The sequence below is a fragment of the Streptomyces sp. NPDC042371 genome, from assembly GCF_056437465.1.
Map to the genome: position 1 here is coordinate 55,490 of NZ_JBWKAP010000018.1, position 55,113 is coordinate 110,602.

Genomic DNA, 55,113 nt, shown 5'->3' on the forward strand with positions numbered 1-55,113 from the left:
TACGTGAATGAGTACGCCATGTCGCCATGAGCACGCCTCGCCCTCAGGAGACCCGCATGCCCGCTCCCCGCACCGTCCTGCTCACCGGCGCAGCCGGCGGCCTCGGCACCCTGATGCGCGGGCTCCTGCCCTCGTACGGATACGACCTGCGCCTGCTCGACGTGCACCCCCTGGCGGACGAGCCGGGCGCCGTCAAGGCCGACCTCGCCGACCGGGACGCCCTGCGCGCGGCCGTGCGCGGCACCGATGCGGTCCTCCATCTCGCGGGCATCTCCCTGGAGTCCACCTTCGACAAGATCCTCAAGGCCAACGTCGAGGGCACGTACAACCTCTACGAGGCGGCCCGCGAAGAGGGCGTCCGGCGGATCGTCTTCGCCTCCTCCAACCACGCCGTGGGCTTCACCCCGCGCCCGCAGGGCGACGACCCGCTGATCCCGGTCGACACCCCGCGCCGCCCCGACACCCTCTACGGCCTGTCGAAGTCCTTCGGCGAGGACCTGGCCCAGTTCTACTGGGACAAGCACGGCATCGAGACCGTGTCGGTCCGCATCGGCTCGTGCTTCCCCGAGCCGTCGAGCGTGCGGATGCTCTCGGTCTGGATGAGCCCCGGCGACGGGGCCCGGCTCTTCCACGCGGCCCTCACCGCCGAGGACGTGCGGCACACCGTCGTGTACGGCTCGTCGGCCAACACCCGCCTGTGGTGGGACCTGTCCTCCGCGCGTGCGCTCGGTTACGACCCGCGGGACGACTCCGAGGACTACGCCGAGAAGCTGGTCGCGGAGCAGGGCGAACTGGACCCGGCCAACCCGGACCACGCGCACCTGGGGGGCCACTTCTGCACGAACCCGCCGGTGTGGCCGTACTGAGTCAGCCGCGCCCGCTCGCCCCCATTCGGGCACCGAACGGGCGCCTCCGCCCCCGCAAACGGGCACGCCCGAGGCCGGTCCCACTGGCCTTCGCCCCGCCAAGCGGGCAGATACGGGCATCATCGTGCCCGCTCGGAGCCTGGTAACCCCCCTTGTCCGCGCTGTAGAACTTCCCCACAGGGCCCGAACGGGCACCGCGCAGACCGCAGACCCAGGGGAAGAAGGTGGCGCCGATGACCGCGGAGGAACGTCAGCGGCGGATCGTCAACGCGGCCCGGCACGCGGGGTCCGTCGACGTGACGGCCCTCGCCGGTGAGCTCGGCGTCGCCAAGGAGACCGTCCGCCGCGACCTCAGGGCCCTGGAGGACCACGGCCTGGTCCGCCGCACCCACGGCGGCGCCTACCCCGTGGAGAGCGCGGGTTTCGAGACCACCCTCGCCTTCCGCACGACCATGCACGTGCCGGAGAAGCGGCGCATCGCGGCCGCCGCCGCCGAACTCGTCGGCGACGCCGAGACCGTCTTCATCGACGAGGGCTTCACCCCGCAGCTGGTCGCCGAGTCGCTGCCCGGCGCCTCCGCGGGCCGCCCGCTCACCGTCGTCACCGCCTCGCTGGCCACCGCGGGGGCCCTCGCCGAGGCCGAGAACATCACCGTTCTGCTGCTCGGCGGCCGGGTGCGGCCCGGCACGCTCGCCACCGTCGACCACTGGACGACCCGCATGCTGGCCGGGTTCGTCATCGACCTGGCGTACATCGGTGCCAACGGCATCTCCCGCGAACACGGCCTGACGACGCCCGATCCCGCGGTCAGCGAGGTGAAGGCGCAGGCCATCAGGGCGTCGCGGCGCACGGTGTTCCTGGGTGTGCACACCAAGTTCGGGGCGACGAGCTTCTGCCGGTTCGCGGGGATCGGCGACCTCGACACGATCGTCACGAGCAGCCGTCTGCCCGCGTCCGAGGCGCACCGCTACTCACTCCTGGGCCCGCAGGTCCTGCGCGTCTGACGCCGCCCCCCCTCCCCCCCCAACATCCCCCTCCCCCATCCCCTGTACGGCCGACACGGGGTCCCGCACGCCCCGAAACACACCGATTTTCCCCAAACGACCCTCTACGTCCAGGAGCTTTCATGCGAACCCCGAGCCGACGGAGACCGCGCACGCTCGCCGCGGCCGCCGCAGGGGCGCTGCTCGCCCCGCTGCTCGCCGGCTGCTGGGCCGGCGCCGGCGGGGCAGGTTCAGGCGACTCCATCAACGTCCTCATGGTGAACAACCCGCAGATGGTCGAGTTGCGCAAGCTCACCGCTGCCCACTTCACCAAGGAGACGGGCATCAAGGTGAACTTCACCGTCCTGCCCGAGAACGACGTCCGCGACAAGATCAGCCAGGACTTCGCCAACCAGGCGGGCCAGTACGACGTCGCGACGCTCAGCAACTACGAGATACCGATCTACGCGAGGAACGGCTGGCTGCACGAGGTCGGTTCGTATGCGCGCAAGGACAGGACGTACGACGAGAAGGACATCCTGCCGCCCATGCGCCAGTCCCTCACCGGCAACGACGGCAAGCTCTACGGACAGCCCTTCTACGGAGAGTCGTCCTTCCTGATGTACCGCAAGGACGTCTTCAAGAAGGCCGGTCTGACCATGCCGGAGCACCCCACCTGGCAGCAGGTGGCGGACCTGGCCGCCCGCGTGGACGGCAAGGAGCAGGGGATGAAGGGCATCTGTCTGCGCGGGCTGCCCGGCTGGGGCGAGGTGATGGCGCCACTGACGACCGTGGTGAACACCTTCGGAGGCACCTGGTTCGAGAAGGACTGGAAGGCCCGCCTGGACGCCCCCGAGTTCGAAAAGGCAACCCGCTTCTACGTAGACCTCGTTCGCAAGCACGGCGAGTCCGGAGCCGCACAGTCCGGCTATGCCGAGTGCCTCAACAACCTCACCCAGGGCAAGACGGCCATGTGGTACGACGCGACGGCCGCCGCGGGGTCGCTGGAATCCGCCAAGTCCCCGGTGAAGGGCAAGATCGGATACGTACCCGCCCCGGTGGCGAAGACCGAGAACTCCGGGTGGCTCTACACCTGGGCCTGGGGCATGCAAAAGGCCTCGCGCAACCCGGACAAGGCCTGGAAGTTCATCTCCTGGGCGTCGGGCAAGGAGTACGAAAAGCTCGTCGGCGAGCAGATCGGCTGGTCGAACGTCCCCGCGGGCAAACGCGCCTCGACCTACGCCAACCCCGCCTACCGCAAGGAAGCCGCCGCCTTCCAGGACGTCACCCGCGCCGCCATCGAAGGGGCCAGGCCCCGCGACCCCGGCGTACAGCCCCGCCCGGCGCCCGGCATCCAGTTCGTCGGCATCCCCGAGTTCACCGACCTCGGCACCAAGGTCTCCCAGGAGATCAGCGCGGCCATCGCCGGACGCCAGTCCGTCGAATCGGCCCTGGAGAAATCGCAGGAGCTCGCCGAGAAGATCTCCGAGGAGTACGAGGGACGATGACCGCCACCGCGAGCACCACCGCAGCAGGGCAGACGCGCGTGCCCGGCGCCCGCAAGGCGGGCACGCCAGGAGCACCGGGCACACCGGGACGGCTGCGCGCCTGGGCGACCAGGGCGCCCCTGCTGCCCGCCCTCATCTTCATGATCGCCGTGACCCAACTGCCCTTCGTGGCAACCCTGGTGATCTCCTTCTTCGACTGGAACGCCCTCTATCCCGACGCCCGCAGCTTCACCGGGTTCGCCAACTACAGCGAGGTCCTCACCGACCCCGACCTGCGCAAGTCCGTGCTGACCACGATCCTCCTTACCGCCTCCGTGGTGCTCGCGAGCCTGGTCGCGGGGCTCGCCCTCGCGCTGCTCCTGAACCGGAAGTTCAAGGGGCGCGGGCTGGTCCGCACCCTCCTCATCGCGCCGTTCCTGCTGGTCCCCGTAGCCGCCGCGCTGCTGTGGAAGCACGTGCTCTACAACCCCGAGTACGGGCTCTTCAACGGCCTGCTGCACTGGATCGGCGGGGACTCCGCGACACAGCCCGACTGGGTCTCCAACACCCCGCTCCTCGCCATCGAGGCCTCCCTGGTGTGGCAGTGGACGCCCTTCATGATGCTGATCCTGCTCGCGGGGCTGCAGAGCCGCGACCCCGAGCTGATCGAGGCGGCCCGCATGGACGGCGCGAGCAACTGGCAGGTCTTCCGCCATCTGACGCTGCCGCACCTGCGGCGCTACCTCGAACTGGGCGCACTGCTCGGCTCGATCTACATCGTGCAGAACTTCGACGCCGTCTTCACCATCACCTCGGGCGGCCTCGGCACGGCGAACCTGCCCTACACCGTCTACCAGAGCTTCTACCAGGCCCACGAGAACGGCCTGGCCTCCGCGGCGGGCGTGCTCGTCGTCATCGGCTCCATCATCATCGCGACCTTCGCCCTGCGGGTCGTCTCGTCGCTGTTCCGTGAGGAGGGGTCCCGCTGATGTCCGCTCTCGTGAAGAACCCGCCGGGAAAGACCCGCCCCCGCGCGCGCGGGTCCGCCCTCGGCCTGGTCGCCTGGCTCGCCGGAATCCTGTTCTTCCTGCCCATCGCCTGGATGGCGCTGACCTCCTTCCACTCGGAGGAGGACGCCGCGACCAACCCGCCCTCGCTCGCCGCCCCGCTCACCCTCGACGGCTACCGGGACTTCTTCGGGACGGGCGGCGGCGCGAGCCCCTGGCCGTCCCTGATCAACTCGACGGTGGCGTCGCTCGCCTCGACGCTGCTCGTCCTCGTCCTCGCGCTCCCGGCCGCGTACGCCCTGTCCATCAGGCCCGTGAAGAAGTGGACGGACGTGCTCTTCTTCTTCCTGTCCACGAAGATGCTGCCGGTCGTGGCGGGCCTCCTGCCGATCTACCTCTTCGCCAAGAACACCGGCATGCTGGACAACATCTGGCTGCTCGTCCTCCTCTACACCTCGATGAACCTGCCGATCGCGGTGTGGATGATGCAGTCGTTCCTCGCCGAGGTGCCGAAGCCCGTCATCGAGGCCGCGCAGATCGACGGGGCGCGGCTGCCCACGATCCTCACGCGCGTGGTGGCGCCCATCGCGCTCCCCGGGATCGCCGCGACCTCCCTGATCTGCTTCATCTTCAGCTGGAACGAACTCCTCTTCGCGCGGGTCCTGACGGGCGTCGTCGCCCAGACCGCGCCCGTCTTCCTGACCGGCTTCATCACCAGCCAGGGCCTGTTCCTGGCGAAGGTGTGCGCCGCGTCGCTCGTGATCTCCCTGCCGGTGCTCGCCGCGGGGTTCGCCGCCCAGGACAAGCTGGTCCAGGGCCTTTCGTTGGGAGCCGTCAAGTGAAGGCCGCCATCATCGAGTCCGTCGGCAAGGCCGTCGTCGGGGAGCTGCCCGACCCGACCCCGGGCCCCCGTGACGTCGTCGTCGAGGTCGCCGCGTGCGGCCTGTGCGGAACCGATCTGCACATCCTCCAGGGCGAGTTCGCACCGACCCTGCCGGTCGTGCCGGGCCACGAGTTCGCCGGGGAGGTCGTCGCGCTCGGCAGTGACGTCACGACGCTCGCCGTCGGCGACCGGGTGGCCGTGGACCCCTCGCTGCACTGCCACGAGTGCCGCTACTGCCGGGACGGCCGGGGCAACCTCTGCGAGCGGTGGGCCGCGATCGGCGTGACCACCGCGGGCGGCGCCGCCGAGTACGCGGTGGCGCCCGCCGCCAACTGCGTGCGCCTGCCCGACCACGTCCGCACCCAGGACGCCGCCCTGATCGAGCCGCTGTCCTGCGCGGTGCGCGGCTATGACGTGCTGCGCGCCCGGCTCGGCGCGCACGTGCTGATCTACGGCTCGGGGACGATGGGCCTGATGATGCTGGAGCTCGCCAAGCGCACCGGTGCGGCGAGCGTGGACGTCGTGGACCTGAACGCGGACCGGCTCGCCACCGCGCAGCGCCTCGGCGTCTCGGGATCGGCGGCAGGACCTGACGAACTGGACCGCCCCCAGGGCTGGGACGTGGTCATCGACGCGACCGGCAACGCGGCCGCGATCCAGGACGGTCTCGACCGGGTCGCCAAGGCGGGCACGTTCCTGCAGTTCGGCGTCGCCGACTACGCCACGCGCGTGAGCATCGACCCGTACCGGATCTACAACCAGGAGATCACCATCACCGGTTCGATGGCGGTCCTGCACAGCTATGAGCGGGCGGCCGAACTCTTCGCGGCCGGGGTGCTCGACCCCGACGTCTTCATCAGCGACCGGCTTTCGCTCACGGAGTACCCGCAGGCGCTCGACCGGTTCGCCGCCGGGGTGGGGCGGAAGATCGTGGTGGTGCCGTAGTCCGGTACCGGCTCGTCATTCGGTACCGGTCAGTAATTCGGTACCGGCGGGCATGGCCGGGACGTACGCTCCCGGCCATGCCGAGACCTCATGGATTCACGTACGAAGAGCGCGCCGACGGGACCGTGGTGATCACCCACGGGAACCGCGCCGCGGGAACGCTGCGCGGGGCCCGCGCGGAGCAGTTCCTCGGTGAGATGGCGGGCGGCGACCCGCAGCTGGTGATGGCCCGCTGGACCGGCAACTACAAGCACGGGAACGAGCGGACGGCCCGCGCCCACCCGCGCAACCGCGGCTGATCCGGGCCGCCGGTCGGCCCCGGAAAAATCCTTCCGTGGGTAAGGGAACGGCAAAGCGGGATCGTTCGTTACCCCTGGCATGACAGCTATGACCCCTGGCTCGAACATCCCGCTGACCGCCGCCCGCGTGGCGGTGGACGTCGCCGCTCCGGTGCGGCTCGACGTATCGGGCCTGCTGCTCACCGCCGACGGCAAGGTGCGCTCCGACGACGACTTCATCTTCTTCAACCAGCCCTCCGGGCCCGGTGTGACCTACCAGTCGGGCGGCGGCACGACCCCCGACAAGATCACCGTCGACACGGCCGCCGTGCCGTCCGGCATCGAGAAGATCGTCGTGACCGCGAGCCCGGACGCGGCGGGCCAGACCTTCCAGGGCGTCGAGCCCACCGCCACGATCCGCAACGCCGACGACGGCTCGGTGCTCGCCACCTTCACGCCGCCCCAGCTCGGCGCCGAGACCGCCCTCGTGATCGTCGAGATCTATCTGCGCAACGGCGCATGGAAGGCCCGCGCGGTCGGCCAGGGGTACTCCAACGGCCTCGCGGGCATCGCGACGGACTTCGGCGTCTCGGTGGAGGAGCCCGCCCCGGCCCCGGCCGCCGCCCCCGCGGCCCCCATGGCGCCCCCGGTGGGCCAGCCGGTGCAGGGCCCGCCCCCGCCGGTCGCCGACCCTCGCCTGGCCGCGCCCGCCGCTCCTGCCGCGCCCCCGGCCCCCGCCGCGCCCGCGCCCGGCGCCGGGAAGATCAACCTGGACAAGGGCCGGGTCAGCCTCCAGAAGAACCAGACGGTGTCCCTGGTCAAGGGCGGCCGTCCGCTGCTCTCGCAGGTCAAGATGGGCCTCGGCTGGGAGCCCGCGTTCCGTGGCAAGGACATCGACCTCGACGCCTCCGTCATTGCGTACGGCCCGCAGCGCAACCACGTCGACAGTTGCTACTTCGGCAAGCTGTCGATCGTGAACGGCGCGATCAAGCACTCCGGCGACAACCTCACGGGCGAGGGCGGCGGTGACGACGAGGTGATCGTCGTCGACCTCGGCCGTCTCCCGCAGGACGTCACGGGCCTGGTCTTCACGGTGAACTCGTTCTCCGGCCAGAAGTTCACGGAGGTCGCGAAGGCGTACTGCCGCCTGATCGACGCGGCGTCGGGCGAGGAGCTGGTCCGCTTCGACCTGACCAACGCCGAGGCGCAGACGGGCGTCATGATGGCGAAGCTGATCAAGCAGTTCACCGGCGAGTGGGAAATGACCGCTATGGGACAGTTCGTCAAGTCCCGTACGGTGCGCGGCATGGTGAAGCCTGCGGCGCAGGCGCTCTGAGGGACGTGCGAACGCGCTGAGGGGCGGCAGTCCGCACCTGCGGTCCGCCGCCCCTCACGCGTGTCACGTGGTGTCACGTCATGTCGTGTATGTCACAAGGTTGAAATCAGAGCTTGGCCAGCTTCGGGTAAGGGCTCAGGAACCGTCCCTGACGGCCTGCGAAGTCGATGACAACCGCGTCCTCTCCCTCGACGCCCACGATCCTCCCCAGGCCGTACTGGTCGTGGGAGACCCTGTCACCCACCTCGAAGTGCTCCACGGGTGGGGCGGGCGGGGCAGGCACGTTGAAGGGACTGTTCGGCAGGTGTCGGCGCGAGCCGGGGGGCCTCGTCATATTCGCAGTATGAGGCTTCGGGCGCCCGCGGCACCATGCTCTGTGCTGACACTGCCCTCACATCGGTATGGAACAGACACACAAGCCACGGGCTGAGGAGTCGCATCCGCGGGTGCGGATGCGACCCGAACGGGGGATACGGGTGACGGTCTGCTCCCCCTCAGCCACGCACCGTGTCCGAAGTCGCCGCCCAGGGCCAGTCGGCGCTCTCCCCCGCCTCCAGGAGCTGCACCATCCGGAACGCCGCGTCCGAGAGTCCGCCGAAGACGTGGCGGTTGCCCTCGCCCGAGGCGCCGTGCCCGGCGCGGTACCCCGCCAGGTTCCAGGTGTAGACGGGGACGGCCGCCGGGACCTGCTCGGTCGGATCACCGTGGTAGTGGTACGTCGCCTGTTCGTCGGTGACGATCAGCACCCGGTCGTGCTTCTTGTAGGAGCGGCGCACCGCCTCGGTGGTGTTCGTGCCGCCGAGGTTGCCGAAGCGGTCGAGGATCTTCAGGACGGACTCGCCCGTGCCGAACTTCACCGGCTGGCTGCTGGTGCCGAACTGCACGAGGTCCGCGTCGGCCGCCCGCAGCGCGAGCGCCGTACCGAAGATCGCGGCCGCGTCGGCCCGGCTGAGCTGCGAGCGGCCCGAGAGCGGCGACCACATCGAACCGGAGCGGTCGACCAGGATCAGCGTCCTGCCCGGCAGCGAAGGCACGTTCGCGAGCGAGTGGCCGAGCGCCTGCTCCAGCGGGTACGACCAGCGCAGCGAAGGCGCGTGCTGGTACGCGGCGAGGTAGCGGAAGGGGAACTGCCGCGACTTCGCGACGGCCTCCGGGTCGGCGAGCCGGGCCGCGACGGACGCCGCGACCTCGTCCGAGACGCCCGCCCCGTCGAAGTTCCGCAGGTTGCGAACCAGCGCCATGGCGCCCATCGACGGGATCACGGCCTCCCAGGCCGCCTTGTCCATGGGCCCCTGCAGCCATCCTGCGAGCGCCTCCCAGGTGATGCCCGCGGCGGCGAGCCGCTCGGCGCCACCCTCGCCGGTGACGACCGCGCGACGCTCCCCGACGGGCAGCGCCATCAGCTCGCGGTGCGCGGCGAGGACGCGCGCGCCCTCGGGCGGCACGGCGGTCTCCGGGTGGTGACGCCGGTCGAGCGCGTACCGGAACAGGTCGCCCTGCCACGGCTTGGCCGGGTCCGGCGCCGCGTGCACGAGGTTGAGGATGTCGCCGAAGCGGTAGCCCTTGGCCGCCGTGTCGTACTTGAGCAGGGACTTCTCGGTGTAGAGGCGGCGCACGGCGTCGGCGATGCCGCGCTTGACGGGCTTGGGGATCGCCCGGCCGTACGTCGACGTCCAGTAGCCGAGGAGTTCCCCGGGCTCGTCGGGGCGGCGCAGCACGGACGCGACGACCTGGCGGCTCGTGGGGCCGCCGGTGGCACCGGCGTCGAGGCGCGCCTTGACGTACTCGGCGGCGCCGACGATCGAGGCCGTACGCATGTTGCCGTCGCCGCGCAGCCAGCCGAGCAGGCCCGCGGTCCACTCCGGGTCCTCGACGGCGAGGCCGCGCACGAGACCGGCGAACCGGTCGTCCCGGCGGTCGCCCGTCTCGTAGAAGGTCTGCTGGGAGACGAAGTTCGCGACCGCGAGCAGAAAGAGCTCGGAGCGGGGGTCGCGGAGGTGTCCGCGGCCGCCCTGATGGGTGCGGGTGGTGCGGCCGGTCGACTTCACCGCGGAAGTGACCCGCGCCGTGACGGACTTGGTGTTGAAACGCGCCATGAGAATTCCCCCGAATTCGTTGCGTGCTGGACGTACAGAACTGAGGGGAGACAGGCGGCAGGAGTGTGCCCGAGTTCAGAAGCGGCGACGGACTATTGTCGGATGCTCTACCCAATTGAGCTACACCGACCCGAAGTCGATGACGGGACTCGAACCCGCAACCCTCTGATCCAGGAAGTAACCGTTGCCTGCGCACCGGGCACACACCAGCTGCTGCCTCCCGAGATCTAGGTGGCGGCGGCGTGATTTCTGAAAAGGAAGTAGCCGCTGCCTGTGCACCGGGAGGTGCAGGGAAATACATGAAGTTGTGGTGTCCAGAGTTCATTTCGGCGGAACCGACGATGGTGCTCTGCCCACCTGGACGTGCATCACTTTAGGAGAGCGAACTGGCGGGGCGCCAAAGGTTTTTCCGCGTTCTCTTCGTACTCTGCCGCCGCCCGCCGATCTCACGGCGGCCGCAACCGTACGATGCCTCACAGGCGTCGCACAGTCCGTCGGGGGCAACGGAGGGAGCAGCCGTGGAGGTCGGCGGGTACCGGATCGTCGCGCTGCTCGGCGAGGGCGGCATGGGCCGGGTGCATCTCGCGCGGTCCGCGTCCGGGCGGCCGGTCGCCGTCAAGACGGTCCACGGACACCTCGCCGCCGACCCGGAGTTCCGCGAGCGGTTCCGTCGTGAGACGGCCGCGGTGCGTGCCGTCACCGGTCCTTACACCGCCGCCGTGCTCGACGCGGGCCCGGACGCCGAACAGCCGTGGCTGGCCATCGAGTTCTGCGCGGGCCCCGGCCTGCCGGAGGCGGTGGCCGCGCACGGCCCGCTCGGGCCCGCCGAGCTCGCCACGCTGGGCGCCGCGCTCGCCGAGGCGCTTGCCGCGGTGCACGCGGCGGGGCTGGTGCACCGTGACGTGAAGCCGTCCAACATCGTCATCACGCGCGACGGCCCGAAGGTCATCGACTTCGGCATCGCCAAGAGCGCGGCCGACGAGAGCCTCACGGCCGAGAGCGAGGCCATCGGCTCGCCCGGCTTCATCGCCCCCGAGCAGCTGGCGCGGGGCGGGCGCCCCGAGCCCGCCACCGACGTGTTCGCACTCGGCGCGGTGCTCGCGGTGGCGGCGACCGGGCGCGGTCCCTTCGGTTCGGGCGGCGCCCCCGAGGTCCTCCACCGCACGCTGCACGACGAGCCGGACCTGGTGGGCGTGCCGGGCCCGGAGTGGCAGGACTTCCTCGGCCGCTGCCTGGCCAGGGACCCGGCGGCCCGCCCCGCGGTCGCGGAGGCGCTCGCCTGGTGCGCCGAACGGGCGGCGGACGAGCCGTGGTGGGAACAGCAGGCGGTCGCCGGGCTGATCCGCCGCCAGGAGGACAAGGTCGCGGAGCTGCTGGGGGGCGCGGCGGAGGGCGACCCGACTGCCCCCGCGGATGCCCGCCCCCAGGACATCCCGCCACCCTCGCACCGCACGTCCCGGCGACGTCTCCTCGGCTGGGGCGGTGCGGTCCTCGCTGCCGTGGGCGGCACGACGGCGGCCGTCGTCCTCAACGACGGGGACGGTGACGGGGGCGCGGCCCGCGACGGGCGGCGCGGGGCGTCCCGGCCACCGGCCGGTGAGGTGGTCTGGAGCCGCGACATCGGTGAAGTCGAGTACGGCGGCGCCCTGTTGCGCGACGGCAAGGACCTCTACGTACTCGACGACAAGGGCCTCACCCGCCTCGACGCGGAGACGAACACGCTCCGCTGGACCTACCCGGAGGAGAACCTGCGGAGCGTCGACACGCGCGGCGACCTCGTCTACGTACTCCGGAACAGCATGCTCGAACCCGAGTTGATCGCCCTGCGCGCGGCAGGCGGCCGGGAGGCGTGGACGTCGGGCCTCCTGTCCCGCAACCGGCACCGCCCGCCCCGCCCCCTGGACGCGCCGCCGAGCCAACTGGAGGGCGGTGAAGGACTGTTCACCGTGTCGGACGACGTGGCCTGTCTGTTCACCTCCGCCTCGTACGGCACCCAGTGGGAGCGGCGCGGCACCTGGGACCGGCCCTGGCGCGCGTACGGCTTCGACGCGCGTACGGGGCGGGAGCTCTGGTTCCACGAGGGGCGCGCGGCGGGTGTGATCGGCGTGGACGGAGCGGGCGGCCGCATCGCCGTGGCCGCCGCGGCCGAGGGCTCGGGCGCCCCGGGCACGGACCGGTACGCGCGACACGATCCGCTGGTCGTCCTCAAGGCGTCCGACGGCACGGTGGAGCGGGAGGTCGCGAACGGCGCCCGCCGCCCTCAGGCCCATCCCGGCGCCGAGGGCGTCGGCTTCTTCGCGTCGGATGAGCGGATCGAGGCGGTCGACCTGGCGACCCGCCGCACGGTGTGGGACCGGCCCGCGGGCACGGTCACGGCGGTCGCGGCACGGGCCGCGGAGGGCGGCGGCCCGGTGCTGGCCTCCGGGGCGGAGGGCGTCGAGGCGCTGGACGCCCGTACGGGCAGGAGACGGTGGTCGCGGCCGGAGTTCCGGTGGATCGAGGAGGGCGCGCCACAGGTCTCGGGCGGCCTGGTCCTCGTCTCAGGACCGGAGCCGGGCGGCGCGGGCGAGGGGACGTGGGGCGTGTACGCGCTGGACGCGGGGACGGGTGACGCGGTGTGGGCGGCGCCCGTCCCCGCCGCGTCCGACATGAGCCTGACGGCGGCATACGACGGCCTGTTCCACGTCTGCGCGGGCCGCACGCTGCACACGCTGCGCGGCCCGGGGGCGCGGACGTGACGCCGCTGGGCGGGCAGGGGGACCCGGCTGTGCCCGACCCCCGCCGGGCCTGCGATGCCGGTGCCGCTGGTGCTGGCGCCGATGTCGGTGCCGCCGCTGCCGATACCAGTGCCGCTCAGGCTGGTGCCGCCGATGCCGGTGCCGACAGCGCCAGGACCGCCAGTGCCGGTACCAGCGCCGCCTGGGCCGGTGCCGCCGATGCCGCCGATGCCGCCGATGCCGCCGATGCCGATGCTGCCAGTGCCGGTGCCATCGCCGCTCAGGCCGGTACCGCCGATACCGATGCCGACAGCGCCAGTGCCGATACCGGTGCCGATGCCAGCGCCGCCCATGCTGGTGCCGCCGATGCCAGTGCCAACAGCGCCGATGCCGGTGCCAGTGCCGCCGGTACCAGCGCCGCTCTGACCGGTACCGCCGATACCGATGCCGCCGGTGCCGGTATCAGTGCCGCCCATGCCGGTGACGACAGCGCCGATACCGGTGCCAGTGCCGCCGATACCGGTGCCGCCAGCGCCAGCGCCAGCGCCGCCCAGGCCGCCGATGCCGGTGCCGACAGCGCCAGTGCCCGCGCCGCCCAGGCCGCCGATGCCGGTGCCGACAGCGCCGGTACCGATACCGGTTCCGCCCATGCCAAGCGCCGCGACCACGCCCCACGCCGCCCCCGTCCCTCCCCCACCCCCCGTGGCGTCGCCCCGTGACCGAAACCCCGACCCCCCGGTCCCCCCTCACCCCCGGCACCCCCCTGCTCCCCGGCGACCCCCGTCTCCTCGGTGGTCACCGCATCGTGCGGCGTCTCGGGGCGGGTGGCATGGGGCAGGTCTATCTGGGGCGCAGCCCGGGTGGGCGGCTCGTTGCCGTCAAGACCGTGCACGCCCACCTCGCCGCCGACCCGCACTACCGGGAGCGGTTCCGGCGCGAGGCGACCGCCGCGCGTGCCGTCACGGGAGCGCACACCGCCGCCGTGCTCGACGCCGACCCCGACTCCCCCGTGCCCTGGCTCGCGACGACCTTCCTGCCCGGAGTCACCCTGCGCCGTGCGGTCGCCGCGGGTGTGCCGTTGGGCGCCGCGGCCGTGCGGTCGCTCGGAGCGTGTCTCGCCGAGGCCCTGGTGAGCATCCACGCCGCGGACATCGTGCACCGCGACCTCAAGCCGTCCAACGTGCTGCTGACCGCCGACGGCCCGCGCGTCATCGACTTCGGCATCGCCCGTGCCGCCGGGGACCCGGGGCTCACCCAGGCCGGGTCGATGATCGGCACGCCGGGGTTCATGGCCCCGGAGCAGATCACCGGCGGGGGCGATGTCGGGCCCGCCGCCGACGTGTTCGCGCTGGGCGCGGTCCTCGCCTTCGCCGCGACCGGCGAGCAGCCCTTCGGTTCGGGGCCCGTCGCCGTGCTGCTCTACCGCGCCACGCACGAGGAGCCGCACCTCGCCGACGTCCCGGAGACGGCAGGCCTGCGCGCGCTCGTCGCCGACTGTCTGCACAAGGACCCGCGGCAACGCCCTTCCGTGGCGGGGATCCTGGCCCTGGCCTCGGCTCCGGACGCGCCTCTGTGGTGGCGGGATGAGCCGCTCAGGTCGCTGATCGCGGGCGAGGAGCGGGAGGGCGGGGCGAGGAACGGAGACGGCACCCCCACCGAGCGGCTGCGACCCCCTGCCCCCGCGCCTGCTCCCGACTCCACGCCCTCCCCCCGAACCGCACGCCACCACACCCTCACCCGCCGCGCCCTCCTCACCACCGGCGCCGCCGGGCTCGCCGGACTCGCCGTGTGGGCCGTCGCCCGCGCCCCGAGGTCCCCGGCCGTGGACGCGGAGCAGGACGGCCCCGTGCTGCGGAAGGGGTCGAAGCGGCCGGGCAGGCAGCGCTGGGAGCTGACCGGCGAGGAGGGCGGCGCGGGCGGTGTGCTGTCCGCCCTGCTCGCCGGGGACACGGTGCTCGTACACGGGGCGAGTACGGAGTTCAGCGCCTCACAGGGCGTGGTCCGGGCCGTCGGCGCCGCGGACGGCACGAGCCGCTGGCAGTACGGGAAGGCTCCCGCGGCGGCCGCGCGTGAACCCCTCTGGGGCGTCAGCGACGGCCTGCTGATCGCCCCCGAACTGCTGGACAGGGCCTATGAGGTGGAGTCCGGCGACCCGTGGCGTCCGGAGCGGCCGTGGCCCGGCACCGTGAAGTGGTTCGCCGTCGCGGGCGGGCGGCTGCTCACGCTGGACAACGGCGGCGGGTCGTCGAGCGACCGGGTGCTGCACACGCGGGCGCTGCCCTCGGGAGGCTCGCCCCGCACCCGCGGCAAGGAGGACACCCGGGACTGGCGGGCGCCCGCGGTGTCGGGCGGCAGGCTCCTCCTCGTCCCGGACACCGGCGCGCTGGACCCGCGCGTGTTCTGCCTCGACGCGGTCACCGGCCGCGAGCCGTGGACGTACAAGGGGCTCGGCGGGGACGGACAGGCGCGGACCGCACCGGTCACGCTGCCCGCGCCGGACGGCCGCGGCGGCGACCGCTTCGCCCTGCTGAGCGACGCCGACGAGCTGCACCTCGTCGACGTGCGCACGGGTGACCCGCTGCGCAAGGAGCCGCTGCGGCTGACCGCGGGGAGCGGCGCCACGGCCCTCGGGCACGCGGCGGGCACCGGTCTGCTGCTCGCCGCCGGGGAGGACCTGATCGGCTTCGACCCCGGGAGCGGCAAGCGGCTGTGGAGCCATCCCACCGCCGGGCTCGACACCGGCTGGCCGCCGCTGCCGGGCGGCGGCAGGCGAGGGCCCGTCGTCCGGGACGGAACTCTGCTGAACTGGGTGGACGCCAGGGTGTTGCAGGCGATCGATCTCGCCGACGGCGGGCGGCAGTTGTGGCGGACGTCGTTCGACGCCGTCGCGCGCTGCCCGCCCGCCATCGGCGGCGGCACGGCCTATGTCACGGCGGGGCGGGTGTGCCGGGCGCTGGAGCTGCGCACGGGGAAGACGGTGCGGGAGTGGCCGGTGGACGAGGCCGTCACCTGGCTCGCCGCCGACGGGGACGGCTGGTACGCCCGGGTCGGCACGTCGTCCCTGCGGGCGGTCAACGCGCCGTGACGCCCGCTCCCGCGCCCGCCGCCCCGGTCAGTGCCGCTGCCGCCGCCACGGGCCGGTGATCGCGAGCATGATGCCGGGCGTCTGGATGTTGGCGTACAGGGTCCTGCCGTCGGGCGAGAACGTGACGCCGGTGAACTCGCTGTACTCGGGCTTCTCTTCGGTGCCCGCGTTGAGTTCGTTGCGTGCGATCGGGTACGTGCGGCCGCTCTCCGTGGCGCCGAAGAGGTGCTGGATGCCGTCGCCGTCCTCGGCGATGACCAGGCCGCCGTAGGGCGAGACGGTGATGTTGTCGGGGCCGTCGAAGGCGCCGTCCTTGCCCGGGTCCTGGTTCACGCCGAGCAGCACCTTCAGGGTGAGGGTGCGGCGGCCCGGGTGGTAGAACCACACCTGCCCGTCGTGCGGGACGGGGCTCTCGTCGCGGGCGAAGGAGGCGACGATGTAGACGCCGCCGTCGCCCCACCACATGCCTTCGAGCTTGCGGGCGCGGGTGATGTCGCCGTCGTCGAACTGCTGGCGCACGGGCACGGTCCGCGCGTCGCGGTCGGGGACCTCGACCCAGTCCACGCCGTAGACCGTGCCGGTCTTCGTGGCGCGGGACAGGTCGTCGACGAAGCGGCCGCCGGAGTCGTAGCACTTGGGGGCCTTCAGGACGCCCGCGTCGTCGGCGAGGGTGCGCAGTCTGCCGCGGCCGTGCACGAAGCCGTGCGGCGGGGTCCAGCGGTAGAGGAGCCCGTTCGGGCCCGAGGCGTCCTCGGTGAGGTAGAGATGGCCGCGCTTGGGGTCGACGACGACGGCCTCGTGGGCGTAGCGGCCCAGCGCCTTGATGGGCTTGGGGGCGCGGTTGGCGCGCCGGTCGAGGGGGTCGACCTCGAAGACGTAGCCGTGGTCCTTGGTCATGCCGTTGCGGCCCGCCCGGTCCTCGGTCTCCTCGCAGGTGAGCCAGGTGCCCCAAGGGGTGCTGCCGCCCGCGCAGTTGGTGGCGGTGCCCGCTATGCCGACCCATTCGGCGACGCGTCCGTCGGGGCGGACCTCGACGACGGTGCAGCCGCCTGCCGCGGCGGGGTCGTAGACGAGGCCTTCGGTGAGCGGCACGGGGTGCGGCCACTTGCTGCGGGGGCCGCCAAGCTCGTGGTTGTTGACGAGGAGCGTGGTGCCGCGCGGGCCGCGGAAGGTGGCGGTGCCGTCGTGGTTGGAGGGCGTGAACTCGCCGCTCTCCAGCTTCGTCTTGCCGCTGTGCGTGAGGACGCGGTACGAGAATCCGGCGGGCAGCGCGAGGAGGCCGTCGGGGTCGGGCAGGAGGGGGCCGTAGCCGGGACCGTGATGACCGGGGCGGGCGTGGCCGTCGTGGCCCTGGATGTCCTCCGCCTCCGGGACATCCGTCGCGGCCAGGGCGCCGGGCGCGGTGGCGAGCGCGCCGACGCTGCCGGTCAGGGCGACCCCCGCACCGGTGAGGGCGGAGCGTCTGGCGAAATCCCTGCGGGTGAGCGACATCGTTTCTCCTGAGGACGCGAGAGCGGTACGTGGGACCGGGCTGCTGTCGGCGTCACCGTCCCGCTCGCGTATAAACGGCGGTTGAACACCGTCCGACGTCGAGGGGCCTCCTTCCATGAACCTGCCCATCAACCAGTCAGGCACCGGCCGCCGCGTGCTGGTCAGCGGCGCCTCCCGCGGCCTCGGCCGCGCCGTCGCCCAAGCCTTCGCCGGGAACGGCGACCGGGTCGCGGTGCACTACGGCTCGCGGGAGGAGGACGCGCGGGCGACCCTCGACTCCCTGGCGGGCGCGGGACACGTGCTGGTGGGCGGCGATCTGTCGGACCCGGCGGGCGCGGCGGACATCGCCGGGCGGGCCGCCGAGGCGCTCGGCGGCGTCGACGTCCTGGTGAACAACGCCGCCGTGAACCTTCCGCACCCCCTCGCCGACACGTCGTACGAGGACTGGGCTGCCCTGTGGCAGCGGCACGTCTCCGTGAACCTGCTCGCCACGGCGAACCTCAGCCATCTCGCGGCCCGCCGCATGATCGACCAGGGCACGGGCGGGCGGATCGTGAACATCGGCTCGCGCGGCGCGTTCCGCGGCGAGCCCGACCACCCGGCCTACGGCGCGACGAAGGCCGCCGTCCACGCGCTCGGCCAGTCGCTCGCCGTCTCCCTCGCGCCGCACGGGATCGCGGTGGCGTCGGTGGCGCCCGGGTTCTTCGGGACGGAGCGGGTGGCGCACCGGCTGAGCGGCGCCGAGGGGGAGGCGATCCGCGCGCAGAGCCCCTTCGGACGGGCGGGCACGGCGGAGGAGATCGCGGCCGCCGTGCTGTGGCTGGCGTCGCCGGTGGCCGAGTGGGCGTCGGGGACAGTGCTCGACCTCAACGGCGCGTCGCATCTCCGTACGTGACGAGGCTTGATAAACAAGGTCAACAGGCGCGGATCATCCGTAAAGCGAAGAATCACCGCAGAACACCTTGACCCGCGATGCACACCGCAATAGACATCACCTACGTGCAGTGCTGCATGCACCACCCGCACGGAGAGGCGAGCCGAGTGGACGCACATCAGGCACGCAGCCTCCATGAAGGCCGGCTGATGAAGCTGGCCAATGTCACCGGAGTCGGCACCGGCAGGGACGAACACTCGGGTCAGGACGTGATCGTCGTCTTTGTGACCCACCGGGTGCCCCGTGACCGACTCCGTGACGAAGACGTGGTTCCGGACACGCTCGAAGGTGTTCCCGTACGCGTACTCGCCATCGGCGCAGTCGACGCGCAGGACGGCGGGACGTAGCGGGAGCGATGCCCTGGCGCGGCCCGGAGCCCCCACCCTTCAAAGGGGAAGAGGTGGTCTGGCGTGGTGAGCCAGCCCGAACTGATGCGAGGACCCACCGGCGGGCAACTGAGTGACAGCTCCCGCCAGCAGGCGATGTCCGACTTCCTACGGCCCCAGCAGCCGCTCTCCAACGTCGTCGGCTTCGGCCACGGCGTGAAGTGGAGCGACGGGGAGCCCACGGGCGAGCCCGCCGTCGTCGTGTTCGTCACCCAGAAGGTCCCGGAGTCCATGCTCCCGGAGCGGGACGTCGTCCCCCGTCAGATGGACGACGGCACCCCGACCGACGTCGTCGCGGTGGGCCACATCGCGGCGCAGCGCCAGCAGAGCAGGGCGGGCGGCCGCCGCGCCGACGACCGCGGCTCGGTGACGTACGGACCGGACGGCAGCGTCAGCGAGCAGCTCTCGGGCCTCGGACAGCCGCAGCTCGAAGAGCTCGTCGGACGCGGCGCGTTCGAGCCCCAGCTCCTCAAGCGCCGGATGCGTCCGTGCCCCTCCGGCTTCTCGGTCGGCAACGTCCGGGTGACCGCGGGCACGCTCGGCAGCGTGGTCTACGACTTCCTGCCCGGCGCCTCCGTCGACCCGCCCGGCGCGGGCCTCGGCGTACCGGCGAAGTTCTACATCCTCTCCAACAACCACGTGCTCGCCGACTCCAACCGGGCGCAGCTGGGCAGCGCGATCGTGCAGCCCGGCGTCTTCGACGGCGGGCAGGACCCGGGGGACCGCATCGCGACCCTGGAGCGCTTCATCACGATCCAGTTCGCCCCGCAGATCCCGGTGGAGCGGCACAACAACGTCGTGGACGCGGCGCTCGGCGCGGTCGACTTCCAGGACGCGACGCGCGAGCAGTACTTCAGCGGCGCCCCGCGCGCCTGGCGGCGCAAGGCCAACGTGGCCGTCGGCGACCTGGTCAAGAAGACCGGCAGGACGACGAACATCAGCTTCGGCCGGATCATCGCGATCGACGCGACGGTCGACGTGAACTACGGCACGGCGGGCACGGCCCGCTTCAAGGACCAGATCGTCACGACGAACATCTCCGCGGGCGGCGACTCCGGTTCGCTGGTCACCTCGCAGGACGACGTCGCGGTGGGTCTGCTCTTCGCCGGTTCGTCGGTCGCGACCATCGTCAACCACATCGAGAACGTCCGCGCGCTGCTGCGCGTGGAGATCGCCGAGCTGCTGGCCTGACGGTCAGGACGGAAGGAGGGTTTTCCATGACCACTCAGGCACGCAAGCAGAAGAGCGGCCAGTCGCGGACGTCGGAGCACCGCTTCCACAATCCGCAGGGCGCCGAGGTCAAGACGCGCGACGAGGCGTTCGGCACGCCGATGGCCGAGGTGTCGACCGAGGCCCTGTCGACGGAGTGCAAGCTGACGCTCCACAGCGGCGCCGTCACGTTCGTCCTCGAGGTGAAGTACAACCCCAACACCTATCCGCACGTGGTGACGGGCGGGCAGATCACGTCCGGCATCTGCGGCGCGCCGTGGGACATCACGGGCGGCACGCTCGGCGAGACGATGCGGCTCGACGCGAAGCGCGCCGGGCAGGGGTCGTGCGCGAACACGATCACGATCGTGGGCGAGTACCAGAATCCTCCGGCGTACCGGGGGACGTACGGGTTCGACGGCGCGACGTCGTCGTTCAAGCACACGACTCGGTACGAATGTTGATGTGAGCGGGACCCCGGTGGGCCTGGACCGTCTGGCCCGGCCCACCCGGGGTGCTGTCGATCGCCCTTCGGGCTCGTCCTCAATCGCTCACAAGTTCCGGGCCTTGAACGCCGCCTTACGGGCCTCCTTGGCCACCTTCTTGTCGGGGTGCAGGCGGCCCATGGCCTCCAAGACCTCGGCCGTGGCGGGGTGCTCGACACGCCACGCCGTGGCGAAGAAGCCGCTGTGCTGCTGTGCGAGGCCCTCGACCAGGCCCTGCAGCTCGTCCGAGTTGCCTTCGACGGCGAGCTGCGCGGCGAGCGTGTCGATGGTCAGCCAGAAGATGAGCTCCTCCGACGGCGCGGGCACGTCCGCGGCGCCGTGCTCGGTGAGCCACACCCGGGCCAGACCCCCGAGCTCCGGGTCGTCGAGGACGTCGCGCAGCGCGGGCTCCGCCTCGTCGCCGACCAGGGAGAGCGCCTGCTGGCAGCGGAGCCTGCGCAGCGGCGCACCCTCGTCGCCGCCGCGCGCCGCGACCAGCAACTCCCGTGCGGCGTCCAGCGGTTCGTGCCGGGCGAGCCACCGCTCGATCTCCGCCTGCGCGGCGTGCTGCGGGAAGCCGGAGGTGCCGTCGAGCAGCACGTCGGCGCCCTTGTCCGCGAGGTCGCCGACGGCGGGCGCGTCGACACCGGCCTCCAGCATCCGAGCACGGACGCCGTACAGGCCGAGCGGGGTGAGCCGGACCATGCCGTAGCGGCTGACGTCCTCGTCGTCGACGGGGGCGGGCTCGGGGCCCTCCTCGTCGATGTCGGCCATGAGCGCCTCGTCGACCGGCTGGTACTCGACGAGACCGAGCGGCTCGAAGATCCGGAACTGGTCGTCGAGCTTCATCATCGCGTCCGACACCTGCTCCAGGATGTCGTCCGTGGGCTCGCCCATGTCGTCGGGGACGATCATCGAGGCGGCGAGAGCGGGCAGCGGCACCGGCTCCTCGCCGCCCGCGGCGTCGCCCACGGTAAGCAGGTAGAGGTTGCCGAGGACGCCGTCCAGGAAGTCGGCCTCGGCCTGCGGGTCCCAGCCGAGCTCTTCGAAGTCGACCTCGCCGTTCTCCTCCAGGACGTCGAGGAGGTTCTCCATGTCGGGCACGGTGGCGTCCGAGTACACCGTGTCGAGGGCGCCGAGCCAGATGCCGAGGACGTCCTGCGGGCTGCCCGCGGAGAGCAGCGCGAGGTCCTCGCCCTGGGCGACGGTGCCTTCCGCGCCCTCTTCCTCGGCGTCCGTGACGTCGATGAGGCCGGTGTCCACCGCGACCCGCCAGGCCTCGCTCGCGTACGCGGCCGCGTCTGCGCCGTCGATGGCATCCGCCGCGAGGCCGAGCTCGGCAGCGGCCGCCGGGAGCTGTGCGTCGACGAGCTCACCGCCCGCGCCGACGCGGGTGTCGGGTCCCGCCCAGCGGGCGAGCCGCACGGCGCGGGACAGCAGCGGCGTGGCGAGCGCGGCCCGCGCGAGTTCCGCTTCGGAGTGCAGCAGCACCGGCGGCAGGGTGGCGGGGCTTACGGACATCGGCTGGTTCTCCTCCGAGGGGGTGGGGCGCCGAGGGTACGGGTCGGCAAGGCGCAAGCCTAGACGGATTTGGCACCATGCCGCCCGGTTCATGTCCCTGTCAGAAAACGTACAGCGCCGGAACACCCGAACAACCTTGACAACTCCCCTGGTCACACAAGAGATTGACGCGCGTAGAGCCCCGCACGGGCCCGCACCGCCGCACCGTCCCTTTCCCTGCTCCCACCCTCATCCGGAGTCACTGATGCCGCACATACCGACGCCCCGCGTACCGAGAACCGCCGCCGTAAGCGCCGTCGTCGCCACCGCCCTGGCCGCGGGACTGCTCGTGGTCTCGTCCTCCGCCGCCTCCGGCGCCTCCGCCGATGCGGTCGGCATCCACGACATCCAGGGCGCCACCCGTGTCTCGCCCCTGGCGGGACAGCAGGTCAAGGACGTCGCAGGCATCGTGACCGGTGTCCGCGGATACGGCTCGAAGGGCTTCTGGATCCAGTCCGCCGACGGGGCGGCCGACGCCGACCCCGCGACCAGTGAGGCCGTCTTCGTCTTCACCGGCTCGGCGGCGCTCACCGTGAAGGCGGGCGACGCGGTCCTGGTCTCCGGGACCGTCGGTGAGTACGTGCCCGGGGGCGCCGGTTCCGGCAACCAGTCCCTCACCCAGCTCACCAAGCCGACGGTGACCGTGGAGTCGTCAGGCAACCCGCTGCCCGCGCCCGTCACGGTCGACGCGAAGTCCGTGCCCGCCGCGTACGCACCCGCCGGTGACCCCGCGCAGGGCGGCAGCATCAACGCGCTGCCGCTGAAGCCGCGCTCGTACGCCCTCGACCTGTACGAGTCCCTTGAGGGCATGAACGTACGGGTCGGCAGCTCGCGCGTGGTCGGCGCGACCGACGCGTACAACGAGCTGTGGGTGACCGTGAAGAAGCACGAGCACCGGAACAGGCGCGGCGGCACCGTCTACGGCTCGTACGACGCGCAGAACGGCGGACGGCTGCAGATCCAGCAGCTCGCCCCGGTCTCCGAGCAGCCGTTCCCCAAGGCGGACGTCGGTGACGTGCTGCGCGGCGGCGCCGAGGGCCCCCTGGACTTCAACCAGTTCGGCGGCTACACCGTCGTGGCGCGCGAGCTCGGCAAGATCGAAGGCAAGGGCCTCACACGCGAGAAGACGCGACGGCAGGCCAAGGGTGAGCTGGCCGTGGCCACGTACAACGTCGAGAACCTCGACCCGACCGATCCGCAGAAGAAGTTCGACGCGCTCGCGGGGGCCGTCGTCTCGAACCTCTCCTCGCCCGACATCGTGGCCCTGGAGGAGATCCAGGACGACAACGGGGCGAAGAACGACGGCACGGTCTCCGCGGAGGCGACCCTGAAGAAGTTCACGGACGCGATCGCCGCCGCGGGCGGGCCGCGCTACGCGTGGCGGTCCGTGGACCCGGAGAACAACAAGGACGGCGGCGAGCCGGGCGGCAACATCCGACAGGTCTTCCTCTACAACCCCGAGCGGGTCTCGTTCACCGAGCGCGCGCCCGGCGACGCGACGACCCCCACCGAGGTCGTACGCAAGGGCGGCCGGGCCGCGCTGAGCCACTCCCCCGGGCGCGTCGACCCGGGGAACGCGGCCTGGGCGGACAGCCGCAAGCCGCTGGCCGGTGAGTTCACCTTCCGCGGCCGGACCGTCTTCGTGATCGCCAACCACTTCGGGTCGAAGGGCGGCGACGAGGGGCTGACCTCGCACCACCAGCCGCCGGTGCGTTCCTCCGAGGCCAAGCGGCTGCTGCAGGCGCAGGCCGTGAACGGCTTCGTGAAGGACATCCGCAAGGTCCAGCGGAACGCCGACGTCGTCGTGCTCGGCGACATCAACGACTTCGAGTTCTCCGCGGCCACCAAGGCCCTGGAGGACGGCGGCGCGCTGCGCTCCGCCGCCAGGTCGCTGCCGAAGAGCGAGCGCTATACGTACGTCTACCAGGGCAACTCGCAGGTCCTCGACCAGATCCTGACCAGTCCGGGGGTGGGCGACGCGGACGGCTTCAGCTACGACAGCGTGCACATCAACGCGGAGTTCGCGGAGCAGAACAGCGACCACGACCCGCAGGTGCTGCGCTTCAGGCCGTAGCCGTAGCCGTGGGAGCCCGGCCGGGCCGCCTCAGCCGTAGAGGTGGTCCAGCCAGTCCTGCCACGCCAGTTCGGTGCCCTTGGGGTCCGCGTGCGCGCCGAAGTCGTGGATGCTGACGCCGACCGGGGCGCCGAAGTGGTTGCGCCCGTAGAAGCGGTGCAGCGTCTCGTCGGAGCGCAGGCCGATGAAGTACCGGCTGCGGAAGTCGATCACCGCGTCCAGCTCCCCGCCCGCCGCCTGTACCCGCACGCGCGCGCCGTCCGAGGCGTCGTCGGGCAGGCCGAGGGCCCGGCCGAGCCTGACGAAGGCGTCCGGGGCGCTGGAGGCGGCCGGCCCGTGCAGGGCGGAGTAGACGACGGGGCGGCCCTCGAAGTACGCCATGTACTGGCCCAGGGTGTGCAGGTGGAAGTCGGTGTGCTTCACGGCGCCGTCGTACTGCGTGTCCCAGTCGCCGGTGAAGATGCCGCTGTGCACATGGCGCAGCCAGGAGCGGCGGCCGCCGTCGCGCGGCTCGATGAGGTGGTCGAGCTGGTTGAGGCGCTGGCCGGGCAGGCCGTCCGGGTCCTCGACGCGGGCCGCGAGGCGGTGGGGCGGGTCCCAGCAGGTGACGGTGGAGCCGGCGGGGCCCGCGCCGCCCTCGCGGGGCTCGTACTCCATGGGCCACAGCCAGCCGCCGGTGCCGGTGGTGAGGGCGGCCCAGAGCTGGGCCGGGGAGCCCTCGACCTCCAGTTCCCGGACGATCTCGAAGGGCTTGCCCGTGCCGCCGGGGCCGCCCGTGCTGTCGGCGGCGCTCTGGGCGGGGCTTCTGCTCTCGGTCTTCGCCCTGCCGGGCCTGCGTCTGCCCGGCCTGCCCCGGCCCGTCCTGCCGTCACCGCTCATGCCGGTCCCCGGGGTGGTGGCGAGGGACCGCGGTGACGTCCGGCATGGCTCCACCGTCCCGCCGCCGTCTGCCGCTGTCCAGGAGAGCGGAGCGGTCGGCGGTGCGGGGCCGGGAAAAACTACGCCTTGCTCGGTACGAAGCCGTACGCGAACCGGTACCCGGCGCCCGCCCCGCCGCCCGCCGCGGCGAGCGCGTCGGCGTGGGCCTGCTCGCTCTCCCACTCCGCGTAGGTGACGACCCGCCTGCCGTCCGTGCTGACGTGGAAGTGCGCGGCGTACAGGCCGGGGTCGCCGCCGGGGTCGCTGTCCAGGGCCTCGGCCGCCCGGTCCGACCAGGCGCGCTGCCCGTCGGGGTCGGGCGCATCGAAGTCGACCCGGGCGATGGCGATGGCGACGGCGCCGGGTGCGCGGCCCTCGCGCCCGCTCCCGTCGGTCCAACTGCGGTACAGCCGCGTCTTGTTCAGGCCGAGCCGCTCGATGCCGGGCACGGCCGCGTCGATCTCGGTGTTCCTGGCGTCCCTGCCGTTGCCGGTGCTCGCGAAGAAGTCCTGGTAGGCCTCCTCGTCCCGCCACTGCGAGTGGTGCAGGACGGTCGTGCCGTCGGAGCCCGCGTACACCGTGTACGAGAGGAGGCCCTGGTGCGGCCAGGTGCGGGTCTCCCAGGCCTTCGCGATGGCGTCCAGGGTGGCCCGCTGCCGCTCGGGCGAGCCGGTGCTCCAGGTGCTGATGAAGGTGAGGCCTCCGTCGGCGCGGGCCGGGTCGGGGAGGGTGCCGGTGCTGAGGGTGGTGAGGGTGCTGGTCGCGGGCATGGCGGGTCCGTCCGTCTCGGTCGAAGTCGGGTGCCGGAGCGGGCGTCCGCTCCGTGCACGCACCACACTCCGACCTCGACCAAGGTTGAGGTCAAGGGCTGAGGCCAAGGGGTGAGGCCAGGGGGTGAGGCCAGGGGGGAGGTCAAGCCCTTTCGTGATCCGCCGCGGTGACCGCCTCCAGCACCGGACGCTTCGCGTCCCGCCCGTCGCCCGACGACCGCCCGCGCACCCGCCGCCACGCCCAGGGCCCCATGAACCCCGCGAACCAGCGCGCCTCCGCCGTCACCGCCCCGAGCACGGACACCGGGGCCAGCGGCGGCAGCGGGCTCATCCAGCTCTCGTGCCCTGCGAGGCCGAGCGCGTCCGCCATGCCCGCGGCGATCCGGGCGTGGCCGAGCGGGCTGGCGTGCATGCGGTCCTTGCTCCACAGCCGTGGATCGGTGGTGATGCGGTGCGGGAACGTGTCGAGCACGACCACGCCGTGCCGGTCGGCGGCCGCGCGGATCCGGGCGTTGAGGTCGAGGACGCGGGGCAGCGCACGCCGGGCGAGCGGCGATACGCGCCCGATGTCCGGGAAGGTGACGGTGGCCACACGCGCGCCCGCCGCGGTGAGTTCGGTGAACATCTCCTCGACGTCGGCGGCGACGCGCGCGGCCTCGAAGCCGGGCCGCACCAGGTCGTTCATGCCCGCCATGACGGTCACCAGATCCGGCTTCAGGGCGAGGGCGGGACCCATCTGCTCCGCCTTGATCCCCGCCGTCCGACGGCCGCGCACGGCGAGGTTGGCGTAGGTGAAGTCCGGGTGCCCGGCGGCGAGGATCTCGGCGAGCCGGTCGGCCCAGCCGCGGTAGCCGTGCTCCTCGTCGCCGTCCCCGAGGCCCTCCGTCTGACTGTCGCCGATCGCGACGTAACGGGCGTACGGATGCTGCTGCGTCGTGGCCATGGCCCGAGCTTCCTCCGGGCGTCCGGACCCGTCAACGCGGGCCCGGCGCCGCCCGATGGGCTGCAGAGGGGCTACAGGAGGTGGCCGCCGCCGTCGACGAGCAGTACCTCTCCCGTGATGTACGAGGAGTTGGCCAGGTCGGCGACCGCCCCGGCGATGTCCTCCGGGCGGCCCACGCGGCCCAGCGGCAGCCGTTCCGCCACCGCCGCCATGGACGCCTCGATCCCCTCGACCCCGTCGAACCACGGCGTGTCGATCATGCCGGGCGCCACCGCGTTGACCCGCACGGCGGGGCCGAGCGTCTTGGCGAGCAGCTTGGTCATGTGGTTCACGGCGGCCTTGCTGACCGCGTACGGGATCGAGCTGCCGTTCGGGCGCACGCCCGCCTGCGAGGTGATGTTGACGATGCTGCCCGCGCCGCTCGCGCGCAGGTGCGGGACGGCCGCGGTGATGGTCTGCCACACGCCGATGACGTTGACGTCGTACAGCTCCCGCCACACGTCGGGGTTGGCCGCAGTCAGGTCGTCGTGGTCGATGAAGCGCGTGGTGCCCGCGCAGTTGACGAGGATGTCCAGGCGGCCGTACGTGTCGACGGCGCTCTGCACGAGCCGCGCGGCGTCGGCCTCGTCGGCGACGTTCGCCCGTACGTAGACGGCGTCCGGGAGTTCGGCCGCCAGCTTCTCGCCCGCCTCGACCGAGCGGGCGGAGTTGACGACGACGCGGACTCCGGTGGCGGCGAGGCGGCGGGCGATGGCGGCGCCGATGCCGGACGAGGAGCCCGTCACCAGCGCGACGCGCCGCTCGCCCTGCCCGCCCGGCTCTGCGGCGCGGTGGCCGCTGTCGTCGGAGCCGATGCCGCTGTTGGTGCTGCTTTCGCTGTTGTTCTTCATCGTGCCTTCAGCCTCTGTGTCCGTCCGGCCTGTCGGCGCCCGCGCCGATCATGTCAGACGGCCGCGGGCGTCAGCCCGGCCAGCGGCCCGTCAGGCGCCGTACGCCGACCGCGCCCCCGCGGTCCACCGCGGCCTTGACCACCGCGAAGATCGCGCCCTGCAGCGCCGCGGCGGCGAGGATCTCGTTCCAGGAGCGTTCCTCGTCGTGGGCGTCCGGTGCGTCGTCCTCGCCCGCCACCGCCTTCCAGGTGCGCCGGAACAGCGCGCCCGCGACCGCGCCGCCCAGCATGCCGAAGGCCATGCCGAGCGGCTTGTAGAGGATCTTGGTCCCGCTCATCGGCGACCGGACCGCTTGCGGCGGCGCAGCATCACCCAGGCCACCAGGACGCCCGCCCCGGCCGCGGCGACCGTCCGCGGGTGGCGGCCGCCGGTCCGCACGACGCCGCTCGCGGCGGCCCGCACGGGCTCGGGCGTGCCGTCCTGCACGCGGCGCGCGGCTTCGGCCACCTTCTCCTCGGCCTGGACCACGGCGCGGTGCTGCTCGGCACGTGCCTTGCCCTCCAGCACGGCGCCCTTGGCACGCCCGGCGCCCTCGGCCGCGATCCCCTTGGCGCGCCCGGCCCCTTCGACGGCCTTGCCCTTGGCGCGCGCCGCACTCTCGACGGCCTTGCCCTTGGCGTGGGCCGCACCCCCGGCCGCCTTGCCCTTGGCGTGGGCCGCGCCTTCCGCCGTCGCGCTCCGCGCGTGCCCGGCCTCGCCCGCGGCCTTGTCCTTGGCGCGCGCCGCCTGCTCCGTCACCTTGTCCTTCACCTGTGCCGCCGTCCCTTGTACCTGATCCTTCACCGCCGCGGCCCGGTCCCGGGCGCGGGCCTTCACGTCCGCCTTCGCCGCCAGCTCCCCGACGGTCTCGCCGAGGCTGCTGCGGGTCTCCTCGATCTGCCGACGCAGTTCGTCGGGCCCCTTCGCGCCCGCGTTCTTCTTCGCGTTCTTCGGGGTGTCCGTCATCGGTGCGCCCTTTCCTTGATCTCGTCGACATCCGCCCTGACGCTGTCCATCGCCTCCCGCGGCATGGGGGGCGCCGCGCGGGCCAGCTGTCCTCGGCCCACCACGGCGAGCACCGCGGCCACGGCGAAGAGCACGCCCGTGACGATGAGGGCGGCGCCCCAGACGGGCAAGGTCAGTGCGAGTGCCGCGACCGCCGTGGCCGCCAGCGCCATGAGTCCGACGTAGGAGACCGCGCCGGCCGCTCCGAGGAGTCCCCCGCCGCGGCCCGCGCGCCTGCCCTTCGCGGCCATCTCCTGTCCGGCGAGCCGCATTTCCTGGCGTACGAGTTCCGAAAGCTGTGCGGTGGCCCGCTCGACGAGCTCTCCCACCGAGTGCTGCGCATGCTCGCGCGTCGGCTGCTCGCCCATGGTCCCGGTCACGGGGTCCGCCTCCCTTCTGGCTGGGACGACCGAGTACCCGCGCCCGGCGACGCTATCCACGCCGATCTCCGGCGAGCCGCGTCGACACGGCACGTCCGCGGCAATCCTCGTAGCCCTTCTGTCCATTACCTCGTAGAAGAATTAAGTGGAGCTTCACCACGGGCGGGCCGAGACTTCCCCCATGACCTCCCGAACCCCGGCACCCTTCGGCCGCGCCCTCTGCGCGATGATCACGCCCTTCACGGCCGGGGGCGACCTCGACCTCGACGGCGCCCGGCAGCTCGCCGACCACCTGGTGTCCGCGGGCTGCGACGGGCTCGTCCTGTCCGGCACGACCGGTGAGTCGCCGACCACCTCCGACGCCGAGAAGGCGGCGCTCGTCCGGGCCGTGGCCGACGCGGTCGGCGACCGCGCCTCCATCGTCGCGGGCGTCGGCAGCAACGACACGCGGCACGCCGTCGAGCAGGCCCGGCAGGCCGAGAAGGCGGGCGCCCACGGCCTGTTGGTGCTCACGCCGTCCTACAGCCTGCCGCCGCAGGACGCCGTCGAGGCACACTTCCGCACGGTCGCCGACGCCTGCGGGCTGCCGGTGCTGCTGTACGACATCCCGGGCCGCACCGGCACCCGCATCGCGACGGAGACGGTGCTGCGGCTCGCGGACCACCCGCGGATCGTCGGGGTGAAGGACTGCGCGTACGACCTTCTCGGCAGCCAGAAGGCCATCTCCCGGACGGAGTTGGCGTACTACGCGGGCTGCGACGAGTTCAATCTGGCGCTGTACGCGGTGGGTGGCGCGGGCTGTGTCAGCACGGTGGCCAACGTGCTCCCCGGCCGTCCGCGGGAGGTCTTCGACGCGTTCGACGCCGGTGACACGGAGGGCGCGCGCCGGGCGCAGCTTGCCGCCGTCCCGCTGGTCGAGGCGATGATGGCGTCGGGCCTGCCCGGCACCGTCACGGCGAAGGCTCTGCTCGGCGCGCTCGGCCTGCCCGCGGGGCCGGTACGGGCACCGCTGCTGCCCGCCGGTCGCGAGGCGACCGACGGGCTGCTCGCCGCGTACGAGAGGGCGCGGGGCGCGGAGGTCCGGGCGGCGGGGTGATCAGGCGTCGGAGCATCAACTCCGGGGGGCTCAACGCCGGGGTGCTCAGCGCCGGGCGAAGAGCGGTGTCCAGCTCCCGCCGGAACTGTCCTTCGGCGAGCGGTAGCCGCTGAGCGGAACCGTCTTCTCGCTCCCGATGGTGATGAGCACGAGCCGCTGCCGGTACTCGCTGGTGCCCGGTTCGATGTCCCAGGCGATGAGCCGTCGGTCGTCGGCCCAGGCGAGCAGCTGCTGACCGGGCAGCTTGGCGACCCGCTTGCCGGTGAGGGGGTCGAGGACCTCGGTGGCGGTGGTCTTGACGCCGCCCGCGAAGTCACCTGCGGCGAGCTTCCCGTTCGGGGAGAGCCGGGCCTCGACGGCCCAGTGCAGGTGCCTCTCCCGCACGGGCGTGCTCTTCTTCCGCCCCTGGAAGTCGTAGTACTGCTGGCTGGGCTCGCGGATGCGACCCGAGTAGACCAGCGAGCCGTCCTGGCTGAAGTCGAAGTCCTGCCGGGTGTTGATGTCCGACATGCCGAACCCGCCGCCCTTGGTCTTCACCTCGCTCCAGCTGCCCTTCCCCGAGGCCACGTCGAGGACGTAGAAGCCGGTCCTGCTCGGATCGGCGGGCCCCGGCTCCTCGTGCTTGCCGTCGTTGATCGGCCGGTCCTTGTCGAGCCGGTCCGGGTCCTTCGCGTACGTCGTCGCGACGAGCTTCCTGCCGTCGGGCGAGAACTCGACGCCGCCGACGCCGTGGTCCACCGGGATCCAGCGCTCGACCTTGCCCGTGAGCAGGTTCAGCAGCCCGATCCGCCGGGCGGGCAGCCCGCGCTCCAGGACGGCGGCGGTCCGCATGCCGGGCGCGACGTCGAGCCACGACCAGCGGGGGTCCGTGCGGTAGGTGCCGGTCTTCTGGTCGAGCAGCCGGTAGGTGCGGGTCCTGAGGGCATCGCCGTCGGGCTGCTTGACGTTCTTGCTCGTGCTGTACGCGGCGAGGGCCGTGCCGCCCGCGGCGATCAGCTCCCGCGGCGGCGTCTGGCCGGGGTGCGCGACGACGTCGCCGCTCTGCAGCTCGCTGGCCGGGCGCGAGCCCTCCTCATCGGAGTCCGAGGAGATGACCGGCACCGCCACCGCCACGACGGCGGCCGTCGCCACGGCGAGCGAGGTGCCCACGATCGCCCGGTTCCTGCGCCGTCGGCTCACGGCCAGCACGCGGTCGGCGAAGTCCCCCGGCACGGGCGCCTCTTGGCCCGCCTGCTCCCGCAGCGACTCGCGCACCAGATCTGCCACGTTCACGGTGAAACCTCCATGGGCGAGAAGTCGCAGGACGCGGGCCGGTCGGCGGCGTCGGAGCGGTCCAGGTGCGCCAGCTCGGGGGCGAGGCCCCGCAGCCGGGCGAGCGAGCGGTGCGTGGTGCTGCGCACGGTGCCGACGGAGCAGCCGAGGACGGCGGCCACCTCCGCCTCCGGCAGGTCCTCGAAGTAACGCAGGACGAGCACGGTCCGCTGCCGCGCGGTGAGCTTGGCGAGGGCCCCGCGCATCACGATGCGCAGCTCCGCCGCGGACGTGCCGTCCCCCGACTCGGCACGTTCCGGCGGTTCGGCGACGGCCAGTTCGCGCCGCGGCCACTTCAGCCGCCACCGGCTGACCTGCTGCCGGTACAGGATCCGGCGGACGTACGCCTCCGGCTCGTCGATCCGCTGCCACCGCCCGGCCGCCTTGACGAGCGCGTTCTGCAGCAGGTCCTCCCCCGCGTACCGGTCGCCCCCGCAGAGCAGTACGGCGGTCTTCAGCAGCGCCGACGATCTGGTCTCCACGAACTCCCGGAAATTGTCCTGCTCATGGACATTCATCGGCACCTTCGCTCCCTGGTGGGCCTGTTGCCCTCCCGCATGAATGAGGACGGGTCCGGACGACCGCCGCTATGCCTCGCCGCCGGAAAAAGAAGAAAGAGCGGCCGCCCTGCGAGAGGGCGACCGCTCCTTGTCGAGGCGCGTGCACGTGCACGCGCGTGCGCGTCAGCGGGCGGCGGGGAACCCCGCAGCCTTGGTCCAGCGCAGCGTGTCACTGCCCCGGCTGAACGTGACCTTCTTGCCTCCGGGAGCGACGACGATCTTCTCCCAGCCGTCGAAGTCCTTCGTGAGGTGCTTGTCCCACTTGGTCAGCGGGCCCACGGCGACCGCGGCGACCGACTCGGTCGGCGGTTCGCCGTCCGCGCAGTACACGCCGAAGTCACCGAAGGCCGCGACCGTGCCGTCCTTGGCCTTGAGCGTGATCCCCTGGCAGGCGTCGGTCTTGGTCTTGTACACGACGGCCGACTTGGACCACCCCTTGGTGCGGGGGCTGTAGTCCTGCACGAACAGCCCCTTGCCGCGCATGTAGTGCATGGCCACGCGCCGCCCGTCGGCGAGCTTGACCTGCGCGTTGAACGGGCTCGGGCTGCCGCTCCAGGGGATGTCGCTCTTGCGCAGCGGATAGCTGTGGTCGCCGGTCGCCGCCCGGCTCACCGGCTGCGCGCCGCCGCCCCTGACGTCGTCACGCGGCTGACCCACGCTCTGCCCGCACCCGGCCACCAGGCCGAGCACCGCGGCGGCGCCGAGGGCCAGGGCCCGTGCACCCGTTCTGTTCATGTCGTTCCCCCTGTGGAGCGCTGTGGAGCGGTGGCGATGGCGATGGCGCCCCGACGATAGAGCAGCGGTGTCCGCCGTCAGTTGTGGCTGTGCAGCACGTCGTTCAGGCCGCCCCACACCGCGTTGTTCGGGCGGGCCTCGACGGCGCCGCTGACCGAGTTGCGGCGGAAGAGGATGTTGGACGCGCCGGAGAGCTCGCGGGCCTTGACGATCTGTCCGTCGGGCAGGGTCACGCGCGTGCCCGCGGTGACGTACAGACCGGCCTCGACGACGCACTCGTCGCCCAGCGCGATGCCGACGCCCGCCTCGGCGCCGATCAGGCAGCGCTCGCCGATGACGATGCGTACGTTGCCGCCGCCGGACAGCGTGCCCATCGTGGAGGCGCCGCCGCCGATGTCCGAGCCGTCGCCGACGACGACACCGGCGGAGATGCGGCCCTCGACCATGGAGGTGCCGAGCGTGCCCGCGTTGAAGTTCACGAAGCCCTCGTGCATGACCGTGGTGCCCGCGGCGAGGTGCGCGCCGAGGCGGACGCGGTCGGCGTCGGCGATGCGGACGCCCTTCGGCGTGACGTAGTCCGTCATGCGCGGGAACTTGTCGATGGACGTCACGGCGAGGTGCAGGCCCTCGGCGCGGGCGTTGAGCCGCACCTTCTCGACGTCGTCGACGGCGACGGGGCCGAGCGAGGTCCAGGCGACGTTGGCGAGGAAGGCGAACTGGCCGTCCAGGTTCACGCCGTGCGGCTTGACCAGGCGGTGCGAGAGCAGGTGCAGGCGCAGGTAGACGTCGTGGGCGTCCAGCGGCTTGTCGTCGAGGGACCCGATGACCGTACGGACAGCGATGATCTCCACGCCACGGCGGGCGTCCGGGCCGATGGCCTTGCCCGCGCCCGCACCGAGCAGTTCCACGGCGTGCTCGGCGGTCAGCCGCTCACTCCCGGCGGGGCCGGGCTCGGCGACGAGCTCGGGGGCGGGGAACCAGGTGTCGAGAACGGTGCCGTCGGCGGTGACGGTGGCGAGGCCTGCGGCGACGGCGCCGGTGGTGCGGGAAGCGTTCGTGTCGGTCATGGGTGAAACCTAACCGGAGGTGCGCCGCGCAGGCGAACCGGTCTCAAGGTCCGGGCCGCCACGAGGCCCCTTGCGCGGGCCTCACCGCGAATCCCCGCGCTCCCTCAAATGCCGCCGCCCGAAATAGACCGTTCCCACCACACCACCCACCGCACCGACGGCACACAACACGGTCGCCCACTGAGCCATGTCCCGTGTCATCCACAGCAAGCTGACCGCGACCAACGCCAGAGAGATCAGGAACCGCTCCCCATATCCCGGACCACGGCGCCCCATCAGGCCCTCGCCCCCTGTCGGGGGTGCACGAGCAGCCGGTCGAGCATGTCCCGCGCGTACTCCTCCTCGTACTCGCCCCCGGTGAGCAGCACCTGCAGGCTGATGCCGTCCATGAGGGCGACGAGGGCGCGCGCGGTGACCGGGTCGGTCCGCAGTACCAGGACGTCGGCGAGCCCCTGGCACCACTCGGCGGCAACCGGCCGCAGCGCGGGCCTGCGCAGGGCGGCGAGATAGAGCTCGTACTCCAGCTCGACCCCGGACCGCTCCCCCGCGAACCACTCGCCCAGGAGCCTGGCGAGCCCGGCGGCGAGGTCGGCCGCCGGGTCCTCGAACACCTCGCTGGCGGCCATCACCTTGGCGAAGCCCTCGTTGCTCTGCCGGAGCGCGGCGACCATCAACTCGTCGAGGGTCTTGAAGTGGTACGTCGTCGAGCCGAGCGGCACGTCGGCCTCGGCGGCGACCGAGCGGTGGCTGAGCCCGCCGATGCCCTTCGCCCCGACGACGCGGATCGCGGCGTCGATGATGCGCTGGCGGCGCTCGGGATCGTAGCGACGGACCATCAGTGGGCCCCTCCCAGGTTGAGGACGACGACGCCCGCGATGACGAGCGCGATGCCCGCGACCTTGACCATGTTGGCCGACTCCCCCAGGAAGATCATGCCGATGGCGGCCACGGCGGCAGTGCCGATACCGGCCCAGATCGCATACGCGGTGCCCACGGACAGGGTCTTCAGGGTCTGCGCGAGCAGCGTGAAGGCGAGCAGGTAGCCCGCGACCGTGATCAGCGAGGGGACCAGCCTGCTGAACCCCTCGCTGTACTTCATGGCCGTCGTCCCGGCCACCTCCGCCGCGATGGCCGCGGCCAGCAGTGCGTATCCCATGCGTACGAGTGTACATATCGATGCGTACAGGCGTACACAAAAGTGGGTGGTAATCACCGGTCAGAGTGCTCGGCACCCAAGCCCTGCTCTACATCGACCGCCGCATCCGCAGGGAGGGCCTGGCGCACACCCTGCACTCGGCGGCGTGAGCGAACACGACGAAGCCCCCCGGAGAATCCTCCGAGGGGCTTCGCAAGGCGTCGCTCAGACGTTGAACCCGAGCGCCCGAAGCTGCTCACGGCCATCGTCCGTGATCTTGTCGGGGCCCCACGGCGGCATCCAGACCCAGTTGATCCGGAGCTCGTTGACGATGCCCTCCGTCGCGGACTTCGCCTGGTCCTCGATGACGTCGGTCAGCGGGCAGGCCGCGGACGTCAGCGTCATGTCGATCGTGGCGATGTTCGCGTCGTCGATGTGCACGCCGTAGATCAGGCCGAGGTTGACGACGTCGATGCCCAGCTCGGGGTCGACGACGTCGTACAGCGCCTCGCGGACCTCTTCCTCGGAAGCGGGCTTCGTGGTCAGGGTCTCGTTCTCGCTCATGCGGTCTTCCTCTCAGCGACGTCGGCGGCGTCGGTGCCCAGCGCCTGGGCCGTCGCGTCCTTCCACGCCATCCAGCTCAGCAGAGCACACTTCACACGTGCCGGGTACTTGGAGACACCGGCGAACGCGACGGCGTCCTCCAGGATCTCCTCCATCGAGTCGTCCGGCTCCAGCTTGCCCTTGGACTGCATCAGCTCCAGGAACGTGGCCTGGATCTGCTGCGCCTCCTCCAGTTCCTTGCCGACCAGGAGGTCGTTCAGGACGGACGCGCTGGCCTGGCTGATGGAGCAGCCCTGGCCCTCGTACGACACGTCGGCGATCGTCGACCCGTCGTACTTCACGCGCAGCGTGATCTCGTCGCCGCACGTCGGATTGACGTGGTGCACCTCGGCGTCGCCATCGCGCAGACCACGCCCGTGCGGGTGCTTGTAGTGGTCCAGGATGACTTCCTGGTACATCGAATCCAGCTTCACGTTCCCAGCCAGCCCCTCAGCCGAAGAAGTTCCGTACGTGCTCCAGGCCGTCGACGAGAGCGTCGATCTCGCCGGGCGTGGAGTACAGATAGAACGACGCTCGCGTGGTCGCAGGAATTCCGTAGCGGAGGCAGACGGGGCGCGCGCAGTGGTGACCCACGCGGACCGCGATGCCCTGCTCGTCGAGGACCTGGCCCACGTCGTGCGGGTGGATGTCGCCGAGCGTGAAGGAGATCGCGGCGCCGCGCTCCTCCGCCGTCGTCGGACCGATGATGCGCAGGTCCGGGACTTCGAGGAGGCGCTTGACCGCGTACTCGGTGATCGCGTGCTCGTGCGCGGCGATCTTGTCCATGCCGATGGCCGACAGGTAGTCCACGGCCGCACCAAGGCCCACGGCCTGGGAGACCGGCGGCGTGCCCGCCTCGAACTTGTGCGGCGCCGGCGCGTACGTCGACGAGTTCATCGACACGGTCTCGATCATCTCGCCGCCGCCGAGGAAGGGCGGGAGGTCCTCAAGGAGCTCCTGCCGTCCCCACAGGACACCGATGCCCGTCGGGCCGCACATCTTGTGGCCGGTGAAGGCCACGAAGTCGGCCTGCAGCGCCTGCACGTCCAGCGGCATGTGCGGGGCGGCCTGCGAGGCGTCGATCAGGACGAGCGCCCCGACCTCCTGGGCGCGGCGCACGATGGCCTCGACCGGGTTGTGCGTGCCCAGGATGTTGGAGACGAGCACGAAGGAGACGATCTTGGTCTTCTCCGTGATGACCTCTTCGATGTTGGACAGGTCGAGGCGGCCGTCGTCGGTGAGGCCGAACCACTTCAGCTTCGCGCCGGTGCGCTGCGAGAGCAGCTGCCACGGGACGATGTTGGAGTGGTGCTCCATCTCCGTGATGACGATCTCGGTCTCGTGGTCCACGCGGTAGGGCTCGTCGGCCCAGCCCAGCATGTTCGCCACGAGGTTGAGCGACTCGGACGCGTTCTTGGTGAAGATCACCTCGTCGCGACTGGGCGCGTTGATGAACTCCGCGACCTTGTCACGGGCGCCCTCGTACAGCGCCGTGGCCTCCTCGGCGAGGACGTGCACGCCGCGGTGAACGTTGGCGTTGTGCTGCTCGTAGTACTCGTTCAGCACGTCGAGCACCTGGCGCGGCGTCTGCGAGGTCGCCGCGTTGTCCAGGTACACGAGCTTCTTGCCGTCGTGGATCGTGCGATCCAGGATCGGGAAGTCCTTGCGGATCGCCTCGGTGTCGAGGAGGCCGGAGAGCCCCTGGTGGGCCACTGTCACGCGGATGCGCCACCCTTCGTGTAGGCCTCGTAGCCCTCGGCCTCCAGCTTGTCGGCGAGCTCGGCGCCGCCGGACTCGGCGATGCGGCCGTTCGCGAAGACGTGCACGAAGTCGGGCTTGATGTAGCGCAGGATGCGCGTGTAGTGCGTGATGAGGAGGGTGCCGACCTCGCCCGTCTCGCGGACGCGGTTGACGCCGTCCGAGACCTGGCGCAGCGCGTCGACGTCCAGACCGGAGTCCGTCTCGTCGAGGATCGCGATCTTCGGCTTGAGGAGCTCCATCTGCAGGATCTCGTGGCGCTTCTTCTCACCGCCGGAGAAGCCCTCGTTCACGTTGCGCTCGGCGAAGGCCGGGTCCATCTGGAGCTGCTCCATCGCGGACTTGACCTCCTTCACCCAGGTGCGCAGCTTGGGGGCCTCGCCGCGGATCGCCGTCGCCGACGTACGCAGGAAGTTGGAGACCGAGACGCCGGGGACCTCGACCGGGTACTGCATGGCCAGGAACATGCCGGCGCGGGCGCGCTCGTCGACGGACATCTCCAGGACGTCCTCGCCGTCGAGGGTCACGCTGCCCTGGGTGATCGTGTACTTGGGGTGACCCGCGACCGAGTAGGCGAGCGTCGACTTGCCGGAGCCGTTCGGGCCCATGATGGCGTGGGTCTCGCCCTGCTTCACGGTCAGGTCGACGCCCTTGAGGATCTCCTTCGTGGCGTTGTCGGCCTCGACGGTGACGTGCAGGTCCTTGATTTCAAGCGTTGCCATGGGTGCCTCAGGACTCCTGGGAAAGGGAGGCGTGTACGTCAACGAGTACATCGCCCCCTTCGATCTTTACGGGGTATACGGGGACGGGGCGCGTCGCGGGAAGGCCGGACGGCTTGCCGGTGCGGAGGTCGAAGCTGGAGCCGTGCAGCCAGCACTCGATCTGACAGTCCTCCACCTCGCCCTCGGAGAGGGAGACGTTCGCGTGCGAGCAGATGTCGTGAATCGCGTACACCTCGCCCTCGGTGTGGACGACCGAGACCGGCGTGCCGTCGAGTTCCACCCGCTTCGGGGTGTCCTCCTCCAGCTCGCTCAGTCCGCAGGCCCGAACGAAGCGGGCTTGGTCGAGGCTCATGCGACGGTCGCCTCCAGCTCCTCTTCGATCTTCGCGATGAGGCGCTCCTCGACGTCGGGCAGGCCGATCTGCTGGACCAGCTCGGCGAAGAAGCCCCGGACGACGAGGCGGCGGGCCTCCTCCTCCGGGATACCGCGCGACTGCAGGTAGAAGAGCTGCTCGTCGTCGAAGCGGCCGGTCGCCGAGGCGTGGCCCGCGCCGACGATCTCGCCGGTCTCGATCTCGAGGTTCGGCACCGAGTCGACCCGGGCGCCGTCGGTCAGAACCAGGTTGCGGTTCATCTCGTACGTGTCCGTGCCCTCGGCGGCGGCCTCGATGAGGACGTCACCGATCCACACCGCGTGCGCGTTGTCGCCCTGGAGCGCGCCCTTGTAGACGACGTTCGACTTGCAGTGCGGGGTGTTGTGGTCGACCAGGAGGCGGTGCTCCTGGTGCTGGCCCGCGTCGGTGATGTAGAGGCCGAAGAGCTCGGCCTCGCCACCGGTGCCCGCGTAGTTGACGCGGGGGTGCAGACGGACCAGGTCGCCGCCGAAGGTGACGACCACGGACTTGAAGGTGGCGTCGCGGCCGACCAGCGCGTTGTGCTGGGCGACGTGCACCGCCTTGTCGTCCCAGTCCTGGACGGAGACGACGGTGAGCTTGGCGCCGTCGCCGACGACGAAGTCGACGTTGGCGGCGAGCACGGCGTCACCGGTGTGGTCGATGACGACCAGCGCCTCGGCGAACGCGCCGAGCTCGATGACCTGGTGCGCGAAGGCGGTGCCGCCCTCGCCGTGCACGGCGATCCGGATCGGCTCGGTGAGCACCGTCTCCTTGGGGACGGTGACGATCGAGGCCTTCTCGAAGGAGGAGTAGGCCTGCGCGGCGATGCGGTCGACGGGCTTGCCCGCCTTGCCGACGCGCGCGTCGTCCCGGCCGACGGTCTCCTGGGTGACGCCCTCGGGGGCGCTCACCTCTACGCGGATGCCGCCGTCGGCGACCGCGCTGCCGTCGTGCAGCCCGCGCAGGCGCTCCAGCGGCGTGAACCGCCACTCCTCCTCGCGGCCGTGCGGCACCGGGAAGCTGTCCACGTCGAAGGACGGGGGCGCGCTCATGCGGGTCGCGACGGTGGACTCGGCGGCCACCGCGATCGATCCGGCGGTGGTGCTTCCCACCGGGATGTTCTGAGCCTCAGCCATGGCTGTCGTCGTGCTCTCTCTCTGGGTCAAGAAGTCAGTCGCTGCTAAAGAGGAACGGTCTTAACCGACCGAACCCTCCATCTGCAGCTCGATCAGCCGGTTCAGCTCCAGGGCGTACTCCATGGGCAGCTCCTTGGCGATCGGCTCGACGAAGCCGCGCACGATCATCGCCATGGCCTCGAACTCGGTCATGCCGCGGCTCATCAGGTAGAAGAGCTGGTCGTCGGAGACCTTGGAGACGGTCGCCTCGTGGCCCATGGAGACGTCGTCCTCGCGGACGTCGACGTAGGGGTAGGTGTCCGAGCGCGAGATCGTGTCGACGAGCAGCGCGTCGCAGAGCACGTTCGACTTCGATCCGGCGGCGCCCTCACCGATCTCGACGAGGCCGCGGTACGACGTACGACCGCCGCCGCGCGCCACCGACTTGGAGACGATGTTGGAGGAGGTGTTCGGCGCCATGTGGACCATCTTGGAGCCGGCGTCCTGGTGCTGGCCCTCGCCCGCGAAGGCGATGGACAGGGTCTCGCCCTTGGCGTGCTCGCCCATGAGGTAGACGGCGGGGTACTTCATCGTCACCTTGGAGCCGATGTTGCCGTCGATCCACTCCATGGTCGCGCCCTCGTACGCCACGGCGCGCTTGGTGACCAGGTTGTAGACGTTGTTCGACCAGTTCTGGATCGTCGTGTAGCGGCAGCGGCCGCCCTTCTTCACGATGATCTCGACCACGGCGGAGTGCAGCGAGTCCGACTTGTAGATCGGCGCGGTGCAGCCCTCGACGTAGTGAACGTAGGCGTCCTCGTCGACGATGATCAGGGTCCGCTCGAACTGACCCATGTTCTCCGTGTTGATGCGGAAGTAGGCCTGGAGCGGGATCTCGACGTGCACGCCCTTGGGGACGTAGATGAACGAGCCGCCGGACCACACGGCCGTGTTCAGCGAGGCGAACTTGTTGTCACCGACGGGGATGACGGTCCCGAAGTACTCCTTGAAGAGCTCCGGGTGCTCCTTCAGCGCCGTGTCGGTGTCCATGAAGATGACGCCCTGCTCCTCCAGGTCCTCGCGGATCTGGTGGTAGACGACCTCGGACTCGTACTGGGCCGCGACACCGGCGACGAGGCGCTGCTTCTCCGCCTCGGGGATGCCGAGCTTGTCGTACGTGCTCTTGATGTCCTCGGGCAGGTCCTCCCAGGACTGTGCCTGCTTCTCCGTGGACCGCACGAAGTACTTGATGTTGTCGAAGTCGATGCCCGACAGGTCCGAGCCCCAGTTCGGCATGGGCTTCTTGTCGAACAGGCGCAGGCCCTTGAGGCGCAGCTTCGTCATCCACTCGGGCTCGGACTTCTTGGCCGAGATGTCCTTGACGACGTCCTCGTTGATGCCGCGCTTGGCTGAGGCACCGGCCACGTCCGAGTCGGCCCAGCCGTATTCGTACGTGCCCAGACCCTCGAGTTCGGGGTGGGCAGTCTCCGTGGGGAGCGTCATGCGGGGTTCCTCCCGGCCGTGCTTGCTGATGCTGGTGTGGTGGTCCGTTTGGTACTGCTGCTGCCGCTGCCGCCGCTGCGCGGAATGAACGTCGTGCAGACGCCGTCTCCGTGGGCGATGGTGGCGAGGCGCTGCACATGCGTGCCGAGGAGCTCGGAGAACATCTCCGTCTCCGCCTCGCAGAGCTGCGGAAACTTTTCGGCGACATGGGCGACCGGGCAGTGGTGCTGGCAGAGCTGTTCGCCGACCGGTGCGCTGCGCGCCGTAGCAGCGTACCCGTCTGCGGTCAACGCCTTCGCCAGAGCCTCGGTGCGCCGTTCGGGGGGCGCGGCGTTCATCGCCTGCTTGTACGTCTCGGCCTGGGCGACGATCCTCGCCCGGGCGAAATCGACGACGGCCCCTTCGCCGTGGTGCTCGGCGATCCACCGGAGCGCGTCCGCGGCCAGCTTGTCGTACGACTGGTCGAAGGCGTCGCGCCCGCAGTCGGTCAGTGCGAAGACCTTGGCGGGGCGGCCCCGGGTCCGTGCGCCGTACACCCGCTGCTCGCGGGGCTCGACGACGTTCTCGTGCGCGAGGGCGTCGAGGTGCCTGCGGACGGCCGCCTGGGTGAGGCCGAGGCGCTTCGCGAGATCGGCGACGGTGGACGGGCCGTGATCCAGGATGGACCGCGCGACCCGGTTGCGCGTCGAGCGGTCCGAGCGCGACCCAGCCGCGAGTTCCTCCTGCGGAGCCTCGCCAACGTTTTTCACAACGCCATTGTTGCGTAATTCCTCAGAGCCTGACAACCCACGCCTTGATCACCGAACGGTGCGCTGCATCACTTAGGCATACCTAAGCTGACCTGCGGAAACGATCACTGATCGATCAATTCGGTGGCGCGGGCGGGGCTCTTCGGGGAGACTCCCTGACCATGCCGACACCCCCTCCGACCGGCCCTTTGTGCACCCGCGAGTCACTCGGGGACGAGCTTTTGAAGCTCGGCGTGCGCCCCGGCGAGACGCTCCTCGCGCACACCTCGCTCAGCTCGCTCGGGTGGGTCAGCGGCGGAGTGGTCGCACTCGTCCAGGCGCTCCTCGACGCGCTGGGCCCCGACGGCACGCTGGTGGTCCCCACCCACACCGGTGACAACTCCGAGCCCTCGGTGTGGCAGAACCCGCCCGTGCCCGAGGAATGGTGGCCGGTCCTGCGCGCGTCGATGCCCGCGTACGACCCGCTGACCTCGCCCTCCTTCGGCGTCGGCGTCGTCCCCGAAGCCGTGCGCACCTGGCCTGGCGCCCTGCGCAGCACCCACCCGCACGCGTCCTTCGCGGCGCTCGGCCCCGCCGCCGCCACGATCACCACCGGGCACGCCCGCGCCTCCAGCTTCGGCGAGCGCAGCCCGCTGGCACACCTGGAGAAGGCGGGCGCCCGGGTCCTGCTGCTCGGCGCGGGCTACGACTCCTGCACCGCCTTCCACCTGGCCCAGTACCGGATCCCGGGCCCCGAGACCGAGAACTCCTTCGCGGTCATGACGCCCCGGGGACGCCAGTGGACGACCGTCCGGGAGCCCGCGTCCCCCAGTGACCGCTTCGAGGAACTCGGCGCGGACTTCGAGCGGGACACGGAGGTCGTACGAGGACGCGTGGGCGCCGCCGACGCGCGGCTGTTCCCGGTGGCCGACGCCGTCGCGTACGCCGAGCGGTGGCTGGCGCCGCCCGCCTAGAGGTCCTCCTCGCGCTCGGGCCGCCCCATGAACCAGTACGAACCGGCCACGAGCAGCCCGCCGCCGACCACGTTCGCGGGCACCGTGAAGAGGAGATTGCGCCCAAAATCGGCCGAGCCCGCGCCGCCGTCGAGGATCGCAAGGGCGAACAGCGCCATGTCCGCCACGCAGGGTCACGCATCGACGCTAGGTCCCGATTCGTGCGCGTACGGACGGAAAAGGCCCCTGGGAAGGGGACCGCCGCCCCGCGCGTCCGGGACCTCGGGCCCGTACCTAGACTGGCTCACCATGCGAAACGAGCCCGTCGTCCAGATCGAGAATCTGGTCAAGCGGTACGGACCCAAGACCGCGGTGGACGGTCTCGACCTGAGCGCCGGAGCCGGTATCACCGCCGTCCTCGGCCCCAACGGCGCGGGCAAGACCACCACGATCGAGACCTGCGAGGGCTACCGGAAGCCGGACTCCGGCACCGTGCGCGTCCTCGGCCTTGACCCGGTCCGCGAGGCCGCCGCGCTGCGGCCCCGCGTCGGCGTGATGCTCCAGTCCGGCGGCGTCTACTCCGGCGCCCGCGCCGACGAGATGCTCCGCCACGTGGCCAAGCTGCACGCCGAACCGCTGGACGTGAACGCGCTCATCGAACGCCTCGGCCTCGGCAGCTGCGGCCGCACCACCTACCGGCGGCTCTCCGGCGGCCAGCAGCAGCGCCTGGCGCTCGCCATGGCCGTGGTCGGCAGGCCCGAGCTGGTCTTCCTCGACGAGCCGACCGCGGGCCTCGACCCGCAGGCACGCAGGGCGACCTGGGAGCTCGTGCGCGACCTGCGCCGCGACGGGGTCTCCGTCATCCTCACCACGCACCACATGGACGAGGCCGAGGAGCTCTCCGACGACGTCGCGATCGTCGACGCAGGCAAGGTCATCGCCCAGGGCAGCCCCGACGAGCTGTGCCGCGGCGGCGCCGAGAACACCCTGCGCTTCACCGGCCGCCCCGGCCTCGACGTCGGCTCGCTCCTCAAGGCCCTGCCCCCGGACTCCGCCGCGGCCGAACTGACCCCGGGCGCCTACCGCGTGAGCGGCACGGTCGACCCGCAGCTGCTCGCCACGGTCACCTCGTGGTGCGCGCAGCACGGGGTCATGCCGGACCGGATCTCGGTCGAACGCCACACCCTGGAAGACGTCTTCTTGGAGCTCACAGGCAAGGAGCTGCGCGGATGAGCGCCGCCGGAACGTACACGCCGAAGCCGGGCGCCGCCCCGCTCCCCCGCATGATCGCGGCGCAGGCGGCCCTGGAGACGAAGATGCTGCTGCGCAACGGCGAGCAGCTGCTCCTCACCGTCATCATCCCGACCCTGCTGCTCGTCCTCTTCAGCGCGGTCGACATCGTCGACACGGGCAAGGGCGAGGCCGTGGACTTCCTCGCGCCCGGCATCCTCGCGCTCGCCGTGATGTCGACGGCGTTCACCGGGCAGGCCATCGCGACGGGCTTCGAGCGCCGGTACGGGGTGCTCAAGCGGCTCGGCGCCTCGCCGCTGCCGCGCTGGGGCCTGATGACGGCGAAGACACTCTCGGTGCTGGTCACCGAGGTGCTGCAGATCGTGCTCGTCACGGTCATCGCGTTCGCGCTCGGCTGGTCGCCGCACGGCAACCCGTTCGCCGTGCTGCTGCTCCTGGTGCTCGGCACCGCGGCGTTCTCCGGGCTCGGCCTGCTGATGGCGGGCACGCTCAAGGCGGAGGCGACGCTAGCCGCGGCGAACCTCGTCTTCCTGCTGCTGCTCATGGGCGGCGGCGTGATCGTCCCCCTCGACAAGTTCCCCGACGCGGCGCAGACGCTCCTCGGACTGCTCCCCATCTCGGCGCTCTCGGACGGCCTGCGCGACGTCCTGCAGCACGGCGCGGGCATGCCGTGGCAGGACCTCGGCATCCTCGCGGTGTGGTCGGTGCTCGGGCTCGGCGCGGCGGCGAAGTTCTTCCGCTGGGAGTAGAAGTTCTTCCGCCGGGAGTAATCGCGGTCACAAAAGCACCGCATACGTCCCCCTCGTGAAGCCGTGCACAAGCGGCCCCCTACGATGGTGCGCGTGCCAAACGTGACCCGAGCCGACATCGCTCAAGCCGTGCGGAACCCGCTCGCCTTCATCGCCGAGCGCTGGACCCCCACCCAGCGGACCGTCCAGCAGGCGGCCCTGATCTCCCTCGCCATGACGGTCCTCATCGTGGTGACGGGCGGCGCCGTCCGGCTGACAGGATCGGGCCTCGGCTGCCCGACCTGGCCCAAGTGCACGGACGATTCGCTGACCGCGACGCAGGAGATGGGCTTCCACGGAGCCATCGAGTTCGGCAACCGCATGCTGGCGTACGTGCTGTCCGCGGCCGTCGGCTGGGCGATCATCGCGGCCCGCTCGCAGAAGCCGATGCGGCGCAGCCTCGTCCGGCTCGGCTGGGTGCAGTTCTGGCTGGTCATGGGCAATGCCGTGCTCGGCGGCATCGTCGTCCTCGTCGGTCTGAACCCGTACACGGTCGCGGCACACTTCCTGCTCTCCTCCGCCCTGATCGCGGTCGCCGTCATCATGTGGCAGCGGACCCGTGAGGGCGACGCCGAGCCGCGGCCGCTGGTCGGCAAGGCCGTGGTGCAGCTCGTCTGGTTCCTGGTCGGGGTCTCGGCCCTGCTGATCGTGGTGGGCACCGTCGTGACGGGCTCCGGGCCGCACGCGGGCGACTCCAGCGAAGTCCCGCGCATGGGCGTCGACTGGGAGACGGTCAGCAAGATCCATGCGGTCCTCGCGTGGATCGTGGTGACGCTGACGTTCGCCCTGTGGTTCGTCCTGAAGGCGGTCGACGCGCCGCCCGGCCCGCTGGTCCGCACCCGCCAGCTGTTCCTGATCCTGCTGTCGCAGGGCGCGATCGGTTACGTCCAGTACTTCACGGACCTGCCGGAGCTCCTGGTCGGGCTGCACATGCTCGGCTCATGCGTGGTGTGGATCGCCGTGGTGCGCGTCCTGCTCTCGCTGCGGGAGCGGCCGCTCACCACGGCCGACCTGCCCGCCCAGGCGGACGACTCACGGCTCTCGGCCGTCTGACCCGCCCGGCAGTCCGTACACCCGCCGCGCGTTGCCCGCGGCGATGAGCCCCGCCACGCGCTGCGCGTCGGTGAGCGACCAGGCGCCCTCCGCGACCCAGGTGCCGAGCACCCGCCCGAGTGCCTCCCTGAAGAGGGAGGCCCCGACGACGTGCAGTTCGGGCAGCCCGTGGGCGCCGCTGGAGAACAGCAGCTTGCCGAAGGGCGCCAGTTCGAGGATCTCGGCGAGCACGGCGGCCGCGCGGGCCCCGGTGCGGACGAGCGCGGGGCCCAGATCGGCGTACACGTGCGGGAAGACGGCCGCGAGGTGCGCGGCGCTGCGGTGGTACGGATAGCCGTGCAGCAGCACCAGATCGGTGCCGAGCCCGGCGGTGGCCCGCGCGAACTCCCCGAAGTACGTCTGCGGGTCCCCGGCCCCCGCGTGCAGTTGCAGCGGCCTGCCCGAGGCCACCGCGATCCACAGCAGGTGCCGCAGCAGCACGGGATCGGTGAGCACGCCGCCCACCTGCCGCCCCGCGAGCCAGCGCCCCACCGCGCCCCGCACCTCGCCGGGCCCCGGCGGCTCCGGGGCGAGGGCGAGCGGGTGCCGCACGCCCGCGACCGAGGTGAAGGCGACGGCTCCGACGGCGGCCGCGTGCACGGACTCCGCGAGGTTGGCGAGGAACGAGTCGGCGGTGCCCGAGGTGTCCGCGACCTGCTCGGCCAGTAATTCCAGGCGGACGATCTCGCGGGCGTCGGCGGCGCCGGTGGAGGCCATCTCGCCGGGCCCGGTCAGGTCCCCGGGCAGCCCCGTGTCGACGAGATACGTGGTGATGCCGCTGCCTCGGAGGAGGCGCCGCCCCGATTCCAGAACGCCCAGTTCGCGGCGGCGGGCGAGATAGCGGGCCGGTCGGCAGTGCGGCTCGATGCCGAGCAGGGGCGGGCACCAGCGGCGCACCGCGAAGCCGGTCTGGGTGTCGAAGAAGGTGGTGCCGGGGGCGGGTGGTCCCTCGCCCCGGCCGAGGTGGGCCTCGAAGGTGCCGAGGCCCAGCTCCGTACGGAGGACGCCATGGCAGTACTGATCCACCAGGGACGGCGTTTCGATCATCCGGGCTCCCGATAGATGGACCGTGCTTCTACGGTCCTAACGGGTGAACCGGGTGTCAGGTGTTGCTTTCGGCGGTTATCGGCGCGAGCCGTTGCGGGGGGCCGCGGGCCGGTGCCGGGTCCGTCAGCCGTTGCTCGGGCCGCCGATCTGGATGCCCGCCATCCGCTTCCATTCGTAGGGGCCGGTCTTCACCTTGGCGGCGAATTCCCCCGCGAAGTCCTCGTGCACGGTGATCCCGGCCTTTTCCACCGCGCTCTGCGCGATGGCGTAGGTGGGCGCCACCAGGTCGCCCCAGCCACCGTCCTCGCCGACGAGGACGATCCGGGTGCCCTCGTGCCCGATGTACGCGAGCTGTCCCTCGGCCCCGCCGTGGGCCTGCGCGAAGGCGCCGATCTCCTTGGCGAGCCGGGCCGCCCTGCGCTCGGCCTTGACGGCCTGCTTGCTGTCGTCCACCTGCTGCGTGTCTGCCATGAGCAGGATGCTACCGACGGGTAGATCAACTGGCGACGGGCGGGGCACGTGGCGTGCAACACCACGTGCCCCGCCCGTCGGCAAAGCCCTCGTTCGTGGACCCTCAGCGCAGGAAGGGGTCCACCGCCACGGCGACGAAGAGCAGCGAGACGTAGGTGATGGACCAGTGGAAGAGCCGCATCTCCTTGAGCTTGCCGCCCGTGACCTCCGCCTTGGCCCGGGTCTGCAGCCCGTGCGCCTCCCACAGCCAGTAGCCGCCGGTCACCAGCGCCACCACGGTGTAGAACCAGCCGGTGTAGCCGAGCGGCTGCAGCAGCAGCGAGACGGCGACCATGACCCAGCTGTAGAGGACGATCTGGCGGGCGACCACCTTGTTGGAGGCGACGACCGGCAGCATCGGCACGCCGACGCGCGCGTAGTCGTCCTTGACCTTCATGGAGAGCGGCCAGTAGTGCGGCGGCGTCCAGAAGAACATGACGAGGAAGAGGACGATCGGCGCCCACGACATGGAGTTGGTGACCGAGGACCAGCCGATCAGGACCGGCAGACAGCCCGCGATGCCGCCCCAGACGATGTTCTGGGAGGTCCGGCGCTTCAGGATCATCGTGTAGATGACCACGTAGAAGAGCAGTGCGCCGAGCGAGAGCCACGCGGAGAGCCAGTTGACGGCGAAGCCGAACAGCAAGGTGGAGATGACCGCGAGGGCGATGCCGAAGACGAGGCACTCGCGGGGACTGACCATGCCGGTCACCAGTGGCCGCTGCGACGTGCGGTCCATCAGCGCGTCGATGTCGCGGTCGATGTACATGTTGAGCGCGTTCGCGCCCCCCGCGGAGAGGTATCCGCCCAGGCAGGTCACGAAGACCAGCCACAGGTCCGGCACTCCTTGCTCGGCGAGGAACATCACCGGAACGGTGGTGATGAGCAGAAGCTCGATGATCCGCGGCTTGGTCAGTGCCACGAACGCCTTGACACGAGCCCCGAACGGCCGATGGCTCGGGCTAAGGTCCGTCCCGGAAACCCCCGCTGGACGGGATTCAACGGCCGTCACGCACACCCCTGACAGAGACATCCCAGCGAGCCGACCAGCACCTTCAGACATGAAGGTCCGGTAAAGGCCCGCGCGTACCACGCCACTGTAGACGTTGCCCATACCTCGCCCTTCGCGGGGGTGGGTTCGTGTTGGGCGGCCGGTCGAACGGCGTCCGGGACGACTTGAGTCGCCACATGAGCGGAACCGTGCGTTCATTGAGCGGACAAATGGGCGATACCTATGGCCTTTTGAGCGGACATATGAGCGAGCCCGTATTCACTTGCGGAATGCCTGCGCTTTCCTTTCGGGAGGCGCATCCTCGCATGTCACTGCAGTCTGGAATGACTCGAAAAAATGAGCGTTCTAGCAGCGGTAGGCTCGACATCGGCCGGTGGGATCTGCATCGCCGGCATTCGACATGTGGAGAGGAGCCCTGACTCAGGGTGAGCACCAAGCCGACCACCACAGACCTCGAGTGGACCGAACTGGACCAGCGGGCCGTTGACACCGCCCGCGTCCTGGCCATGGATTCCGTACAGAAGGTCGGCAACGGCCATCCCGGTACGGCCATGAGCCTCGCGCCCGCCGCGTACACCCTCTTCCAGAAGGTGATGCGCCACGACCCGGCGGACGCCGAGTGGACCGGCCGCGACCGGTTCGTCCTCTCTGCGGGCCACTCGTCCCTGACCCTCTACATCCAGCTGTACCTGGCCGGCTTCGGCCTGGAGCTGGATGACCTGAAGGCCTTCCGCACCTGGGGTTCGAAGACCCCGGGCCACCCGGAGTACGGCCACACGGTGGGCGTGGAGACGACCACGGGACCGCTGGGCCAGGGCGTTGCCAACGCCGTGGGCATGGCGATGGCCGCCCGCTACGAGCGCGGTCTGTTCGACCCGGAGACGACCGACGGCTCGTCGCCGTTCGACCACTTCGTCTACGCCATCGCCGGTGACGGCTGCCTCCAGGAGGGCATCTCCGGCGAGGCCTCGTCGCTGGCCGGGCACCAGAAGCTCGGCAACCTGGTCCTGCTGTGGGACGACAACCACATCTCGATCGAGGGCGACACCGAGACCGCGGTCTCCGAGGACACCCTCAAGCGGTACGAGGCGTACGGCTGGCACGTCCAGCGCGTGGCGCCCAAGGAGGACGGCGACCTCGACCCCGCCGCGCTCTACGCCGCCATCCAGGCCGCCAAGGCCGAGACCGAGCGCCCCTCCTTCATCGCGATGCGCTCGATCATCGCCTGGCCCGCCCCGAACGCGCAGAACACCGAGGCCGCCCACGGCTCGGCGCTCGGCGACGAGGAAGTGGCCGCCACCAAGCGCGTCCTCGGCTTCGACCCGGAGCAGAACTTCGAGGTCTCCGACGAGGTCCTGGCGCACGCCCGCAAGGCGCTCGACCGCGGCCGCGAGGCCAAGGCCGAGTGGGAGAAGGGCTTCGCCGCCTGGCGCACCGCCGACTCCGCGCGCGCGGCCGAGTTCGACCGCATCTCCGCGGGCGAGCTGCCCGAGGGCTGGGAGGAGAAGCTCCCGGAGTTCGAGACCGGCAAGGGGCTCGCCACGCGTGCCGCGTCCGGCAAGGTCCTGCAGGCGCTCGGTGCGGTCATCCCCGAGCTGTGGGGCGGCTCCGCCGACCTGGCGGGCTCCAACAACACCACCATCGACAAGAACTCCTCGTTCCTGCCGAAGGGCAACCCGCTGCCGGAGGCCGACCCGTACGGCCGCACGATCCACTACGGCATCCGCGAGCACTCCATGGCCGCGGAGATGAACGGCATCGCGCTGCACGGCAACACCCGCATCTACGGCGGCACCTTCCTGGTGTTCTCCGACTACATGCGCAACGCCGTGCGTCTGTCCGCGCTGATGCACCTGCCGGTGACGTACGTGTGGACGCACGACTCGATCGGCCTCGGCGAGGACGGCCCGACCCACCAGCCGGTCGAGCACCTGGCCTCGCTGCGCGCCATCCCGGGACTGAACGTCGTGCGCCCGGCCGACGCGAACGAGACCGTCATCGCGTGGCGCGAGATCCTCAAGCGCTACACCAAGGAGTTCGGCAAGGGCGCCCCGCACGGCCTCGCGCTGACCCGCCAGGGCGTGCCCACGTACGAGCGCAACGAGGACGCCGCCAAGGGTGGTTACGTCCTGTTCGAGGCCGAGGGCGGCAAGCCCGAGGTCGTACTCATCGGCACCGGCTCCGAGGTCCAGCTCGCCGTCGAGGCGCGCGAGCAGCTGCAGGCCGCGGGCGTCCCGACGCGAGTCGTCTCGATGCCGTCGGTCGAGTGGTTCGAGGAGCAGGAGCAGGGGTACCGCGAGAGCGTGCTGCCGCCGTCGGTGAAGGCGCGCGTGGCGGTCGAGGCGGGCATCGGCCTGACCTGGCACCGCTTCGTCGGTGACGCCGGTCGCATCGTTTCGCTGGAGCACTTCGGTGCTTCCGCGGATGCCAAGGTGCTCTTCCGCGAGTTCGGGTTCACCGCGGACGCGGTGGCCCAGGCGGCGCGGGAATCGATCGCCGCCGCTCAGCGCTGACGCTCATATACGACCAAGTAGGAGATGTAATTCCATGACAGACGCACTCAAGCGCCTTTCCGAAGAAGGCGTCGCGATCTGGCTGGACGACCTGTCGCGCAAGCGGATCACGTCCGGCAACCTCGCCGAGCTGATCGACCAGCAGCACGTCGTGGGCGTCACGACCAACCCCTCGATCTTCCAGAAGGCGATCTCGTCGGGCGACGGTTACGAGCAGCAGCTCGCCGACCTCGCCGCCCGCAAGGTCACCGTCGAAGAGGCCATCCGCATGATCACGACGGCGGACGTCCGTGACGCCGCCGACATCCTGCGTCCGGTCTTCGACTCGACGGGCGGCCAGGACGGCCGCGTGTCGATCGAGGTCGACCCGCGCCTGGCGCACAACACGGCGGCCACGGTCGCCGAGGCCAAGCAGCTGGCCTGGCTGGTGGACCGGCCGAACACGCTCATCAAGATCCCGGCCACCAAGGCGGGCCTCCCGGCGATCACCGAGGTCATCGGCCTCGGCATCAGCGTCAACGTGACGCTGATCTTCTCGCTGGAGCGCTACCGCGCGGTCATGGACGCCTTCCTCGCCGGCCTGGAGAAGGCCAAGGAGCGCGGCCTGGACCTCTCCAAGATCCACTCGGTGGCGTCCTTCTTCGTGTCCCGCGTGGACACCGAGATCGACAAGCGCCTGGACGGCATCGGCACGGACGAGGCCAAGTCCCTCAAGGGTAAGGCCGCGCTCGCCAACGCGCGGCTGGCGTACGAGGCGTACGAGGAGGTCTTCTCCTCCGACCGCTGGGCCGCCCTGGACAAGGCGCAGGCCAACAAGCAGCGTCCGCTGTGGGCCTCGACCGGCGTCAAGGACCCCGCGTACAAGGACACGCTGTACGTCGACGACCTCGTCGCGCCCAACACGGTGAACACCATGCCGGAGGCGACCCTGGAGGCCGCGGCCGACCACGGTCAGGTCACCGGCAACACCATCGCGGGCACGTACGACCAGTCGCGCGCGGAGATCGCCGCGGTGGAGAAGCTCGGCATCGCCTACGACGACGTCGTGCAGCTCCTCGAGGACGAGGGCGTCGAGAAGTTCGCGGCGTCCTGGAACGACCTGCTCAAGTCGACTGAGGCCGAGCTCCAGCGCCTCGCTCCCGCGAAGGGCTGACCCACCTTGTCAAGCAGCAATCCGCTGCGTGACGCCGCAGACCGACGGCTCCCGCGTATCGCGGGGCCGTCGGGCCTGGTCATCTTCGGCGTCACGGGCGATTTGTCCCGCAAAAAGCTGATGCCTGCCGTCTACGACCTCGCCAACCGAGGTCTGTTGCCGCCGGGCTTCTCCCTCATCGGGTTCGCCCGCCGCGAGTGGCAGGACGAGGACTTCGCGCAGGAGGTGCACGACGCCGTCAAGCAGCACGCGCGCACGCCCTTCCGCGAGGAGGTCTGGCAGCAGCTCATCCAGGGCATGCGCTTCGTCCAGGGCAACTTCGACGACGACGACGCCTTCGAGCAGCTCAAGGCCACCATCCAGGAGCTGGACAAGGCGCAGGGAACGGGCGGCAACTTCGCCTTCTACCTGTCCGTGCCCCCGAAGTTCTTCCCCCAGGTCGTCCAGCAGCTCAAGAAGCACGAGCTGGCGGACGCCCCCGAGGGCTCCTGGCGGCGCGCCGTCATCGAGAAGCCGTTCGGCCACGACCTGGCGTCCGCGCAGGACCTGAACGCGATCGTGCACGAGGTGTTCGCGCCGGACCAGGTGTTCCGGATCGACCACTACCTCGGCAAGGAGACCGTCCAGAACATCCTGGCGCTCCGCTTCGCCAACCAGATGTTCGAGCCGATCTGGAACCGGTCGTACGTCGACCACGTCCAGATCACGATGGCCGAGGACATCGGCATCGGCGGCCGCGCCGGTTACTACGACGGCATCGGCGCCGCCCGTGACGTCATCCAGAACCACCTGCTCCAGCTGATGGCGCTGACCGCGATGGAGGAGCCCGCCTCCTTCGACGCCAACGCGCTCGTCGCGGAGAAGGCGAAGGTCCTCGGCGCCGTCCGGCTGCCGAAGGACCTCGGCAAGGCCACGGTGCGCGGCCAGTACTCCGCGGGCTGGCAGGGCGGCGAGAAGGTCGTCGGCTATCTGCAGGAAGACGGCATCGACGCCAAGTCGAAGACCGACACCTACGCCGCGATCAAGCTGGAGGTGGACAACCGCCGCTGGGCGGGCGTCCCCTTCTACCTGCGCACCGGCAAGCGCCTGGGCCGCCGCGTCACCGAGATCGCGGTCGTCTTCCAGCGCGCGCCCCACTCCCCCTTCGACCACACCGCCACCGAGGAGCTCGGGCAGAACGCGATCGTCATCCGCGTCCAGCCCGACGAGGGCATCACGGTGCGGTTCGGCTCGAAGGTGCCCGGCACCTCCATGGAGATCCGGGACGTCTCGATGGACTTCGCGTACGGCGAGTCCTTCACCGAGTCCAGCCCGGAGGCGTACGAGCGCCTGATCCTCGACGTCCTGCTCGGCGACGCCAACCTCTTCCCGCGCACGGAGGAGGTCGAGCTGTCCTGGAACATCCTCGACCCGATCGAGGAGTACTGGGACAAGCACGGCAAGCCCGCGCAGTACGCGTCCGGCACCTGGGGCCCGGCCGAGGCGGACGAAATGCTCGCACGAGACGGACGGAGCTGGCGCCGGCCATGAAGATCGACCTCACGGACACCACGTCCAGCAAGATCAACAAGGCGCTCGTGCAGGGCCGCCGCGCGATCGGGACCCCGGCCGTCGGCATGGTGCTCACCCTCGTCATCGTCACCGACGAGGAGAACGCCTACGACTCACTGAAGGCGGCCAGCGAGGCGTCCCGCGAGCACCCCTCGCGCACCCTCGTGGTCATCAAGCGCGCCGCCCGCTCGCCCCGCGACCGCACCACCTCGCGCCTCGACGCCGAGGTCCGGGTCGGCGCGGACGCGGGCACCGGCGAGACGGTGATCCTGCGGCTGTACGGCGAGGGCATCAACCACGCCCAGTCCGTCGTCCTGCCGCTGCTGCTGCCCGACGCCCCCGTGGTCGCCTGGTGGCCGGTGAACGCCCCGCTGGACCCCGCCAAGGACCCGCTCGGTGCCCTGGCCCAGCGCCGCGTGACGGACACGTACGCCGCGGAGCAGCCGATCCACGAGCTGACCGCGCGCGCCGAGGCCTACCACCCCGGCGACACGGACCTGTCCTGGACCCGCATCACCCCGTGGCGCTCCATGCTGGCCGCCGCGCTCGACCAGGTCACCTGCAAGGTCACCTCGGTGCAGGTGGAGGGCGAGGAGTTCAACCCGAGCTGCGAGCTGCTCGCCATGTGGCTTGCGGACCGCCTCGACGTCCCCGTGCAGCGCACGCTGTCGGCGGGCCCCGGTCTGACCGGCGTACGCCTGGAGACCACCTGTGGTCCCATCGTGCTCGACCGGGCCGACGGCGCGCTCGCCACGCTCTCCATCCAGGGGCAGCCCGACCGTGCGGTGGCACTCAAGCGCCGCGAGACGGCCGAGCTGATCGCCGAGGAGCTGCGGCGTCTGGACCCGGACGACACCTATGCGTCCGCGCTGAAGTTCGGCGTGGACCGCCTGGGCGAGCCCGCGGAGCAGACGGCGTCCCTCGCCGACGAGAAGCCCGCCGAGGAGTCGAAGTCCGCGGCGGCCACGTCGGAACCCGCCAAGAAGGCCCCGGCCAAGAAGACCGCGGCGAAGAAGGCGGCGGCGAAGTGACCGCGGCTCCGCAGCTCGTCGTCCACCGCGACAAGGAGCTGATGGCGCAGGCCGCGGCGGCCCGCCTCATCACGAAGATCGTCGACGCGCAGGCCGCCCGCGGCCACGCGTCGGTGGTCCTCACCGGCGGCCGCAACGGCAACGGCGTGCTGGCCGCGCTGGCGTCGTCCCCCGCGAAGGACGCGATCGACTGGTCGCGTCTGGACCTGTGGTGGGGCGACGAGCGCTTCCTGCCGGACGGCGACCCGGAGCGCAACTACACCCAGGCCAAGGAGGCGCTGCTCGACTCGGTGCCCCTCAACCCGGCCCGGGTGCACCCGATGCCCGCGTCGGACGGCGCGTACGAGGTGGACGCGGCGGCGGAGATCTACGCCGCCGAACTCACCGCGGCCGCGGGCCCGGAGGACCACGGCCCCGTGCCGACCTTCGACGTCCTGATGCTCGGCGTCGGCCCGGACACGCACGTCGCGTCGCTCTTCCCGGAGCTCCCCGCGGTGCGCGAGACGGAGCGCTCGGTGGTCGGCGTGCACGGCGCGCCGAAGCCCCCGCCGACCCGCGTCACGCTCACGCTCCCGGCGATCCGGGCGGCCCGCGAGGTGTGGCTGCTCGCGGCGGGCGAGGACAAGGCGAACGCCGCGGCCATCGCCCTGTCGGGCGCCGGAGAGGTGCAGGCCCCCGCGGCCGGTGCCTACGGCCGCTCGCGCACGCTGTGGCTCCT

General features: G+C 71.3%; 55 protein-coding genes (1 of these 55 running past the window's edge). 26 read left to right on the top strand and 29 right to left on the bottom strand.

All coding sequences use genetic code 11. From position 1 onward, the window contains the following. Window positions 1-56: 56 nt before the first annotated feature. The 8 genes from AC068B_RS36685 (at window position 57) to AC068B_RS36720 (ending at window position 7,785) form a co-directional block, all read left to right on the top strand. Entirely contained in the window at window positions 57-866 is an 810-nt protein-coding gene (locus AC068B_RS36685) for an NAD-dependent epimerase/dehydratase family protein (protein ID WP_478675823.1), read from the top strand. A 233-nt stretch (window positions 867-1,099) separates the two neighbouring features. Further along, window positions 1,100-1,870 carry a DeoR/GlpR family DNA-binding transcription regulator gene (locus tag AC068B_RS36690; protein WP_356264331.1) on the top strand — a complete coding sequence of 257 codons (771 nt, stop codon included), beginning with the start codon at window positions 1,100-1,102 and terminating at the stop codon, window positions 1,868-1,870. Between the two features lie 122 nt (window positions 1,871-1,992). Then, window positions 1,993-3,357 (top strand): ABC transporter substrate-binding protein, encoded by a 1,365-nt coding sequence (locus AC068B_RS36695; RefSeq protein WP_478675824.1) that lies wholly within the window; start codon window positions 1,993-1,995, stop codon window positions 3,355-3,357. Further along, the gene (locus AC068B_RS36700) at window positions 3,354-4,325 is read left to right on the top strand and encodes a carbohydrate ABC transporter permease (RefSeq protein ID WP_478675825.1); all 972 of its coding nucleotides are present in this window, start codon (window positions 3,354-3,356) and stop codon (window positions 4,323-4,325) included. The genes AC068B_RS36695 and AC068B_RS36700 overlap by 4 nt, the downstream gene beginning before the upstream one ends. Beyond that, window positions 4,325-5,185, top strand: coding sequence for a carbohydrate ABC transporter permease (locus tag AC068B_RS36705; protein WP_359350928.1), 861 nt, complete (start codon window positions 4,325-4,327; stop codon window positions 5,183-5,185). The genes AC068B_RS36700 and AC068B_RS36705 overlap by 1 nt, the downstream gene beginning before the upstream one ends. Continuing rightward, entirely contained in the window at window positions 5,182-6,171 is a 990-nt protein-coding gene (locus AC068B_RS36710; RefSeq protein WP_468560576.1) for a zinc-dependent alcohol dehydrogenase family protein, read from the top strand. Before AC068B_RS36705 ends, AC068B_RS36710 begins: the two co-directional genes overlap by 4 nt. Window positions 6,172-6,248: 77 nt before the next feature. After that, window positions 6,249-6,470, top strand: a complete 222-nt coding sequence (locus AC068B_RS36715) for a hypothetical protein (protein WP_478675826.1) — start codon at window positions 6,249-6,251, stop codon at window positions 6,468-6,470. 88 nt (window positions 6,471-6,558) lie between these two features. Then, window positions 6,559-7,785, top strand: coding sequence for a TerD family protein (locus AC068B_RS36720; RefSeq protein ID WP_356264313.1), 1,227 nt, complete (start codon window positions 6,559-6,561; stop codon window positions 7,783-7,785). A gap of 106 nt (window positions 7,786-7,891) precedes the next feature. Here AC068B_RS36720 and AC068B_RS36725 read toward each other — a convergent pair whose 3' ends face one another. Both AC068B_RS36725 and AC068B_RS36730 read right to left on the bottom strand, forming a co-directional pair. Next, window positions 7,892-8,119, bottom strand: coding sequence for a CarD family transcriptional regulator (locus tag AC068B_RS36725; RefSeq protein WP_055564387.1), 228 nt, complete (start codon window positions 8,117-8,119; stop codon window positions 7,892-7,894). A 160-nt stretch (window positions 8,120-8,279) separates the two neighbouring features. Continuing rightward, complete coding sequence (locus AC068B_RS36730) at window positions 8,280-9,881, bottom strand: TROVE domain-containing protein (protein ID WP_478675827.1); 1,602 nt, start codon at window positions 9,879-9,881, stop codon at window positions 8,280-8,282. A gap of 518 nt (window positions 9,882-10,399) precedes the next feature. Between AC068B_RS36730 and AC068B_RS36735 the strand changes: the two genes are divergently transcribed. The 3 genes from AC068B_RS36735 to AC068B_RS36745 are packed head-to-tail and all read left to right on the top strand — an operon-like array spanning window position 10,400 to window position 15,683. Further along, window positions 10,400-12,619 (top strand): protein kinase domain-containing protein, encoded by a 2,220-nt coding sequence (locus tag AC068B_RS36735; protein ID WP_478675828.1) that lies wholly within the window; start codon window positions 10,400-10,402, stop codon window positions 12,617-12,619. Then, window positions 12,616-13,317, top strand: a complete 702-nt coding sequence (locus AC068B_RS36740) for a hypothetical protein (protein WP_478675829.1) — start codon at window positions 12,616-12,618, stop codon at window positions 13,315-13,317. Before AC068B_RS36735 ends, AC068B_RS36740 begins: the two co-directional genes overlap by 4 nt. Then, on the top strand, window positions 13,314-15,683 hold the full coding sequence (locus AC068B_RS36745) for a protein kinase domain-containing protein (RefSeq protein WP_478675830.1): 2,370 nt from the start codon (window positions 13,314-13,316) through the stop codon (window positions 15,681-15,683). Before AC068B_RS36740 ends, AC068B_RS36745 begins: the two co-directional genes overlap by 4 nt. A gap of 27 nt (window positions 15,684-15,710) precedes the next feature. Here the strand turns inward: AC068B_RS36745 and AC068B_RS36750 are convergent, their stop codons facing one another. Further along, window positions 15,711-17,174 (bottom strand): alkaline phosphatase PhoX, encoded by a 1,464-nt coding sequence (locus tag AC068B_RS36750; protein WP_478675831.1) that lies wholly within the window; start codon window positions 17,172-17,174, stop codon window positions 15,711-15,713. 115 nt (window positions 17,175-17,289) lie between these two features. Here AC068B_RS36750 and AC068B_RS36755 point away from each other — a divergent pair, with 115 nt between their 5' ends. From AC068B_RS36755 to AC068B_RS36770, 4 genes are all read left to right on the top strand, one after another. Further along, the gene (locus AC068B_RS36755; protein ID WP_478675832.1) at window positions 17,290-18,069 is read left to right on the top strand and encodes an SDR family NAD(P)-dependent oxidoreductase; all 780 of its coding nucleotides are present in this window, start codon (window positions 17,290-17,292) and stop codon (window positions 18,067-18,069) included. A 77-nt stretch (window positions 18,070-18,146) separates the two neighbouring features. Then, window positions 18,147-18,455 (top strand): hypothetical protein, encoded by a 309-nt coding sequence (locus AC068B_RS36760; RefSeq protein WP_478675833.1) that lies wholly within the window; start codon window positions 18,147-18,149, stop codon window positions 18,453-18,455. 66 nt (window positions 18,456-18,521) lie between these two features. Then, complete coding sequence (locus AC068B_RS36765; RefSeq protein ID WP_478675834.1) at window positions 18,522-19,685, top strand: chymotrypsin family serine protease; 1,164 nt, start codon at window positions 18,522-18,524, stop codon at window positions 19,683-19,685. Window positions 19,686-19,711: 26 nt separating this feature from the next. Further along, window positions 19,712-20,167: a hypothetical protein gene (locus tag AC068B_RS36770; RefSeq protein WP_478675835.1), complete on the top strand. Its 456-nt coding sequence runs from the start codon at window positions 19,712-19,714 to the stop codon at window positions 20,165-20,167. 87 nt (window positions 20,168-20,254) lie between these two features. On the opposite strand, the gene AC068B_RS36775 is transcribed toward AC068B_RS36770, so the two are convergent. Further along, complete coding sequence (locus tag AC068B_RS36775; protein ID WP_478675836.1) at window positions 20,255-21,709, bottom strand: hypothetical protein; 1,455 nt, start codon at window positions 21,707-21,709, stop codon at window positions 20,255-20,257. Between the two features lie 244 nt (window positions 21,710-21,953). Here AC068B_RS36775 and AC068B_RS36780 point away from each other — a divergent pair, with 244 nt between their 5' ends. Next, complete coding sequence (locus tag AC068B_RS36780; protein WP_478675837.1) at window positions 21,954-23,822, top strand: endonuclease/exonuclease/phosphatase family protein; 1,869 nt, start codon at window positions 21,954-21,956, stop codon at window positions 23,820-23,822. Between the two features lie 30 nt (window positions 23,823-23,852). Here the strand turns inward: AC068B_RS36780 and AC068B_RS36785 are convergent, their stop codons facing one another. The 7 genes from AC068B_RS36785 to AC068B_RS36815 form a co-directional block, all read right to left on the bottom strand. Next, window positions 23,853-24,701, bottom strand: a complete 849-nt coding sequence (locus AC068B_RS36785) for an SRPBCC family protein (protein ID WP_478675838.1) — start codon at window positions 24,699-24,701, stop codon at window positions 23,853-23,855. Window positions 24,702-24,820: 119 nt separating this feature from the next. After that, complete coding sequence (locus AC068B_RS36790; protein WP_478675839.1) at window positions 24,821-25,510, bottom strand: antibiotic biosynthesis monooxygenase; 690 nt, start codon at window positions 25,508-25,510, stop codon at window positions 24,821-24,823. Between the two features lie 142 nt (window positions 25,511-25,652). After that, window positions 25,653-26,453 (bottom strand): SGNH/GDSL hydrolase family protein, encoded by an 801-nt coding sequence (locus AC068B_RS36795; RefSeq protein WP_478675840.1) that lies wholly within the window; start codon window positions 26,451-26,453, stop codon window positions 25,653-25,655. 71 nt (window positions 26,454-26,524) lie between these two features. Beyond that, window positions 26,525-27,343 (bottom strand): SDR family NAD(P)-dependent oxidoreductase, encoded by an 819-nt coding sequence (locus AC068B_RS36800; protein ID WP_478675841.1) that lies wholly within the window; start codon window positions 27,341-27,343, stop codon window positions 26,525-26,527. Window positions 27,344-27,413: 70 nt separating this feature from the next. Continuing rightward, on the bottom strand, window positions 27,414-27,680 hold the full coding sequence (locus tag AC068B_RS36805) for a DUF4235 domain-containing protein (RefSeq protein WP_478675842.1): 267 nt from the start codon (window positions 27,678-27,680) through the stop codon (window positions 27,414-27,416). Continuing rightward, on the bottom strand, window positions 27,677-28,348 hold the full coding sequence (locus tag AC068B_RS36810) for a DUF3618 domain-containing protein (RefSeq protein ID WP_478675843.1): 672 nt from the start codon (window positions 28,346-28,348) through the stop codon (window positions 27,677-27,679). The genes AC068B_RS36805 and AC068B_RS36810 overlap by 4 nt, the downstream gene beginning before the upstream one ends. After that, window positions 28,345-28,767, bottom strand: coding sequence for a phage holin family protein (locus AC068B_RS36815; protein WP_478675844.1), 423 nt, complete (start codon window positions 28,765-28,767; stop codon window positions 28,345-28,347). Before AC068B_RS36815 ends, AC068B_RS36810 begins: the two co-directional genes overlap by 4 nt. A gap of 181 nt (window positions 28,768-28,948) precedes the next feature. Here AC068B_RS36815 and dapA point away from each other — a divergent pair, with 181 nt between their 5' ends. After that, window positions 28,949-29,863, top strand: a complete 915-nt coding sequence (dapA, locus tag AC068B_RS36820) for a 4-hydroxy-tetrahydrodipicolinate synthase (RefSeq protein WP_478675845.1) — start codon at window positions 28,949-28,951, stop codon at window positions 29,861-29,863. A 45-nt stretch (window positions 29,864-29,908) separates the two neighbouring features. Here dapA and AC068B_RS36825 read toward each other — a convergent pair whose 3' ends face one another. The 14 genes from AC068B_RS36825 to AC068B_RS36890 form a co-directional block, all read right to left on the bottom strand. Then, entirely contained in the window at window positions 29,909-31,135 is a 1,227-nt protein-coding gene (locus tag AC068B_RS36825) for a WD40 repeat domain-containing protein (RefSeq protein ID WP_478675846.1), read from the bottom strand. Next, complete coding sequence (locus AC068B_RS36830; protein ID WP_478675847.1) at window positions 31,132-31,692, bottom strand: SigE family RNA polymerase sigma factor; 561 nt, start codon at window positions 31,690-31,692, stop codon at window positions 31,132-31,134. Before AC068B_RS36830 ends, AC068B_RS36825 begins: the two co-directional genes overlap by 4 nt. 165 nt (window positions 31,693-31,857) lie before the next feature. Beyond that, on the bottom strand, window positions 31,858-32,469 hold the full coding sequence (locus AC068B_RS36835) for a hypothetical protein (RefSeq protein WP_478675848.1): 612 nt from the start codon (window positions 32,467-32,469) through the stop codon (window positions 31,858-31,860). Between the two features lie 77 nt (window positions 32,470-32,546). Then, window positions 32,547-33,536, bottom strand: a complete 990-nt coding sequence (gene dapD, locus AC068B_RS36840) for a 2,3,4,5-tetrahydropyridine-2,6-dicarboxylate N-succinyltransferase (protein ID WP_478675849.1) — start codon at window positions 33,534-33,536, stop codon at window positions 32,547-32,549. Between the two features lie 275 nt (window positions 33,537-33,811). Beyond that, entirely contained in the window at window positions 33,812-34,372 is a 561-nt protein-coding gene (locus AC068B_RS36845) for a TetR/AcrR family transcriptional regulator (protein WP_478675850.1), read from the bottom strand. Then, window positions 34,372-34,692 carry a DMT family transporter gene (locus AC068B_RS36850; RefSeq protein ID WP_268770539.1) on the bottom strand — a complete coding sequence of 107 codons (321 nt, stop codon included), beginning with the start codon at window positions 34,690-34,692 and terminating at the stop codon, window positions 34,372-34,374. Before AC068B_RS36850 ends, AC068B_RS36845 begins: the two co-directional genes overlap by 1 nt. Before the next feature lie 204 nt (window positions 34,693-34,896). Then, the gene (locus AC068B_RS36855; protein WP_030358830.1) at window positions 34,897-35,235 is read right to left on the bottom strand and encodes a metal-sulfur cluster assembly factor; all 339 of its coding nucleotides are present in this window, start codon (window positions 35,233-35,235) and stop codon (window positions 34,897-34,899) included. Next, a complete protein-coding gene (gene sufU / locus AC068B_RS36860; RefSeq protein WP_356264238.1) occupies window positions 35,232-35,708 on the bottom strand; it encodes a Fe-S cluster assembly sulfur transfer protein SufU in 477 nt (158 codons plus the stop codon). The genes AC068B_RS36855 and sufU overlap by 4 nt, the downstream gene beginning before the upstream one ends. A 16-nt stretch (window positions 35,709-35,724) precedes the next feature. Then, entirely contained in the window at window positions 35,725-36,993 is a 1,269-nt protein-coding gene (locus AC068B_RS36865; RefSeq protein ID WP_268770541.1) for a cysteine desulfurase, read from the bottom strand. After that, window positions 36,990-37,754, bottom strand: a complete 765-nt coding sequence (sufC, locus tag AC068B_RS36870; RefSeq protein WP_055566802.1) for a Fe-S cluster assembly ATPase SufC — start codon at window positions 37,752-37,754, stop codon at window positions 36,990-36,992. Before sufC ends, AC068B_RS36865 begins: the two co-directional genes overlap by 4 nt. A gap of 7 nt (window positions 37,755-37,761) precedes the next feature. Then, window positions 37,762-38,106: a bifunctional 3-phenylpropionate/cinnamic acid dioxygenase ferredoxin subunit gene (locus AC068B_RS36875; protein WP_055566801.1), complete on the bottom strand. Its 345-nt coding sequence runs from the start codon at window positions 38,104-38,106 to the stop codon at window positions 37,762-37,764. After that, the gene (gene sufD, locus AC068B_RS36880) at window positions 38,103-39,284 is read right to left on the bottom strand and encodes a Fe-S cluster assembly protein SufD (RefSeq protein WP_478675851.1); all 1,182 of its coding nucleotides are present in this window, start codon (window positions 39,282-39,284) and stop codon (window positions 38,103-38,105) included. Before sufD ends, AC068B_RS36875 begins: the two co-directional genes overlap by 4 nt. A gap of 60 nt (window positions 39,285-39,344) precedes the next feature. After that, a complete protein-coding gene (gene sufB / locus AC068B_RS36885) occupies window positions 39,345-40,766 on the bottom strand; it encodes a Fe-S cluster assembly protein SufB (protein ID WP_468560518.1) in 1,422 nt (473 codons plus the stop codon). After that, on the bottom strand, window positions 40,763-41,515 hold the full coding sequence (locus tag AC068B_RS36890) for a helix-turn-helix transcriptional regulator (protein WP_478675852.1): 753 nt from the start codon (window positions 41,513-41,515) through the stop codon (window positions 40,763-40,765). Before AC068B_RS36890 ends, sufB begins: the two co-directional genes overlap by 4 nt. Window positions 41,516-41,676: 161 nt before the next feature. Between AC068B_RS36890 and AC068B_RS36895 the strand changes: the two genes are divergently transcribed. After that, a complete protein-coding gene (locus AC068B_RS36895; protein WP_478675853.1) occupies window positions 41,677-42,468 on the top strand; it encodes an AAC(3) family N-acetyltransferase in 792 nt (263 codons plus the stop codon). Here the strand turns inward: AC068B_RS36895 and AC068B_RS36900 are convergent. After that, a complete protein-coding gene (locus AC068B_RS36900) occupies window positions 42,465-42,626 on the bottom strand; it encodes a hypothetical protein (protein WP_478675854.1) in 162 nt (53 codons plus the stop codon). The two genes, AC068B_RS36895 and AC068B_RS36900, sit on opposite strands and share 4 nt — an antisense overlap. Window positions 42,627-42,756: 130 nt before the next feature. Here AC068B_RS36900 and AC068B_RS36905 point away from each other — a divergent pair, with 130 nt between their 5' ends. The 3 genes from AC068B_RS36905 to AC068B_RS36915 all read left to right on the top strand — a co-directional run bounded on the left by AC068B_RS36905 (window position 42,757) and on the right by AC068B_RS36915 (window position 45,539). After that, window positions 42,757-43,680: an ABC transporter ATP-binding protein gene (locus AC068B_RS36905; RefSeq protein ID WP_468560510.1), complete on the top strand. Its 924-nt coding sequence runs from the start codon at window positions 42,757-42,759 to the stop codon at window positions 43,678-43,680. Further along, complete coding sequence (locus tag AC068B_RS36910; RefSeq protein WP_478675855.1) at window positions 43,677-44,447, top strand: ABC transporter permease; 771 nt, start codon at window positions 43,677-43,679, stop codon at window positions 44,445-44,447. Before AC068B_RS36905 ends, AC068B_RS36910 begins: the two co-directional genes overlap by 4 nt. Before the next feature lie 84 nt (window positions 44,448-44,531). Further along, a complete protein-coding gene (locus AC068B_RS36915) occupies window positions 44,532-45,539 on the top strand; it encodes a COX15/CtaA family protein (protein ID WP_478675856.1) in 1,008 nt (335 codons plus the stop codon). Here the strand turns inward: AC068B_RS36915 and AC068B_RS36920 are convergent. The 3 genes from AC068B_RS36920 to AC068B_RS36930 form a co-directional block, all read right to left on the bottom strand. Further along, a complete protein-coding gene (locus tag AC068B_RS36920) occupies window positions 45,519-46,625 on the bottom strand; it encodes an amidohydrolase family protein (protein ID WP_356264210.1) in 1,107 nt (368 codons plus the stop codon). The genes AC068B_RS36915 and AC068B_RS36920 overlap by 21 nt on opposite strands. A gap of 123 nt (window positions 46,626-46,748) precedes the next feature. Then, window positions 46,749-47,096 (bottom strand): hypothetical protein, encoded by a 348-nt coding sequence (locus AC068B_RS36925; protein ID WP_478675857.1) that lies wholly within the window; start codon window positions 47,094-47,096, stop codon window positions 46,749-46,751. Between the two features lie 103 nt (window positions 47,097-47,199). Next, complete coding sequence (locus tag AC068B_RS36930) at window positions 47,200-48,153, bottom strand: heme o synthase (RefSeq protein WP_478675886.1); 954 nt, start codon at window positions 48,151-48,153, stop codon at window positions 47,200-47,202. 419 nt (window positions 48,154-48,572) lie between these two features. Here AC068B_RS36930 and tkt point away from each other — a divergent pair, with 419 nt between their 5' ends. The 5 genes in view from tkt to pgl are tightly spaced (at most 34 nt apart) and all read left to right on the top strand, a layout consistent with a single transcriptional unit that may run on beyond the window. Next, window positions 48,573-50,660: a transketolase gene (tkt, locus tag AC068B_RS36935; protein ID WP_478675858.1), complete on the top strand. Its 2,088-nt coding sequence runs from the start codon at window positions 48,573-48,575 to the stop codon at window positions 50,658-50,660. Between the two features lie 34 nt (window positions 50,661-50,694). Then, on the top strand, window positions 50,695-51,813 hold the full coding sequence (gene tal, locus AC068B_RS36940) for a transaldolase (protein WP_478675859.1): 1,119 nt from the start codon (window positions 50,695-50,697) through the stop codon (window positions 51,811-51,813). Window positions 51,814-51,819: 6 nt separating this feature from the next. After that, complete coding sequence (gene zwf, locus AC068B_RS36945; RefSeq protein ID WP_478675860.1) at window positions 51,820-53,343, top strand: glucose-6-phosphate dehydrogenase; 1,524 nt, start codon at window positions 51,820-51,822, stop codon at window positions 53,341-53,343. Continuing rightward, window positions 53,340-54,395, top strand: coding sequence for a glucose-6-phosphate dehydrogenase assembly protein OpcA (gene opcA / locus AC068B_RS36950; protein ID WP_478675861.1), 1,056 nt, complete (start codon window positions 53,340-53,342; stop codon window positions 54,393-54,395). The genes zwf and opcA overlap by 4 nt, the downstream gene beginning before the upstream one ends. Then, window positions 54,392-55,113 carry the 5' portion of a 6-phosphogluconolactonase gene (gene pgl, locus AC068B_RS36955; protein ID WP_359351043.1) on the top strand. The gene runs 58 nt beyond the window's last position, so only the first 722 of its 780 coding nucleotides appear in the window; it begins with the start codon at window positions 54,392-54,394; the stop codon falls past the right edge of the window. Before opcA ends, pgl begins: the two co-directional genes overlap by 4 nt.

What these genes read in the sequence shown, in the direction of transcription:
- AC068B_RS36685 (WP_478675823.1), top strand. Translation starts at nt 57, where the DNA reads ATGCCCGCTCCCCGCACCGTCCTGCTCACCGGCGCAGCCGGCGGCCTC.
- AC068B_RS36690 (WP_356264331.1), top strand. Translation starts at nt 1,100, where the DNA reads ATGACCGCGGAGGAACGTCAGCGGCGGATCGTCAACGCGGCCCGGCAC.
- AC068B_RS36695 (WP_478675824.1), top strand. Translation starts at nt 1,993, where the DNA reads ATGCGAACCCCGAGCCGACGGAGACCGCGCACGCTCGCCGCGGCCGCC.
- AC068B_RS36700 (WP_478675825.1), top strand. Translation starts at nt 3,354, where the DNA reads ATGACCGCCACCGCGAGCACCACCGCAGCAGGGCAGACGCGCGTGCCC.
- AC068B_RS36705 (WP_359350928.1), top strand. Translation starts at nt 4,325, where the DNA reads ATGTCCGCTCTCGTGAAGAACCCGCCGGGAAAGACCCGCCCCCGCGCG.
- AC068B_RS36715 (WP_478675826.1), top strand. Translation starts at nt 6,249, where the DNA reads ATGCCGAGACCTCATGGATTCACGTACGAAGAGCGCGCCGACGGGACC.
- AC068B_RS36720 (WP_356264313.1), top strand. Translation starts at nt 6,559, where the DNA reads ATGACCCCTGGCTCGAACATCCCGCTGACCGCCGCCCGCGTGGCGGTG.
- AC068B_RS36725 (WP_055564387.1), bottom strand. Translation starts at nt 8,119, where the DNA reads ATGACGAGGCCCCCCGGCTCGCGCCGACACCTGCCGAACAGTCCCTTC.
- AC068B_RS36730 (WP_478675827.1), bottom strand. Translation starts at nt 9,881, where the DNA reads ATGGCGCGTTTCAACACCAAGTCCGTCACGGCGCGGGTCACTTCCGCG.
- AC068B_RS36750 (WP_478675831.1), bottom strand. Translation starts at nt 17,174, where the DNA reads ATGTCGCTCACCCGCAGGGATTTCGCCAGACGCTCCGCCCTCACCGGT.
- AC068B_RS36755 (WP_478675832.1), top strand. Translation starts at nt 17,290, where the DNA reads ATGAACCTGCCCATCAACCAGTCAGGCACCGGCCGCCGCGTGCTGGTC.
- AC068B_RS36760 (WP_478675833.1), top strand. Translation starts at nt 18,147, where the DNA reads ATGCACACCGCAATAGACATCACCTACGTGCAGTGCTGCATGCACCAC.
- AC068B_RS36770 (WP_478675835.1), top strand. Translation starts at nt 19,712, where the DNA reads ATGACCACTCAGGCACGCAAGCAGAAGAGCGGCCAGTCGCGGACGTCG.
- AC068B_RS36775 (WP_478675836.1), bottom strand. Translation starts at nt 21,709, where the DNA reads ATGTCCGTAAGCCCCGCCACCCTGCCGCCGGTGCTGCTGCACTCCGAA.
- AC068B_RS36780 (WP_478675837.1), top strand. Translation starts at nt 21,954, where the DNA reads ATGCCGCACATACCGACGCCCCGCGTACCGAGAACCGCCGCCGTAAGC.
- AC068B_RS36785 (WP_478675838.1), bottom strand. Translation starts at nt 24,701, where the DNA reads ATGAGCGGTGACGGCAGGACGGGCCGGGGCAGGCCGGGCAGACGCAGG.
- AC068B_RS36790 (WP_478675839.1), bottom strand. Translation starts at nt 25,510, where the DNA reads ATGCCCGCGACCAGCACCCTCACCACCCTCAGCACCGGCACCCTCCCC.
- AC068B_RS36795 (WP_478675840.1), bottom strand. Translation starts at nt 26,453, where the DNA reads ATGGCCACGACGCAGCAGCATCCGTACGCCCGTTACGTCGCGATCGGC.
- AC068B_RS36800 (WP_478675841.1), bottom strand. Translation starts at nt 27,343, where the DNA reads ATGAAGAACAACAGCGAAAGCAGCACCAACAGCGGCATCGGCTCCGAC.
- AC068B_RS36805 (WP_478675842.1), bottom strand. Translation starts at nt 27,680, where the DNA reads ATGAGCGGGACCAAGATCCTCTACAAGCCGCTCGGCATGGCCTTCGGC.
- AC068B_RS36810 (WP_478675843.1), bottom strand. Translation starts at nt 28,348, where the DNA reads ATGACGGACACCCCGAAGAACGCGAAGAAGAACGCGGGCGCGAAGGGG.
- dapA (WP_478675845.1), top strand. Translation starts at nt 28,949, where the DNA reads ATGACCTCCCGAACCCCGGCACCCTTCGGCCGCGCCCTCTGCGCGATG.
- AC068B_RS36830 (WP_478675847.1), bottom strand. Translation starts at nt 31,692, where the DNA reads ATGAATGTCCATGAGCAGGACAATTTCCGGGAGTTCGTGGAGACCAGA.
- AC068B_RS36835 (WP_478675848.1), bottom strand. Translation starts at nt 32,469, where the DNA reads ATGAACAGAACGGGTGCACGGGCCCTGGCCCTCGGCGCCGCCGCGGTG.
- dapD (WP_478675849.1), bottom strand. Translation starts at nt 33,536, where the DNA reads ATGACCGACACGAACGCTTCCCGCACCACCGGCGCCGTCGCCGCAGGC.
- AC068B_RS36845 (WP_478675850.1), bottom strand. Translation starts at nt 34,372, where the DNA reads ATGGTCCGTCGCTACGATCCCGAGCGCCGCCAGCGCATCATCGACGCC.
- AC068B_RS36850 (WP_268770539.1), bottom strand. Translation starts at nt 34,692, where the DNA reads ATGGGATACGCACTGCTGGCCGCGGCCATCGCGGCGGAGGTGGCCGGG.
- AC068B_RS36855 (WP_030358830.1), bottom strand. Translation starts at nt 35,235, where the DNA reads ATGAGCGAGAACGAGACCCTGACCACGAAGCCCGCTTCCGAGGAAGAG.
- sufC (WP_055566802.1), bottom strand. Translation starts at nt 37,754, where the DNA reads ATGGCAACGCTTGAAATCAAGGACCTGCACGTCACCGTCGAGGCCGAC.
- AC068B_RS36875 (WP_055566801.1), bottom strand. Translation starts at nt 38,106, where the DNA reads ATGAGCCTCGACCAAGCCCGCTTCGTTCGGGCCTGCGGACTGAGCGAG.
- sufD (WP_478675851.1), bottom strand. Translation starts at nt 39,284, where the DNA reads ATGGCTGAGGCTCAGAACATCCCGGTGGGAAGCACCACCGCCGGATCG.
- sufB (WP_468560518.1), bottom strand. Translation starts at nt 40,766, where the DNA reads ATGACGCTCCCCACGGAGACTGCCCACCCCGAACTCGAGGGTCTGGGC.
- AC068B_RS36895 (WP_478675853.1), top strand. Translation starts at nt 41,677, where the DNA reads ATGCCGACACCCCCTCCGACCGGCCCTTTGTGCACCCGCGAGTCACTC.
- AC068B_RS36900 (WP_478675854.1), bottom strand. Translation starts at nt 42,626, where the DNA reads ATGGCGCTGTTCGCCCTTGCGATCCTCGACGGCGGCGCGGGCTCGGCC.
- AC068B_RS36905 (WP_468560510.1), top strand. Translation starts at nt 42,757, where the DNA reads ATGCGAAACGAGCCCGTCGTCCAGATCGAGAATCTGGTCAAGCGGTAC.
- AC068B_RS36910 (WP_478675855.1), top strand. Translation starts at nt 43,677, where the DNA reads ATGAGCGCCGCCGGAACGTACACGCCGAAGCCGGGCGCCGCCCCGCTC.
- AC068B_RS36915 (WP_478675856.1), top strand. Translation starts at nt 44,532, where the DNA reads ATGGTGCGCGTGCCAAACGTGACCCGAGCCGACATCGCTCAAGCCGTG.
- AC068B_RS36920 (WP_356264210.1), bottom strand. Translation starts at nt 46,625, where the DNA reads ATGATCGAAACGCCGTCCCTGGTGGATCAGTACTGCCATGGCGTCCTC.
- AC068B_RS36925 (WP_478675857.1), bottom strand. Translation starts at nt 47,096, where the DNA reads ATGGCAGACACGCAGCAGGTGGACGACAGCAAGCAGGCCGTCAAGGCC.
- tal (WP_478675859.1), top strand. Translation starts at nt 50,695, where the DNA reads ATGACAGACGCACTCAAGCGCCTTTCCGAAGAAGGCGTCGCGATCTGG.
- opcA (WP_478675861.1), top strand. Translation starts at nt 53,340, where the DNA reads ATGAAGATCGACCTCACGGACACCACGTCCAGCAAGATCAACAAGGCG.